Genomic DNA, 57,671 nt, shown 5'->3' on the forward strand with positions numbered 1-57,671 from the left:
CTTATGCTGGTAGATACATTCTGCTTTGAGGGTTTTGAAGAAGCTCTCCGCAACTGCATTGTCCCAGCAATTCCCTTTTCTGCTCATACTCCTTGTAATCAATGGGTTTTTCTCTAATAGGTTCCTGAATTCATGACAAGCGTACTGGATGCCCTGGTCGGAATGAAATATCAAATCCTGAGTTATCGGTCTATTTTTCTTTGCCATATTGAAGGCAGGAATTACCGTGTCGATAGCTTTCATTGTTGCGCTCAGAGCCCAGCCAATTACCTTTCTATCACCCAGATCTATTACAGTTGTCAGATACAGCCAGCCCTGTTTTGTTTTTATATAGGTGATATCTGATACCCATGTAGCCCCTAAGGTGCCGGGCTTGAATTCACGATCCAATTTATTCTCGGGTACAGCAAATTTATGGTTAGAATCTGTTGTTACCCTGAACTTCTTCTTGACTACACTTCTTAAACCGGCCTGTCTCATCATTCGGGCGACTCTGGGTCTGGATACTTTAATACCTTTTTTGTTTAACACACGGGTAATGCGGGGACTTCCATACAGCCTTTTACTGTCTGTAAAAGCCTCCTGTATCTGCTGTTCGATTATCTGGCTCTCTTTCAATCTCTTTGATGGAGTACTTCGTAGCCAGCCATAATAACCCGCTCTGCTTACTTTAAACACAAAACACATTTTCCCGATAGGAAATATCCTGCTGTTATTCTTTATGAACCTGAATATTTGCCATCGCTCCTGGAGAAAATGCTGACAGCCTTTTTTAAGATGTCGCGCTCCATCTGCGTTTCTCGCAGCTCTTTCTTCAACTCAGCCAGCTCTTGTTCTGCTGATGTCAATGAAACCTTCCCGTTACCCGGAAAGCTATTGTTTAGTTTGCCTGCATATTCCCTTCTCCAACGGTACAACAACGAGGGTGGAATGTCCAGCTCCTTAGCTAATCCAGACAAGTCTTTTCTGGTATTACTGAGTTCAACGCTCATCAGCTTGAACTCCTTGGGGTACGTTTTTCTTTCTCTGGACATATTTGTAAGTTATTAAAATTCTCTTAACTTACTGTCTGCTCAAATGTAGCAACTCCACTTTCAAAAACGTGAGTAAATGCAGCAGCCACCAAAATGGTTGTTAAAACAAACGATGCAAGTAGTTCCATCTTTCCCATCTTACGATTTACATTCTCGTTGCGCTGACTGACCATACTATAAAGAATAGCTGATAGTAATACAAATGAAGTCAACCCGACCCATCCTGTTTCGATTATGAATTGAAAATAATCGTTAAACGCGAACTGGGTGTTGTCCGCGACTAAAAGATCCTTAATCGAATAAGGGTGATTTTTAAAATAATCAATCTGATAATCTTTATAGACAACTTTGAAGTTACCAAGTCCGATTCCTTTATTTAAATGGTTTTCGAAAATATTCCACCCGATCTTATAAATCAAGATGCGTCCCATCGAAGAATCTTGTTTAAAACATACTGACAAAAAGATCGCTAGAGAAAGGATAAACATAGCCGATCTCATTATGGAAATTTTTCTTCTGGTTGTTCGTTGATATATAAACAATAATCCGATGGTAGACCCCAATATCAAAGCTCTGCTCTTTGCTATCACTTCGATGATAATTATTAGCGCACAAATTACGATAATATCGATGCCATTGGTCTGATTCTTCATCGCTGGTATTTTAGACAGTAAAATATCACAATATCTATGCTCATTATACACCAACTATAATGTACAGGAAAGAATTTAGTTTCTAAATAAAGCGTATTGATTATAAGAAAGGCGGTAATGATGTTCACATCATTACCGCCTCAGACTCTACTGTTTGTGGATATTCATCGCTAACCTACACCCCCAAATCCGCCATGATGGCATCAACTTTCGTGTCCAGTTCTTTGCTCGCTGCGTCATAAGCAGCCTTATCAGCCAGCTTGGTTTTTACACTGCAGTAGAACTTGATCTTCGGTTCAGTACCTGATGGTCTTGCTGAAATAATACTGCCATCTTCAGTAAAGAACTGCAGAACATCTGATTCCGGAAGCTCAATAGCTGATTTCACGCCGCTGTCGATGTCAGTCGATACGCGCAACTCATAATCTTTCAGCGTTGTCACCTTTGATCCGCCTAGTGTAGCAGGAGGATTGTTCCGGAAACGTTCCATCATAGCCTTGATCTCCTCGGCACCTGACTTACCTTTCTTCGTAACTGATACCAGTTTCTCTTTGTACAGACCATATTGCAGGTACATGTTCAATAAGGTATCATACAGGCTGCTTCCCTGATCTTTATAGTAAGCCGTCATTTCCGCGATAAAGGCTGCCGAAACAACCGCATCCTTGTCACGAACCAGGTCACCGATCAGATAGCCGTAGCTTTCCTCTCCACCACCAATGAATACCTTTTCATCTTTGAAACGGGTCATCAGCTCACCGATGTATTTAAATCCGGTCAGTGTGTTGTAGCACTCCACGTTCTTCGCCTTAGCGATCTCGTCGATCAGGTAAGATGTCACGATCGTTTTAACGATGTATTCCTTACCGGTGAAAAGACCTTTTTGCTCCCAGGCAGTAAGCAGGTAGTTGATCAGCAAGCTGCCGGTCTGGTTGCCGTTCAGCAGGATAAACTCGCCTTCATTGTTCTTCACGGCAATCCCGATACGGTCAGCATCCGGGTCCGTTGCCATGATCAGGTCTGCATCCACTTCCACACCTTTTTCAAGGGCAAGCGTCAGCGCTTCCTTTTCTTCCGGGTTAGGGTACACTACTGTAGGGAAGTTACCGTCCGGCTTAATTTGTTTCTCTACCAGGTTCACATTGGTAAAGCCAAATTTCTCAAGTGCCTGAGGTACCAGTGTAATTCCGGTTCCGTGGATAGGAGAGAAGACAATCTTGAGGTCCTTCTGACGGGCAATCGCCTCAGGGGAAACACTCAGCTTCGCGATCTTCTCCAGGTAAAGCTGGTCGATCTCTTCAGCGATCATCTCGATGTTTTCTTCTACACGCTCAAATTTTACCTCGTTAATGCTTTGAATAGCGAAAACTTCTTCGAGAACCTTTGCATCTTCCGGAGCAACAAACTGTCCGCCGTCTGCGCCATAAGCCTTGTATCCGTTATATTCTTTCGGGTTGTGAGAAGCTGTAACCATCACACCGCTTTTGCATCCCAGTTCGCGTATCGCGAAGGATAGCTCTGGAGTTGGACGCAGTTCTTTAAAGAAATAGACATAAATGCCATTGGCTGAAAACACTTCCGCTGTTACGCGTGCAAAGTAATCTGAGTTATTACGGCTGTCGTGTGCAATGGCTACCTTGATCTTTTCCGAAGGATATGTCTTCTTTAGGTAATTGGCCAGACCTTGCGTAGCCTTTCCAATGGTGTATTTGTTAATGCGGTTGGAGCCAGGGCCCATTGTCCCGCGGAGTCCACCGGTACCAAACTGCAGATCTTTATAAAAAGAGTCGGTCAGCTCAGTGAACGCTTTTTCGTCTAGTAGTTGTTGAATCTGTTGGCGGGTGTCAGCATCATAGCTTCCCTCAAGCCATTCATTAATTTTTTTTAGAACAGAAGGCTCTAATTCCTGCATAGTTAAAGATTTAAGTATTTTTCGTTTGCGACGTACTTTTTTTACAAGTATAACAACACAATGTAAATTTAACGCACTTGTTTTACAAAGAAAAAAAAGTTCAGTCAGAAACCGCAATAGTGGGTAGCGAATCGGGAAATTTAGCTGAAGCTGAACTTCAGCGTAGATAGATTGTCTAGCGAAGTGCGGATATCTTTCATGTGGCGGTCCAGCATACAACTGAGCTGTTTGTTCTCTGCTGTATGAGAGATGGTAGACTCATATTTTCGCAGTGTCACGTGCCCTTTTTGCATTCCCCAACGGAGCAGAGCCTGGGTATCGTGTTTATTGATCGTCTGCCGGAAAGCCTCCCAGGCCGCAGGATCGGGGCAATTGGCGAAATTGAACTCGCTTAGCTTGCAGTTGGCGCGAAGCAGGAAGGAACGAATGCCTACGATATGCTCGCCCCGCATCCATAAGTATTTTGCAAACGCTGATTTCAACGCAGGTACCCTGATCAGGTCAATCGCCTGATCGTAAAATCCAGTTTCATTTAAGCTATGGATTAAAAGGGGTCTTAAGTTGATGATCAGGTTGTCCTCCATATTCGGCAAATTAAGGTTTATCGGTTATCATAATTAACGACGCTGATAGGAAATTAGTTTATCGTCGCACGTAATTTTTATCTTACCCTCCTCTGTATACCGTTCGGCAGGCCGGATCTACCATCCAGGAGATCGGATCTTTATCTTAAATAATCCGCTAACTGCCTGAAATCCCGGATCTTTTCTGTCGTACCCGCATCATCAACCCGGTTCAGCTTATCATACAGCAGAACAGGAGTTCCCAGCACAATACCGGCCTCGATCTCCGAATCGGGATCATCGCCGATCACCAGTACTTCTTCCAGCTCATACTCATACCTTTTGATGATGCCGATAAACACATCTTTCTTGCTCAGCTTTGACGTAGCCGGATCCACAATATGAATCTCTTTAAAGTCGTCATCAAGATTCATCCCCTGTACTTTACTTTGCTGGAGCTTCATGAAGCCCGTGGTGACCAGGAATTTATCAATCGGAAGTTTCTTCAGCTCCGCATAGTCTTCAAAGGGTTCTATCTTCCCCTCAACCGTCAGGTCCTGCAGCAATTCGGTCGACTGTCTGATCAAGTCTTCGCTAAACTGATAATCCTCTGCAACGAGCTGAAAGGGCTTTCGCATGATATCTGCCTTAATCTGGTTCATGTCTCCGGAGAATTCCCCTGTTTTCTCAATGAGCTCGAAAAGGGGCTTAAATAGTTCGTCGCCAATAGATTGTACGGAATACAGGGTGTTGTCAAGGTCGAGGATCAGTGCTTTTTTTGTCATAATTTTTAATTTAGCGGTTCGCGGCCGGCCATTCATGATAATAGAACTACCTTTATCATGCAACAAAGATGCCGGCTGAATGTGTGTCCGGGATCTATGAAGACCCCAACAGCAGGCCCAATAATAATCTCAACAATATGAAAATAGCCATTATAGGAGCAACAGGTTTCGTCGGATCAGCTTTATTAAGCGAAGCATCGGCTCGCGGACACGAGATCGTAGCCATTGCGCGAAATACGGAGAAAATTCATCAATGGGGACAGGTTAGTGCCCGCCAGGTAGATGTGTTCGATGCCGAGGAGCTGGCCGCGGCAGTAGCAGGTTGCGATGTGGTGATCAGTGCCTTTAATGGGGGCTGGACCAATCCAGACCTGTATAACGTTTACCTTAATGGCGCGCAGTCGATCCAGAAGGGCGTGAAGGCAGCAGGAGTGAAGCGATTCATTGTGATCGGTGGTGCCGGTAGTCTCGAAGTCGCTCCCGGTGTTCAACTGGTTGATACTCCTGAGTTCCCCGCAGAGATCAAGGCAGGTGCGACAGCAGCACGGGATTATCTGAATATCCTTAAGGAAGAGCAGGAGCTCGACTGGAGCTTTGTCAGTCCCGCTATCGAAATGCATCCTGGCACCTCTGGCGTCCGCAAGAATCAGTATCGCGTAGGCAAAGACTCACCCGTAGTAGATGAGAATGGCCGCAGCGTACTATCTGTCGAAGATCTGGCTGTTGCCGTGATCAATGAAGCAGAAGAACCACAACATAGCCGCCAGCGCTTTACAGTAGCTTACTAAACGCTACTGCTTTAATGATGAACGGAGAGCAGCTATTTGTACTTGTTTTTCTGAGCACGGGTATGTTCCTGAGCGTTTACAGGAACAAGCTCACGGTAGAAGCTTCGCTGACGGGAGGCCTGACCGGATACTTAATTTTTACGGGAACAGGATATGCAGGACTCATCATGATGACTGCATTTTTTGTTTTCGGTGTTCTGGCAACGGGATGGAAGCAGCGCAGTAAAATAGAAGCAGGCTTGTCTGAATCCAATAAAGGTCGGAGACGTGCCTCGCAGGTTCTCGCCAATTCCGGAGTACCCGCGGCCTCTGCCTTACTGGCCCTGGTGATGCCCGACATGCAGCCCATCTGCCTGCTAATGGTCGCCGCCGCTTTCGCCTCCGCCACTTCAGATACCCTGTCTTCGGAGCTGGGCAATGTCTATGGAAGACGCTTCTATCATATCATCACATTTCAAAAAGATCGGAAAGGGGAGAATGGAGTCATCAGCATCGAAGGCTCTCTGGCGGGACTCGTAGGGGCGGCACTCATTGCACTGATCTACTCTACCTTCGCAGGATGGGGTTCCTGGTCATGGATCGTATTATTTGCCGGATTCGCAGGAAACCTCTTCGATTCAGTATTGGGTGCCGTCTTCGAACGGAAAAGCCTGATCGGCAACGACGCTGTAAATTTCCTTAGTACCTTGTTCGCCGCACTGACCGCGGCGCTTATTACGTTGTTTTAACTGCTATCTTATCGTTTTCACCGGAAGCTGTCTTATCGCTTTGACCGGAAAATAGCGGGCAAAAAAAAGCCCCTGCTATAATGAGTATAGCAAGGGCACCTAAACCTTATCACTTACTTTAACGGCGAAAACACATAAAGGTTTCAAGAAAGTAAAAATATTTTAATTTTTTTTTTCAGCCTCTATTTGTTGCCTTTTTTATCATAAAAAGGAGCTGTTGCTGCCAGGATAAGAAAGATAACGATAAAGGCGTATATAGTTAAGTTTTCATGTCCTCTGTTAGAACCTGCTGTATTGCTTAGATCACTGTCCACTACATTGACTGCCAGTGAACTATATGCTGAAGAGGCGATTAACAAGAACGTGTAAAGTACTTTTTTTAGTAGAGATTTCATGAGTTTGCTTTGTTTGAATGCCCAAATGTATTAAATATCCTTTTCAGACGGTATTTATTTTTATTATAATGCTGTTGATTACCAGCTAACAATACAGGAAGCCAATTGTTGTCAATTCAGAACAAGATTCAAAGATGAAGATACTCGTAACAGGAGCAAATGGTTATATCGGTACGCGGCTGCTGCCTGTCCTCCTCGAAGACGGACATGATGTGGTCTGCATGGTCCGCGATAAGCGGCGTTTTATCAAAAAAATCGAGTATCCTGAAAAGATCACGATCATCGAGGCCGATCTGGTGTCGGGGAAAGGTCTTGACCAGATCCCTGCGGATATCGGGGCCGCTTATTACCTGGTCCATTCCATGAGCTCTCCGAAGGGCGACTTCTCCGATACGGAAAAAACCACCGCACAGAACTTTGTAGATGCCCTTACCAAAAGCAGTTCCTGCAGACAGATCATCTATCTGACCGGAATTGCAAATGACAGCAAGCTGTCGAAGCATCTTTCATCGCGACTGGCCGTGGAGGACGTTCTGAAGCAGAGCGGCATTCCCTGCACCATCCTCCGGGCTGCGATTATTATCGGCTCAGGAAGTGCCTCCTTTGAAATTATCCGCGACCTGGTCGAGAAACTGCCCGTCATGGTTGCGCCGAGATGGGTGAGGACCCGCTGCCAGCCTATTGGTATCCGGGATGTGCTGCGCTATCTGAAGGGCGTGCTGGCGCAGGAAGGTGCCTATGACCAGACCTTCGATATTGGCGGTCCCGATATTCTCACTTATCAGGAGATGTTGCTTGGCTACGCGGAGTCCCGCCATCTGAAACGTTACATCATCAATGTACCGCTGCTTACGCCGAAACTCTCGTCCTACTGGTTGAACTTCGTCACTTCCGTACCTTTTTCCCTGGCCAGCTCGCTGGTAGAAAGCATGAAGAATGAAGTGATCTGCCGAAATGACGATATAAAAAAGGTGGTTCCGGGCGACTGTTTCAGCTATCGCGAATCTCTGAACATGGCTTTCGAGAAGATCGAACAGCACTCCATCGTCAGCAGCTGGAAGGATGCGCTTAACAGAGGGTACCTCCAGACTGACTTTATGGACCAGATCAAAGTGCCTCAAAACGGTACAGTAAGTTCGCAGGTGAAGATATCTTTCGATAGAAATGCAGATGATGTGCTGGAAAATATCTGGGGAATCGGTGGCAACCGTGGCTGGTATTATCTGAACTTCCTTTGGAGGCTGAGAGGTTTCGCTGACAAGGTAGTGGGCGGTGTGGGGATGAGGAGGGGCAGGCGCAACCAGAATTCCCTGATTGCAGGTGATGCGCTCGACTTCTGGCGGGTGCTGCTGGCGGACCGGGAAAAAAAGCGGCTGCTGCTTTATGCTGAGATGAAGCTGCCCGGTGAGGCCTGGCTGGAGTTCTGCATTGATGACTCTGACAAGTCGGGCAAGACCCTGATCCAGACGGCCACGTTTCGTCCCCGGGGTGTATGGGGCAGACTATACTGGTATGCCATGTGGCCCTTCCATCTCTTTATATTCAAGGGAATGGCCACACAGCTTACACAATATGGAGTCCAACGCCAGCTTCCGGCTCACGGCGTTTAAGATTTTTTGAGCGGTTCCTGTTGTTTTGCAGGTTCAGTACCTACTTCCACAAGTTCTTCCTCATGCTCCTCGGCAGCTGTCGATGTCGCGTAGTTCAGTTTTCTGAATCGCCAGATGGCGAATGCCGGTTCCTGGTATTTGTTGATGAGCCTGAAAAATTTGGGTAGGTTGTAGATCTCTTCCAGAAGGACTCCTGTGACAATACCGTTATTGTCGAGGATCTCCCGAATGGTATATTCCTTATCTTTAGTGACCCAAATTTCGAAATCGCGACTGATCTCTTCCTTTTTGTCGGCGTCGATCAGCGCATTAATGCAAATTACTTTATCCCCTGGTTTCATGTAGCCCTTTTTGAAAAACTATACAAACTTAGTCAAAAATGGTTTGGAATGCGACCCTGCGACCCTGCTGTTACACTTAACATATAACAATGGTTTGTCAGCGCTTCTATACTACCACTGAACACAAAGAGTGTTGCTTCTGTTATAAGTTCGAATGTGAGAGTTCAGAAAGCAGACAAATGCTAAAGCGGAGATCACCACCCGTGCAACAAAGAAGGCCAGGGAAAGAAGCTCAGAAATGGTATCGTGGTAACCCAGGAGATCAGAAAAAAGCTATTATTCAAAAAGTTCGAAGGTATCACAGGATTATGAGTGAGAGGAAATTTAAAGTAAGTTTGTAGTCCATGAAGGTTCTGCCCACCTTACTTAAACCTTTTCTCAGGCTCTTTCCGTTCAGGAGTGTATACCATTGTTCATTCCACACGGAGCTTAAAGTGCTGAGTAGCTTAGTGATCGTCCATCTGGTGACGATTGTGGCAGATCTTCCGGTGCCTGTTGCGCTGTTATACGGTCCGGTATTGTACCGTATGTACCGCAGTGTAACGGAAGACAAGCGTCTTGAGGCGCGTGATTATCATTTACACCAGCTTCCTTTTTATGTGCTGCTGGCCCTCGGGCAGGTTGACCAGGAGCTTTATCATGTGTTTTACTTACCGGCAATGCCAGTTAGCCTTCTGGCTTACACGGCGGGTATCCTGCGGGTGAGAAGGCGGGTGTTACTGCAGGTTTATACCGATGAAGTGCATCTAATACAGCTTCTGGTGCTGATCTCTCTGGCCGTTTCTGTTCCCCTGCTGATGTTTGCGAGCAGGCTGTATATGAAGCTGGACTGGGGCTTCAGCGTACAGCAACTTAGTGTGTATATTTTGATCCTGAGTGTCCTGATCATGGGCGGATTCCTGGCTGTCAAACGCCGGCAGGCTAAGGAGCAGAAGTCAGAATCAGAGGACATAGATTCCGGCGCGGAAAGCGCTGAAGAGAATAGTTTGAAGTTGACAGCGATGCTCAGGCAGCGAAAATTATATCTGGATCCGATGATCTCCCTGGAAAAGTTCGCGGTAGAAGCCGGCGTTTCCAGGCACAAGTGCAGCAAACAGCTTCAGATGGAAAGCGGCAAGAGCTTTTATCAGCTCATAGCCGAATACAGAATTGATCACGCCAGGAACTTGCTGAAACAGGATGTACATAACGAACTAACGATTGAAGGTATAGCCGAAGCCTGCGGTTTCAACTCAAAAGCATCTTTTAACCGGTATTTCAAGGACATGTGCGGATGTACGCCATCAGAATACCGCAGGCAGTTTAGCAAGGTATTGGATGTTTAGCTATAAAGGATGATGGAAAGTGTGCTACCTTATATAATCAGATGGTGTCTGTTGGCGAACGTGGTCGCGGGGCTTATCGTAATCTATATCGCTTCAAGAGTACGAAATAGCATCTTGCACGAAAAGTTTCTCACGGGAGGTGTAGGCCTGATCGTTATACACTGCCTGCATGCACTGCTTGTTGCAGCATTCTTTTATGACAGGCCGTACCTGGACTGGGGGGCACCCTATGGTTTGGGATACGGGCCACTTCTGTATTTCGCCCTTCGTAGCTCGCTCGCTGATCACCGGTTGGTTGCAAGGGATTATATCCTTCACGCCGCGCCTTTCATTATCTATTATATTCTTTATATCGTCTGGCTGTGCTTTCCTTCATCTGGAGATTTGATGTATCTCATCATCAGGAATAGCCTTTTCAAAGCCATCATTCTCTCTTTCTTCTGTTATGGGCTCTACGCCTTCTATCTGTACAGAAGCGGATCGCTGAAGCTGAAGCACTCCCTGAATCTGCTCACGTCGGCGGGGCTCGTGCTTCTCATCGTGGGATTTCTAATGATCTCAGTCGACTCTTCCTCTCCAAGGAGTCATGCTTCATTCTATATTCCCCGTTTAATGATGTATGGGATGATGACAATAGTGGTCTTCGTGGTCCTCGATCACAAAGTCCGTTTGCTCAGCCATCCTGAAGCAGATCCGTACCAACAGGAACAGGTTGCTGCCCTGGAGACCCGCTCTTATGCAAAGTCGGGAGTGCCCGCGCAGACCCTGGCACTTTATGAAGAACGAGTGATGCAGGCTGTCGAAGGAGAACGTCTCTTTCTGGACCCGGCGCTCAATCTGGAAAGACTTTCCGAAGTGACGAAAATTTCCAGACATCACCTTTCGCAGATCTTCAGTTTAAACATGGGCAAGAGCTTTACAGACTATATCAATCAACTTCGCATCGAACATGCATGCAAGGAGCTGAGACTGCGAAACGACGTGTCTATTGAGCAGCTTGGATATGAGTGCGGCTTTAATTCAAAAGTGTCTTTTTACCGGAATTTTAAATTGTATACCGGTTCGACGCCCTCGCAGTATCTCGCTGATGTGAATGCGTCTGAGAGCTAAAAACTGCGTTTTGGACCTCTAGACGGCATTTTCATATTATTGGGAAGTACATCATTCTCATAAAATGGTACTTTTTTGTGCAATGGGAAACGTTCCTTTGCACAAAAAAAATCTTAAACGAAGTACTCTATTTTTATGGAAAAACATCATGGACAGATCATAGAACGGATAGTAAGACGAACCAATATGTCATTAAGTGAACTATCAAAACATATGGGCGTGAACAGGAGATCTGTATATAACTGGTTCAATCTTCCAAAGATCAAGCCTGAAATCCTGCACCGTTTAGGACACGTCATCGAACATGACTTCTCACAGGAATTTCCAGAGTGCTTTTGCAGTGACGACTTCAAAAAAGGTTCCGGGCGGGTAGCCCCATCCAGTGATGGAGATGTTTCGGTACACCTGTCAGACGAAGAATTCTGGAAAGATAAGTACATCCGTTTGTTAGAAAAGGTCAACGAGTCTATGGTCGCCCAAAGTAGTGTGAACGCCTGAGGGGATCACGCTGTTTCGCCCGTGCTCCTCTGAAGGAAAGGCCACCTGTCTTTTTTGAATTCGAATAATTCCGACAAATTTCCTGGCAGAACATGTTGTTTTTATCACGAAGTTTGTAGTACATGAGGGTTCTGCACACAGCCGACTGGCATCTTGGTAAAAAATTAGAGCAATGCGAAAGGACAGAAGAACATCAGTTTTTTCTGGACTGGCTCATTGATGAGTTAACCAATAACTGCATTGATGTATTGATCATTGCAGGTGATATCTTTGATACAGGTAATCCATCTAATATCGCTCTTGAACAATACTATAAGTTTCTTTGGAGGTTGAAGGGGACCTGTTGCCGGGAGGTGATCATCATCGGGGGGAACCATGATTCGATCAGTACGTTAAACGCCCCCAGGGAGCTGCTGAAGTACTTCAACATCCATGTCGTTGGCGGAGTTCCTGAAGACATCCACCAGCAGATCATTCCGGTGCAGAACGCGAATTCAGAAGTAGGGCTGGTGGTATGTGCTATTCCTTTTTTGCGGGACCGGGATGTCCGTCTTTCAGTAGCCGGAGAAACCGCGCAGGAACGGGAGTCAAGAATTAAGGAGGGTATTTGTGCCCATTACAATAAGTTTAAACCGGCGATTGCATCATTCAAGGAGCAGGGTATCCCGGTTATCGCAACGGGACACCTCTTCGCTGCGGGCTCCAGTACTTCTGATAGTGAGAAGGAGATCCATGTAGGGAACCTGGGGCAAATCTGCGGAGATCAGTTTCCCGAAGAATTTAACTATGTAGCACTGGGGCATATTCATCGCCCGCAGATCGTTAATAAAATGAGTCATGTACGTTATTCCGGCTCACCTATTCCTTTAAGTTTTTCAGAGACCGATGATGATAAGCAGGTGCTGATCCTGGACTTTGCGGATGGCGTGCTGAAAGAGGTCACAGAGCTGAAAGTGCCTTGTTGCCGCAAGCTGATCCGGGTGAAGGGTACGCTCGACGAGATCCGGATGAAGCTGTCCGTCATGGAAGATAAGGGCATGAGGATGCCGGCCTGGGTAGAGCTTCAGATCGAAACCGACCGGTTCATTCACGATCTGGACGAGCAGCTCGAAAAGTTGAAAGAAGGTAAGCCTTTTATTGAGCGCTTTTTCCCGCGACAGACGCGGGTCAGGAAGAGCGTGAGCCTGGACGAGCAGAACGTATTGGAGGCTGCACTTCATGAACTGGAGCCCCGCTCGGTATTCGAGAAGCGGTGTGAGTCGGAATTTCCCGGGGAAGATCATGCCGATCTGCTGCAGATGTTTGATGAAGTTCTGGAGAAAATGGCTCAGAGGGAAAACCAACCATGAAGATATTAAGCGTACGTTTTTTGAATCTGAATTCGCTGAAAGGAGAACATCAGATTCGTTTTGATCAGAGTCCTTTTACTGAGAGCGGTTTATTTGCCATTACAGGGCCTACAGGAGCCGGTAAGACCACCATCCTGGATGCTATTACCATCGCGTTGTATGGACGTGTCCACCGGCATGACCGGGATGTTTCCGAGAGCATGACGCGGCATACATCCGAATCATTCTCGGAGGTAGAATTTGAGATCCAGGGAAAGTCATACCGGGCGAAGTGGTCACAGCGTCGTGCACATGGAAAGGTCGACGGCGCTTTGCAAACGCAGAAGATGGAACTGGTAGATCTGGAAAACTCGGCGATCATCGTCAATCATCCGCTAACAGAAGTGCAGCAGGCCATCGTATCCACATGCGGTTTGGACTACAGTCAGTTCCTGAGGTCGGTGATGTTGTCGCAGGGCGACTTCACGCAGTTCCTGAAATCCAAAGAAAACGAACGGTCCGAGTTGCTGGAAAAGATTACGGATACGGCAGTGTACTCAGAGATCTCGAGGTATGTGCACGAGCGTACCCGTCAGGAAAAAGACAAGCTGGAGCGTTTGAACGATCAATTGAATAATGTGGATATCCTTTCTGATGAGGAGGTGTCGCAGTTCAATATCCGCTTGCAGGATCTGAGTGTTGCAGAAAAGGGGTTGCGGGATCATGTTAGAGATATCCAGGACAAGATCAGCTGGTTATCGAATATAGATAAACTACAAGTTGAACATGCTAGTTTGCAGCAGCAGCTTGCTCAGCAGCAGGAACGACTGCTTCGTCACGAAGAAGAATTCAGGAAGCTAGCCAGGCATAACCAGGCCATGACCTACGGTGCAGAGCTCCAGGAGATCCGGAATTACGAGCGGCGGGTGGAAGAGCTGGCGCAGCATATCGAGGACCAGGAAGAGAAACTGCCGGCCCTACAGGAGAGGAGTCGGCTGGCCGGGGAAGCTTTCGAGCGAGGCAAAAAGCTGCTGGTGCAGAAGGATCAGGACTTGCAGGAGAAAGAGCCGCTGTTTGAAAAAGTAATTGAGAAGGACCTGCAGCTGGAAGGTTTCCGCAAGGAGGAGGAAAGGGCGCGGAGCTGGGTGCAAAGCGCATTGAAAGACCTCGACCAGCACATTGCTGAGCGGGATCGTCTGGCTCAGGAACTCGACTTGCGGGGAAATGAGATAGCAGGTTTGAACCAGGTGCTCGCAGGACAGCCGAAAGAGAGCGAGCTGGGGGCGGCGATCCTCAGGATGGAGCAGTATCAGCGAGATATGGATCGCGTGCAAGCTTCGGTGCGGGAGAAGAAAGCGGAGCAAGCAACGGTTCTTGCTCATCAAGGGGAACTGGAGAAGGCCCTGCTTGTGATTGAGGAAGAGTTGAGGCGGGCGACAGGCGGCTTATCCGGACAGGAGGCAGCACTTGCAGCCCTTCGTGGAAGACTGGAGCACGAGTTCCAGGGAAAGACGCTCGAATCGCTCGAAGAAGCAGTATCGAAGCTTCCGGCATTAGTTGGTATTTGCCAGGAGCAGCTGCGCCTGGCAAACGATTCTGCCCAGGGCCGGGATCTGCTGAATAAACTGAACGGAGAGCTGATCCTTAGTCGCGATGCTATCCGGGACGGGGAAGCGAAGCTGGTGCGTCAAACAGAGGAGAAAAACAAGGCTGAGAAGATCCTGGAAGATTACAGAAGACTGGTTGATATCCAGATCAGAATACAGAAATACGACGCAGACCGGGGGCAACTTCAGGAAGATCAGGAATGTCCCCTTTGCGGTTCGAAAGAGCACCCTTATGTAGAAAAACACTATCACTCCGAACTGTCGGCTGCTGAAGCGAAGCGGAACGCACATGAAGCGGTTCTGCAGCAGCTTTCGAAAGACGTACAGCAAGCGGCGGTTGAACTGGGGACGTGGAAGGAGAAGCAGGCCGGTCAACTGAGACAGATCGCTGAGCTAAAAGAGCGCCTTTCCACGATGGAGGCAGACTTCGGCAGGAACAATGAACAGCTGCCCGCTGCTCTTCTGATGGAAAAGCCCGCGGTTATTGAAGCCATTATCAAAAAGAAACAAGGCGAGCTTTCGGCCCTCCAGACACAGGTGCAGGCCCTGCGCATCTTGCAGAAGGACATCAGCGCCATGGAGCTGAGCCTGAACCAGCTGAAGAGTGCGGTAGAGCAGTCGGGAATCAAGAAAGACGCATTACTTACACAAAAGGTGGCAGCTGCGGAAAGCCTGGAGAAAATACAAGAGGCGCTTCGTAAGCAGGCGACCGAGGCAGAAGGCTTGCAGGCGGAGGCACGGGGCGTTTTGGAGGCCCTCCATATCCTGGAGCCCCTGGAAAATATCTCTGCAGGCCTGCAAGCGAGGTTGCAGTTATGCAGACAGTCGAACGAGAAGTTACAGGCCGCTATCCAGCGTCAGCAGCAGCTGCAAGCAGAAACGCAAAGCCTGGAGAGGGGAATTACCGAAAAGCAGTCCGTTTTGCTGCAACGCGAGAAGGAACTGAAGCAGGCGGAGCTGCGTTTGCAGGAAGGAAGCAACGAGCGTAGAGAGCTCTTCGGGGAGAAAGACCCAGTTTGGGAGCGTGAACAGCTTCGCACCGCGTTGAAGCAGCTCCGGGAGCGCCAGGAGGGGCAACAGGAATTGCGGACGCAGTTGTTGAACGAACTATCCGCACTGGAAGCTTCCCTGAAAAAGGACCGGCAGGAGATGGAAAAGCAGAGGGGAGAGCTGGGCCGCTTGTCGGCGTTGCTGCTGGCAAAACTGCAGGGTCAGGGTATTGCCGGCATCGCGGAACTACGCTCATACCTCCTTGATGCGGATGTGGCCGAGCGGCTTTCAACATTGGAGGCGGAGATCAATATGGCTATAGCCAATTCTACGCTGCTGCTGACGAATCTGCACCGGGATCTGTTAGCCGAACGCTCCCGTGCGCTTACGGAACTGGCAGCAGAAGAGCTTCAGGGACAATTAAAAAGGGCCGACGATTCAGTTACGGATCTTAACCAGCAGATTGGTGGCATACGGATGCGGCTCCAGTCTGATTTCGATACAAAAGTGCGCTTCAGGGAGATAGCCGCACAAAAGTCACTTCAGCAGAGCGAGCTAATGAGATGGCAGAAGATTTCGGCCCTTATCGGCTCGGAGAACGGCAAGAAGTTCAGCAACTTCGCTCAGGGACTTACGCTGGCAAGACTGACCGAGCTGGCGAACCTGCACCTGCGGAAGCTCACGGACCGGTACCGCATACTGAAGAGTCCGTCGAAAGACCTGGAGATCCAGATCATCGATGCTTACCAGGCCGATGTGGTCAGGCCGATGACGACGCTGTCGGGCGGAGAGAGCTTCCTGGTAAGTCTGGCTTTAGCGTTGGGCTTGTCAGATCTGGCCAGCCGGAAGACGCAGATCAATTCCTTGTTCATTGATGAGGGTTTCGGAACGCTGGATGCAGATACGCTGGATGTAGCTATTTCGGCCCTGGAGAACCTCCAGGCGAATGGGAAGACCATCGGGATTATTTCGCATGTGGAGGCGCTAAAGGAGCGGATAGGCACACAGATCCAGGTGAGCAAGCAGCCGGGAGGGGTGAGTAAGATCAGGGTGATGAGTTATGGGGAGGTAGTAGGGTAGGGTAGGGAAATGTTCTAAACGGTTACGGACGTACTTTCATCAATACATCACTTCAATTTTAGAAGTAATCTTATCTACAATAGCACCTGTGTGAGCATTGATCAACAGTTTGGTTAAATTTCTGGTGCCTTCTCCTGGTTCTAGTTGTTCAAATACCCATACAATGCAATCTGATTTTCTGTAATAGCATGAATTTACCTTCGTATACTTATCATAAAAGTTATTTGCTGTTGCAATTTTCTTTGCTTCATCCATCGTCATTATTTTAGCTTTGCTAGCATTGTGCTTTATATCCGGTAGCTCAACTATCCCCAATAAGGTACCTTTTTGATTAAGATTCAGGACGAAACTATAGGGGCTGGAACGTTTTAGGCTGTCCCACACCATAAAGCATAAAGAGTAGATTGGAGGAACTGATTTCCAGGATCTGGCACTTGGATTAACAGCATATAGCCTTTCGATATCAATTACTTGTCCCCCATTAAGTACTAGTTTTTTATAGAAATCGTCTCCCACTCGTGCTGATAAGTATGTTTTGACTTTAAGTTGGATAGAAAGGGGTAATTCGTTTATCGAATATGGCTCTTTAGGTTGGTAGCCAAAATACATTCTTGTGCCGCAAGCATACGGCATTGAATAATCCACCGGTGTAAGTTTAACAACAGGTTGGGAATTTTTTATTCCAGTGATATCAAACATACCGGCTTGCACGGAATTTTCCCATCGGTTGACAATTTCTACTTGATAGGTAGCCGTGGAATCATAGTTATTAGTCGAGAAGGTAACGATACCGAGAGAATCTGAACGGACAAAATTTACCCATTGATCTTTATTTTTTAATATAGTTACCCACTTTTTAGCCAACGGTTTACCAGTTTCGGTACTGATTAAAGAGAACTTAAATGTCCGTTGCGCTATAGCTGCGAACGGCAAGATAAAGAAGATGGAAAAAATGAAGGTCTTCATATTAGATTGCTTAATGCCAAGTTTAAGCAATAATTGCATCTTTACTAATTTTTCTAAGCGAGTAATCGTTAGGGTAAATACGTGTTCGTCATTCCTCAATAGACCTGGTGTAAGTAGAATTTAGAGAACCCCTTAGTCAGCATCTCAAACTTCACCGTTTATGGTAAAGTAAGTTACACGTTGGATTGGATATGGCACTTACAACATTTGGATGACACAGTGCTGGTTTCACATCCACTACGCTAGCGTTTAGTTTCATTACATTTTTGCTGAGTATATCCATCGGAAAAGAATATGACCCAGCTTTTGACGGTGTAGTCTATTTTAATCAGCTGCAAGATCTTCCAGAGCAGGCGCTTGGTACACGCCATATCGAGCCGGATTACTTCCCGGATAAGTCCGACCGTGGCAGCAGAAAGTGGGACTTCATACTGCCTGTTGTCTCAAGGTACAGGTGCTTATGGAGAGGGTATCCATGCTCATACAGAGGGCCCAACTTTGAGAAAAACGCGCTCTATTTGGGAAGATTCGGTTTTAAATTGCTAGAAAATCGACACGTGCCATTGTCTGCGCTATCTTGTTCCCAACAAAAAACATAGCAATGGCAAAAGTAGACAACAAGGGCATGGTGCATGGCACTGCCGGTTCTGTAGTATATCGCAGATACCGCAATATGAACATTATTCAGGGAAAGCCCCGCAAGTTTAAGCAGACTACGGAAAGCATTCGTGCCGCCACGGAGTTCGGCCTTTCCAGTACAACCGCTGCGGTTATCCGTCAAGCCTTCCAGTCAGCGTATGTCCACCGCGATGGCCAGGCAGCGAGTAGAAGCACACAACTGGTGTACCGGGGCATCCGGGGGAGCTTGAGTGGCAGTGCAGGCAGGAGGGACCTTCATGATGCCGACCTGAGTAGTATCGTCGGAATGGAATTCAATATCAACAGCCCATTGAAGGAGGTGCTGCAGTTCAATCATCAGGTAGAGCGTGATGAACAAGGGAAGATCCGTGTGTTTATGGGAGCGTTTGACTCGAAGACGGACATCCGGGTACCCCCGGGCATCAGAAAATCAGCTAGCAAGTACCGGATCCGTTTTAGCTTGATCGGCTTTAATTTTCGTCAGGAGTACTACGAATTCCTGGAAGTAAGAGACCTGGAAGTGCAAAAATACGCGCAAGTGGAAGCGCAGGAGATCCGGTTTGAGGCTCAACCTGAAGCCGATCAGCTCCTGTTGCTCAGTGTCTCACTCCTGGCTTACAGCGAAACACGGATGGAACAAGGCTACCTGCTGCTGAACAGCAAGAACTTTAGCCCCTGTGCGCTGATCGCGGCCTATGCGGCAGAGAAGCCTGGAGAGTACCCCGAAGGGCCGGTGAATATGGAACTCAGCGGGGCGCAGCTGCAACGAGGGGCCTCTTTTTATACGATGTGCTATGAGGGTAATCAGATGTTGCGTAATCTGGAACGGAGGATAGGGGTAGAATCAACGGTGAAGAAGAAGGAACCGGATCCTGTTGAAGACTCGGGGGATTTAAAGTGTGGACAGCGGGTGTCGTTCAGGAAAGGAGGGTAAACAACAGCGAACTGGATAGTACTTTTACTATTATGTACTCGTTGTCAACCTTCACGCGTGTTCTTTGATCCATTACTCTGTCTTTTGGACAAGTAAGTTCATTGGACTTAAGGTATCAAGATGCGTTTCGTCGGTCCGGCTCCGCATGTTTTAACTTTAATTTGGATATAAACGAGTAATTCGTTGATTGAATATGATTCTTCAGGTTGGCAGCCAAATACATTCTTGTGCCACAAGCATACGGCATGAATAAGCTATCGATGTAAGTTTGATATCAGGTCCAGAACTTCTTATTACAGTGACATCAACATACCGGATTGCATTGGATTTTCCCAAGGGCTGACAATTTTCTACTTGATAGGTAGTCGTGGAATCGTAGTTTTAGTCGAGAAGGCAACCAATCAAGAGAATCTGAATGGGCAAAATATGCCATTGATCTTTATTTTAATATAGTTGCCTGGTGCTAAAATAAATAGGTGTAAACAGCTGAACAAGATATCTCGCGGGGGTAAACTTAAATCTGTCCCTGAAAATGCCTTGATGTTAAATAAGGTTAATGTTTTTGTTCTCAATCACCGAATAATAATATTTGGCCGTCAACTCGGCTAGTTATGCGTCAATTCATTCTATCATTCCTAAGAACCATAAGATTATCCATTCTCTTTATTTCTTTGCTGTACATATTTGGCAAAGGTGCCCATGCACAATCGACAATATTAAAGGGTGTAACCACTGATGGCCGAACGGGTTTGCCGGTGCCCTATGTCTCCATAGGAATTAAAAACAAGCCTATAGGCACAGTTTCTGATTCTACAGGTCAATATTCGCTTTGCTATCTCAGCACTGATATTGCTGAAACGGATACCATTTTCTTTTCAGCTGTTGGTTACAGAAGCGTGAAGATAGACTGGAAAACTTTCTTAAAAACTAATAAGTCGATTACGTTATATGAATCACCACAAATCCTCAACATGGTGGACATTAAAGTGAAACCTGGTCATATAAAAAATTATGGCCGTTCAAATGCGAGTATCGTATTCTTCCCGGGCATGTATAAAAATGTACCAAGACATAGCGATGAAAAGGGGCGCGAGCAGGCTACGATCCTGAAAATAGATCAAGATGTATTTTTAAGAAAGTTAAAATTTAAGATAAACCGAAGGACCTTCAGGAAGATCAAATTTAGAATGAACATCTATAGTGTTAAAGAGGGGCAGCCGGATCAATCTATACTCCACAAAGATGTTGTATTTGATGTAGCTGGTACCACGGAGACAGGCATGCCACAAGTTGAAAGTATAGACTTACGCCCCTACCAAATACATATAAAAGGCCGAAAAGAGATAGCGGTTTCTCTGGCCATTTTAGACTTGGAAGCTTTGGCAGGTGATAGTACGCGATCGGCGTTTTTTATACCGTCTTTTCCAGGACCATTACGATCAAGTCTGTACAGGCTTAAAGGGGAAGCACAGTGGCAAAAGGTTTCCGGTTCTTATTTGCTGTTGGAGCTCGAGGCAACATCGACAAGGGGAGATAAGGAGAGTTTAACGGATATTCTTTCGGATAGTAAGGACGAGATCATTCAGGATAACCCCGCATTATCAGGGCTGTTATACGGGAATAATCGTGGCGGACGTATTAAGGTCGACGAGGGAGAGATCTATTATGAAACGTATGGTCAGGGTAGTCCCTTGTTCTTGTTACACGGGAATAATGAGACTATCAATTCGTTCAGAGAGCAAATTGAACCGCTTTCGCGGCATTTTAAAGTAATTGCGTTGGACACCAGAGGCCAGGGCAATAGCCCCAACAATAAGTTGTCACCGTATACCTACGAGCAGTTCGCCAGCGATCTTTCCATGGTAATGGATGCATTATCTATAAAAAAAGCGAGCTTGCTAGGCTGGAGTGACGGGGGGAATACCGCATTAGTTTTTGCGTCAGCGCATCCAGAAAAGGTAGAGAAAATAGTAGTTATGGGCTCAAATCTGTTTCCGGGAGCAGAAGCTATTGAGGAAGACGTCATCAACATATTTGAAGCTCGCAGAGATAGCTTATCGAAACGTGCTGATCCATTTTCTCAAAATCAAATGCGACTGGCTGATCTGGTATTGAAAGAGCCACATCTAAACGAGCATGACTTACAGCATATATCTGCCCCTGTACTAATAGTAGCAGGCGAATTTGACGTTGTTAAAAGACAGCATACATTGTTAATCCAATCACTTATCAAGGATTCCCGCCTTGAAATCATACCTGGTAGCGACCATTACGCTCCATTAAAGAATCCGGAAGCTTTTAACAGGATCATACTGGAATTTCTGGCGCCGGGAAAAAGCGAAGATGGTTGAAGACCAATATCAAAGTGACACAACTTCGATATTGAACTCCGGCAGCATGGAGTTAATTCACTAATCTAATGAGTATTAAATACTGAGGCTTTGTCTCTCAAAACGAGCGTTTAAGGCAATTGCCAGTCATGATCTTTGAAAGGAGATATAAAGCATCTTTATAACCTCTCGAAAATGGTTGCAATGTCTGTAAGGAATTTTGTTAAGTTAAGCAGGCCTAAAGAGCGATGTATGTTTATCTCAGAAAACGACCCTTTTTTGATAATACAATATGCAAACTTCAGAAGTAATATCTCTTTGCAATATCATTGCATACCACATGCCCTTACTTTTGTTTACTGTTAAAGAGCATAATTTGTGAGCATTAAATTTTATATTTGCAACCGAGTGAGGATACTTAGCTACATATTAAGTTTTATGGTACTGGTTTTATGCTTGATGCCATGTACGGATTTGGACCTTTCTTCTGATGAAGATAAGATTGAAATTAGTAGTACTGATAATACAGCAAAGCACACATTAGATATTTGTTCTCCTTTTTGCCAGTGCTCTTGCTGTACAAGCCCTACACTCACACTATTTAATACCTTTACAATTAAGGCACCTCAAGGTCCAGACCGCTTGTACGGAAAGCATCTTCCCGGAAAAGTAATAGAAAGTATGTTTGCCGTATGGCAACCTCCCCGTTTGAGCTAAACTTCTGCTCTGAATTGCTTAGGCCATTCTCTTGATGATCTCTTTTTGAGATACTTTCTTATTTACTAATCATAACTATTCATGTTAGATAAAATTATTCTTTATTCCATCCGGAATAAGGTAGTGATTGCTGTGGGTATACTGCTGTTGATAATTTGGGGCGTTTATTCAGCTCTAAAGCTACCTATTGATGCTGTTCCGGATATTACAAATAACCAGGTGCAGGTAATTACCCAGGCACCCAATCTTGGGGCTCAAGAAGTTGAGCAGTTTATCACAAATCCTGTTGAGCTTGCTTTGAGCAACATTGCCAATGTTGTCGAGCAGCGCTCCATTTCTCGTTCAGGTATTTCTGTTATCACTGTGGTATTTACAGACGATACTGATATTTATTGGGCAAGGCAACAAGTTTCCGAACGACTAAAGGAAGCTGAATCACAAATTCCTAATGGAATGGGAGAACCCTCAATGGGGCCGATAAGTACTGGCCTTGGAGAAATTTACCATTATGTTGTTCATACCAAGCCTGGTTATGAAACCAAATATTCGCCAACTGACTTAAGAACCATCCAGGACTGGATCATCCGCCGACAGCTAACAAGCACCAAGGGCCTGGCTGAAGTTAGCGCCTGGGGTGGGTATGTTAAACAGTACGAGGTGGCTGTTAATAATGACCAGTTAAATGCCTTTGGGCTTACCGTTACAGACATCTACAATGCTTTAGAGAAAAATAACGCAAATACCGGAGGCTCTTATATTGAGCAGCAAAATAGTGCCTATTTCATCAGAGGGCTTGGCCAGGTTAAAACCCTTACCGATATAGAAAAAATAGTGATATCCAATACCAATGGTGCTCCGGTGCTCATTCGTGATGTAGCGAAGGTACAGTTTGGAAGCGCTACTAGATATGGGGCCGTCACTCGAAACGGAGAGGGCGAAGTTGTAGCTGGTATTACTCTAATGCTTAAAGGGGAAAACTTCAACGAAGTAATAAAAAATGTTAAAGATCGAATGGCCCAGATTCAAAAGTCTTTGCCTGAAGGCGTTGTTGTTGAACCCTTTATTGATCGAACTGAACTGGTTGGCCGGGCTATTGGAACGGTTGAGAAAAACTTAATAGAAGGTGGCCTGATAGTAGTTTTTGTACTTGTGCTGCTCCTTGGAAACTTTCGAGCCGGTCTGGTGGTTGCCTCAGTTATTCCCCTGGCACTGCTGTTTGCCCTTGCCATGATGCGATTATTTGGGGTATCGGGAAATCTAATGAGTCTTGGTGCTATTGATTTTGGATTAATTGTGGATGGAGCTGTAATCATTGTGGAAAGCATCGTTCACCGGATATCTACAGGGAATTTTCACCTGAATGGTGTTTCAAAGCTTAATCAAAAGCAGATGGACGAGGAGGTCTATACGGCATCCTCTAAAATTAGAAATAGTGCAGCCTTTGGCGAAATTATCATCCTGATTGTTTATCTCCCCTTATTTTCCCTGGTTGGTATTGAAGGGAAAATGTTTAAGCCTATGGCGCAAACAGTGGCCTTTGCTATTCTAGGTGCATTTATCCTTTCGCTCACTTATGTGCCAATGGCGAGTGCTTTATTCCTAAGTAAAAAGACTGTACATAAGCGCAATTTATCCGACCGGATTATGGATTTTCTTCATCGGATCTACAGACCAGTGCTAGATCTAACGCTAAGGATGAAGCGTATTGTGGTGTTGATTTCGGTTGTAATTCTTGCTATAAGCATCTGGGTATTCAGTCGTATGGGCGGAGAATTCATTCCAACACTTGAAGAAGGGGATTTGACGGTGGAAATTAGCATGATGCAGGGTACTTCATTAACCCGTACAATTGAAACCTTTAGCAAAGCAGAAAAAATATTGATAGCAAAGTTTCCGGAAATAAGGCAAGCTGTAACCCGTATTGGGAGCGCAGAGATTCCAACAGATCCTATGCCTATTGAACGGGGAGACATGATGCTTTCTATGAAACCAAAAGAGGAATGGACAAGTGCTGAAGATAGGGCTGAGATATCTGAAAAAATTGAAGAAGCACTATCGGCAATACCAGGTATTAATGTGGAGGTTACACAACCAATGCAAATGCGCTTTAATGAGCTAATGACTGGAATTCGGCAGGACGTAGCAATAAAGATTTTCGGGGAAAACATTGAAGTGCTATCGGAAAACGCGAATAAAATTGCATCCCTTATTAAAGATGTTGACGGCGTAAGTGAGCCGATCGTAGAAAAGGTAAGTGGTCTTCCCCAGATTTTGGTCACTTATAACAGAGACATGATAGCCCAGTATGGACTATCGATTGAAGCGGTCAATGCTGTTTTACAAACAGCTTTTGCAGGAAATGTAGCAGGAGTGGTTTTTGAAGGTGATCAGCGCTTTGACTTAGTGGTGAGACTGCAACGCAATCTTCGAGAAGATATCAGCAACATTGAAAATCTTTACATTTCGCTACCCTCCGGCAATCAGGTTCCATTGAATCAGGTTGCAAAAATAGAACTTAAGGATGCACCCGCTCAAATCTCCCATGAAGATGGCCGCAGAAGAATTTATGTCGGATTCAATGTGCGAGGAAGAGATGTCGAAAGCGTTGTAACTGAGATTGAGCAAAAGCTATCAAGAGAGCTGAAGTTACCTTCGGGATATTATACCACCTATGGTGGTCAATTCGAGAATCTAAATAAGGCAAAAGAAAGACTCACAATTGCTGTACCTGCTGCGTTACTTTTAATTATCGCGCTGCTCTATTTTACTTTCCGGTCAGTAAAAGAGACCTTGCTTATTTTTACTGCCGTGCCATTATCAGCTATTGGTGGTATTTTTGCATTAACCTTAAGAGGTATGCCCTTTAGTATTTCCGCAGGTGTTGGCTTCATTGCCCTGTTTGGTGTTGCTGTTTTAAATGGAATTGTACTGATTGGATATTTTAATCAGTTAAAATCAGAAGGTATTACTGACATCTATGAAAGGGTACGAAAAGGAACTTTTGTGCGCCTGCGACCAGTCATATTGACTGCGTCAGTTGCATCCCTTGGATTCTTACCAATGGCCCTTTCCAATACAGCGGGAGCCGAAGTTCAAAAGCCACTTGCAACTGTTGTCATTGGTGGGCTGATCACTGCAACCCTTCTGACTTTAGTTATTCTTCCAGCCCTGTATGTGCTGATTTTTGAAAAACAGGAGCGTAATCTTAAGACGGGCATTAAAGGTGGCTTATTACCATTATTTTTGCTGTTGGCTTTCAGTATGGTGACAGAAAACGCATCTGCGCAAACCCCGAAGTCCTTACAGCAGGTCATTGACATAGGATTAGCAAATAACCCAGGTTTAAAGGCAGGAAACCTGGCTGTAAATCAAGCGCGGGTTCTTCAGGGTACTGCTTTCGATCCGGACAAAACCCAGCTGAGCATATCACAAGACCCAACAGCCGGGGGAGGAAATGACAACAGCTTAAACATAAGCCAAACCATAGAATTTCCTTCAGTTTACTCAGCCCAGAAAAGGGTACTGAATGGAGAACGCAAGGTTGCAGAAACGAACTTTGATTTAGCAAAACTAGTCCTGATTCGTGATATTAGTTTAGCCTACCAGCAGCTTGCTTTTATTCAACAAAAAGGATCACTACTTAAGTCACTAGATAGTATCTACAGCAACTTCGATCAAAGGGCAGGTATAAGGTATAAAGCAGGAGAAACTTCTTATTTGGAAAAATTGGCTGCTCAAAGCAGACAGAAAGAAATTCGAATGCTGCAAAAGCAGGCTGCAAGCGACTTACAAATTGCTCAGGCAGAATTGCACAAGCTAACTGGCAGCGTAGAATTGATTATAGCTGAAGCACTAAGGCCATTGAAGCCAAGTGTACTAATGCTGGATTCTTTAAAGTCAAATTTATCGCTGTTAAAACAACAGCAACAAATCGGGCTAAGTAATGATCGCATTCGCCTGGAGAAAAGAAAGTTGCTGCCTGACCTTGTGGCTGGCTACTCTCACCAATTTTTAGTAAGTGGCTTTAACCCCGCTAATATAAACCGGGAATATTTTCCTGGGACACGTATCGCTGGATTTCAGCTAGGTGTTGGTATTCCGTTAATTTCAGGCGCACAGCGTGCCAGAGTCAAGGTTGCTGCTATTCAAAAAGAGATTGCAGAAGCTGATCTTGCTAATCTTCAAAACACGCTAGAATCAGATTATAGAAAACAGGGTAATGAAGTATCTAAACAGCTTGCCGCATTGGAATATTATCAGTCTTCAGCGCTTGATGAAGCTGCTGAAATATTAAGAATATCTCAGTTTGCTTTCGAAAAAGGTGAGATTGGGTATGTCGAACATCTTCAAAATTTGTCCCATGTTATCAATATTCGAATGGGATATCTGGAAGCGATTCATCTTCTTAATCAAGCAACACTTCAACTCAACTATCTAAAAGGAAAATTATAATGAAAGCCGTAACTATAAAACTATATAAATACCTGATCAGTTCGCTATTGATGCTAGCTGTGCTATTAATAATCTCATGTAAAGGTAGTAATCCAACAACTGAGGTTGAATCTGAAGAGGAGGAACATACAGACGCTTTATCTTTAACTGAAAAACAGATGCAAGCTGTAGGAATAACCCTTGGAAAGATTGAATTAAAAAATCTGAAAAGTGTGGTCAAGGCTAACGGGCACCTGGAAGTTCCTCCACAAAACAATGCGGAAGTTCACCCATTAATAGGTGGGCTGATACAAAAGATCCACGTGCTTGAAGGTAATTACGTTAAAAAGGGTCAAACATTAGTGACGCTGGAGAATCCTGAGTTTGCCCAGGTGCAGCAGGACTATCTCGCTTCGAAAAGTGCACTTTCCTTTGCTGAGAAAGAATATGAACGGCAAAAGGAACTGATGGATGCAAAAGCCGGTAGTGGCAAAGTCTTTCAACAAGCTGAGGCTACCTATTTTGCAGAACAGTCCCGCTTTAGGACACTGAAGCGTCAACTTGGACAAATGGGAATAAGCTTTAAAGCCTTGGATAAGGGTGCTGTCATCACCCAGATTGCAGTTCCAGCTCCAATAAGCGGTGTAGTTGGTCATATCATGGCAACTACTGGAAGCTTCGCCGATATAAATAAACCTTTATTGAACATCACTGATAACAGCCGAATACATTGTGACCTTCTGGTATATGAAAAGGACCTATTTAAGGTTAAGTCCGGACAGCAGGTTGATTTTGTTTTAACAAATCAAAATAACCAGCAAATCACAGGAAAGATCTATGGCATTAATAAAACCTTTGAAAATGATAGCAAAGCGGTGATTGCCCATGCACGTATTGATAACCGGTCAAATAGGAACCTGATACCGGGCATGTATGTTTCCGCATTAATTGATGTCGGAAATCAAACTACCCAAGCTGTCCCGCTTGACGCAGTAGTAAGTGCTCAGGGCAAAAGCTATATTTTCATAGTAGATAGTTCAATGATCAAAAATGAAGAGCATGCTGAAGGCGAAAAAAACGATTCAGAAAAGGAAGAAGTGCGGGACAAAGAGTTTCATTTTAAGATTATTGAAGTAGCCACAGGCGTTTCCGATTTAGGCTATATAGAGATCATCCCATTGACAACTATTCCATCAAATGCATTAATTGTAACTAAAGGTGCTTTTTATATTCAGTCCAAAGCTTCAGGAGGTGGCGAGGAGCACCACTAATGTATTTGGCCTGCTGAAAACCAGTCTCAATCTGTATTGCAAATAAAATAATAAATATGAGTCCCAATATTGAAACAATGCTGATCGAAAAGGGAATCCAACCCACTGCTATGCGCATGCTGGTATTGGATTCTTTGCTTAAACAATCATCGGCCACTCCTTTGACTGAATTGGAAAGTGAACTCCACCCCGCTGATCGAATCACCATATACAGAACACTCAAAACCTTTGAAGAGAAGGGAATGGTTCATGCAATTGATGATGGAAGTGGCGCAACTAAGTATGCGATTTGCGTAGAGGATTGCAGTACGACAGGTCATCATGACCTCCATGTACATTTTAACTGTAACATTTGCAAACAGACCACTTGTCTGCCTAATACAAGTGTGCCGGAATTAAAGCTTCCTGAAGGTTTTGTCCCTGCAGAGTTAAGTCTTATTGTTAAGGGTGTGTGTCCTGGCTGTTCAAATAAATAATGCAATCCTATTGCATGCAATGCTTAGGTACCTTTGTGAACTAGAATACTTCATAACTACCCCTATTGACTTAGATCATGGAGGAGTTTTTAAAACAACAATAATGGAAGAAATTAAAAATAAGCAGCTTAATGATTTGGCAACTATGCCAAATTCAATTAACCAAGAAAGTGCACATTCTCAGAATGACGGGCATGATCACGGGCAACAAGAAACCGAAACAAACGGAGTGCTTGCACATTGGGATTTAATCCTTGCCCTGTTAATGTTGGCCACCGAATTGATTTTGGAATTTGGTTTTAATTATAAGCTAAGCAACCCCATTGGCTTCACAGTTAATTCCGTTGCTTATCTGCTGGCTGGCAGAAGCGTACTTAACCTTGCATTTCGCAAAGCACGGAGGGGAGATATTTTTAATGAATTTGTCTTAATGAGTGTAGCTACCTTGGGAGCATTTTATATCGGTGAATATTCAGAGGGCGTAGCAGTAATGGTTTTTTACCAAATAGGCGAGTGGTTCCAGGATTCGGCTGTTAGTAGGGCAAAACGTAATATCAAAGCGCTACTGGATATCAGACCAGATGAAGTTACCGTACTTAGAAATGGAGTTGACCAGATAGTAACGCCCTCACAAGTGTCACTTGGAGAAACAATACAGGTCAAACCCGGAGAACGGGTGGCTTTAGATGGTATTTTAGTTTCCCAGAATGCATCTTTTAATACAGCAGCTTTAACCGGCGAGAGTAAACCAGACACCAAATACAAAGACGAACCAATCTTAGCGGGTATGATCAACTTAAATACTGTAGCGCAGATTAAAGTTAGTTCTCTGTTCAAGGACAGTAAGCTTAGCAAGATCCTTGAAATGGTACAGGATGCTACTGCTCGCAAGTCTCAGACACAGCTTTTTATTTCACGCTTTGCCAAGGTGTATACTCCCATTGTATTTTTTCTTGCTTTAGCGTTGGTTGCACTTCCCTATTTTTTTGTAGAAGGTTACGTTTTTAGAGACTGGTTGTATCGGGGACTTGTATTTCTAGTAATAAGCTGCCCTTGTGCATTAGTGGTGTCAATTCCCCTGGGATACTTTGGTGGTGTTGGCTTAGCCTCCCGAAACGGAATTCTTTTTAAAGGGGGAAACTTTCTTGATGTTATGACCAAAGTAAATGCTGTTGTGATGGATAAAACCGGAACACTCACCAAAGGGGTATTTAAGGTTCAGCAAGTAGTTGTCCAAGGTATTAGCGAACAGGAATTGGTAAGAATAACAGCGACTTTAGAAAAAAATTCTACCCATCCGGTTGGAAAAGCAGTGGTAGAGTATGCAGGGGAGGACTTAGGCACTTTAACCGCTACTGAGGTCGAAGAGATAGCTGGTCATGGTTTAAAAGGAAAAGTTGATGGCAAACAAGTGCTTGCAGGGAACTTGAAACTCCTTAAGAAATTTGACATTTCCTATCCACCAGAAATTGAGCAAATCGTGTACACCATTGTTGTGATATCGATTGATAATAGGTATGCCGGTTACATCACTATTGCTGACGAAATTAAAGAAGATGCAGCTGCCACTATCAAGGCAATGCACGACTTGAATATAAAAACAATAATGTTATCTGGCGACAAACAATCGGTAGTGGATGCGGTGGCAAAACAAATTGGAATCGATGCAGCATATGGGGATCTTCTTCCTGAAGGAAAAGTTGAGAAAGTACAATCCTTGAAAGATCAGGGTTTACAAATTGCGTTTGCCGGAGACGGTGTGAATGATGCTCCAGTAGTTGCTCTAGCTGATGTTGGCATAGCCATGGGTGGGCTAGGAAGCGATGCAACGATCGAGACTGCAGATGTTGTTATTCAAAATGATCAGCCCTCTAAAATAGTTTCGGCTATTAAAGTAGGTAAGATTACAAGGAACATCGTTTGGCAAAACATCATTTTAGCAATGGCAGTAAAAATTATTGTTTTAGCCCTTGGGGCTGGAGGGGTTGCAAATCTGTGGGAAGCCGTAATTGCTGATGTTGGTGTTGCGTTGCTTGCTATTTTAAACGCGGTAAGGATTCAAAAGATTAGCCTGTAGCAATCTGATCTGGATACCGTTTAAAGGTGTTTACTCATTCTAAATTCAATGACGGCTTCATGATAATGCTTTAAGACACATTCCATGCAATGGTTGCATTAATAAATAAGTCTCGAGAGAGTTGAATACAATTTGAGATTAATTTCGCGGAGCGTAGATTATAATACAGGCGCCGATCAAAGCAATTGAAGCGCCTACTATATCGAGACTGTAAAATCAACTGTGTCAGATAAGAATTAAAGAATGATTTTTATTTTCGACACAACACATGAGTAACAAAGAGTTTGATTTCGAAAGCTTCAAAGCTGAAGCGATTAAAGGAATGTATGCGGGAAAGCCGCTCAATGGAGAAAAAGGCATTTTCGCCCCGCTATTAAAGCACTTTTTAGAATCCGCACTGGAAGGTGAGCTGGAAGCTCATCTGCAGGAAGAGAAAGCCAGTGGGCTGTCCAACCGACGTAATGGTAAGACATCCAAACGTGTAAAAAGCCTGGGTGGGGAGTTTGAACTGGAAAGCAGCCGGGACCGCTCAGGGAGCTTCGAACCGCTTGTTGTTCCTAAGCGGCAGGTGATCATTACCGAAGAACTCGAAGAAAAAGTAATAGGTCTTTACGGTCTGGGCATGAGTACCCGCGATATTACCAGTCACATAAAGGAGATGTACCAGATGGACATCTCAGCAAGCACCTTGTCCGCTATAACAGATAAAGTGATCCCGGCCATGAACGAATGGCGCCATCGTCCTTTGGACTCGGTTTATGCTTTTGTTTACCTGGACTGTATGCACTATAAGGTGAGGGATGGCAATAGTGTAGTGACCCGTGCTGTCTATAATATTCTTGGGGTATCCCTGGATGGTAAGAAGGACTTGCTGGGTATGTATCTGTCTGAAAGTGAAGGAGCGAAGTTCTGGTTGTCGGTGTTAACCGATCTAAAGAACCGGGGAATGCAGGACATACTGATTGCCTGCATAGACGGCTTGAAAGGCTTTCCGGAGGCTATTGCTGCTGTCTTTCCTAAAACAGAGATCCAGACCTGCGTGGTCCATCAGGTTCGCAACAGTTTGCGCTACATTGCTGAGAAGGACAAAAAGCCCTTTATGGTTGACTTAAAAATGGTATACCAGGCGCTAAGTAAAGAAGAAGGATATGAGAACCTGATCTTACTGGATGAAAAGTGGGGCAAGAAGTATCCTGTTCCTATTCAGTCGTGGTATGCTAACTGGGAGAACCTATCGACCTTTTTCCGCTTTGATGCCCATATTCGCAAGGTGATTTACACGACCAATACGGTGGAAGGCTTTCACCGGCAAGTACGAAAAGTTACCAAGACCAAAGGCGCCTTTACTTCAGACAATGCTTTGCTGAAGCTGGTCTATCTGGTAGTACAGCGAGTATCTGAAAAATGGACCATGCCGCTAAGAAACTGGAGCTTGACCTTATCTCAACTTTATATTATGTTTGAGGACAGACTTAAAATAAGCCTGCATGGTTAGCAGATTGATTGTGGAAAACTCTATGTGGGGAGTTTTCCACAATCAATCTGCCCTGGCGCCAATGACACACACTCCCACTATATCATATTTATCAGGTTTAAATCCGTCTACTTTCTACGCCCATATTAAGGAATTACGGCAAAAGGAAAAATTTAGGCTTGTGCGCCGAGACTGGCTTGCGACTAAATTGTATTCTCCATTATTCCACCGTTTTTTGATCGTTTCAAAAAGTAAAGGGAAATGATGTCTACCTTTTGATAAAACGAAAAGTATGTTTAATATAATAATGCCAATTTGCCTTACTTTTCCAATTCTTTTAATTTAGCTTTCATCTGAGCAATTTCCTCCACCTGTGATTTAATAATCTGTTCTGACAGTTTCTTTACTTCGGGATCTTTGATGTTTGCATTTTTGCTGGTCATAATAGCGGAAGAATGGTGGGGTATCATTCCTTTCATATATTGGATGTCCCCTACAAATGTCTGCTGCCGTAAAAAAGTCAAAACAGCAATAAATACAATAACAGCTGATGCTAAAATTATTTTGTTCAATCTTTTATTCGGATACATTTTACCCATCATCGGCAACATAACTACTGCCATTGCAGACACCATGAGAATTGACATGTAAGTCCTTGTAATACTCAAATAAATATGGTTTGCCTCATCGACATTTAAGAACATAATTCCATACATCAGGATGAAGGATATGGCCAGCATCAAAAGGAATTTTTTATATGGACTGCCACCGTGGTCCATTGTTCCATGTTGATTGTTTTGATTTTCGTTTTTCATGTTTAAAGTTTTAAATTGATTTGTTTGTTACTTATGGTAAGATAATATTTTACCAGCCCTGTCCTTTGTAAAATTGTTCAATTGCATCTCCAATTAAATTGACAGTTAACTGGTCGAGGTCACCGGCGACTGAGCTCCATGAATTATCGCCGTTGTTTAATATGGCTACTATTTTCCCATTCAATTCTACCTCAAAGGTTTCATCTTTATGATGCACCTTTAATTGTGTCGTCTGATCGATACCATTTAATGGCACCGAAATTTTAAAATTTCTATCGTCTTTCATTTTATATTGATTAAGCTTTTTATTTAATCCAGTTTCGCACTTCTTAACCTTAATGAGTTCAGGATAACGGATACCGAGCTAAAACTCATGGCCAGAGCCGCAATCATTGGCGAAAGCAGGACGCCAAAAAACGGGTATAAAATGCCCGCTGCAATAGGGATTCCCAAAACATTATAGCCCAAGGCAAAAAATAGATTCCCTTTAATGTTTCCCATTACTTTGTGACTCAAAAGTCTTGCTTTAGCAATCCCGTTTAAATCACCTTTCACCAAGGTAATCGCAGCACTTTCAATGGCCACATCGGTTCCGGTTCCCATTGCAATGCCAATATCTGCCTGCGATAATGCCGGGGCATCATTAATACCATCGCCAGCCATTGCTACTTTTTTCCCTTCAGTCTGTAAATATTTTATCTCTTGCAGCTTATCTTCCGGCAGCATCTGGGCTTTATATCCGTCGAGGTTCAGCGTTTCACTTACCGCTTTTGCCGTATCATCGTTATCACCGGTAAACATGATTACCTGTAAACCTTCTTTCTGCAATTTTTGAATGGCTTCCCTGCTCGATTTCTTAATTTTATCAGAGATTACTACAAAACCGGCAGCTGCATTTCCAATAGCTAAATAGGAAACTGTTTTTCCTTGCTTTTGTGCGGCCTTGACCTGCTTTTCCAAGTCTGGGCTAATTTTTGCCTTAACGTGTTTCATGAGCTTTTCATTTCCCAGGGCAAGGCTTTCTTTTCCAAGCACGCCAATAACCCCTTTTCCGGTAATTGCTTCAAACTTTAAAATGGGCTGAGCTTTTACTTTATTTTCCTCACCATAACGCAATGTCGCCTTGGCTAGTGGATGTTCACTGCTGCTGTTCAGTGATATGATCCTTTGAAGGATATCACTTTCGGAAAGGTCGGGGTTTGTACTAATGACTTTTTCAACAGAAGGTTTCCCTTCAGTCACCGTTCCTGTTTTATCAATAACAACAATATCAATGGCGTTCATTTTCTCCAGCGATTCTGCGTTTTTAATGAGTATACCGGATTTTGCGCCCTTCCCAACACCAACCATGACCGACATCGGTGTGGCAAGGCCGAGCGCACAGGGGCAGGCAATAATCAGTACAGCAATTGCATTTACAAAACCATAGACGTAAGAAGGTTCGGGGCCATAGACCGCCCAGATAATGAAAGTTATGATGGAGATTGATACCACGACGGGCACAAAATAGCCGGAGATTTTATCAGCCATTTTTTGAATGGGCGCTTTCGACCGGCTGGCCGAATTGACCATTTCAATAATCTGCGACAGCAAAGTTTCTGAACCAACTTTTTCAGCAAGCAAGGTGAAAGTTTTATTTCCGTTTATAGTGCCGGAACTTACCTTGTCGCCCGGTTTCTTGTCAACCGGAATAGGTTCACCAGAGATCATGGATTCATCAATTGTCACTTCTCCGACTTTGATACTTCCATCGACAGGTACTTTTTCACCGGGCTTCACACGTAGCAAATCTCCTTTTTGGATGTCATCGATGGAAACGGACATTTCCCTTTCCCCCACAATTTTTGTGGCGGTATTGGGTGCCAGTTTCAGCAGTTCCTTAATGGCAGTATTGGTCTTTCCATGTGCGCGGGCTTCTAAAAGCTGTCCCAGTAAGACCAGGGTCAAAATCACGGTGGCCGCTTCAAAGTATATGTAGACCGTTCCGTGATGTGTCTTAAACTGGTCTGGGAAGATGCCTGGAAACAATAGCGCAAGTATGCTGAACAGCCAGGCTACGCCTGAACCAATACCAATAAGGGTAAACATATTCAGGTTCCAGGTGACGGCCGAGCGCCATGCACGCTCAAAAAACATCCAGGTTGCATAAAACACTACCGGAATTGAAAATGCAAACTGAACCCAGTTCCAGTATTTCAGATCCATTAGTTGGAAAAGGGGATTACCAGGGATCATCTCGGACATAGAGATAATGAAAATGGGAACGGTAAACAGTGCAGCTATTTTAAATTTGCGCAATAACTTATCATACGTTTGATCCTCTTCTTCAGAAACTGCGCCCATCGATACCAGATCCATTCCGCATATCGGGCAGGCACCCGGCTGGTCACGGACGATTTCCGGATGCATGGGACAAGTGTATTTGGCGGATTTTGTTAAAGACACCTCCTTGATAAGATCCATTCCGCAGACCGGACAATTACCAGGTTTATCATAGGTTTTGTTGCCCTCGCAATGCATAGGACAATAATATTTCCCCTCGCCATCTATCTGCAATGGTTTTGCCATCATTAGGTGATGATGGGCATCATGAGACTTTTTACCGTTATGGCTATGCACATCTGCATGGTGATGGGCCGACATCTCAATGGTGTAATTTCCGGCAGCGGATAGTGCTTCCTGCAACGTGTCTGTTGACACATGCTTTTCCATTGTAATGGTTGCCTCCGGTGGTTCAGTTGTAACCACTGCCGAAACCCCTTTAACTCCATTCAGAGCCTGTTCAACTTTACTGCGACAGCCTTCGCAGGTCATTCCGGTTATTTTATAGGTATGTTTCATGATGCTATTGGTTTAATAGGTTATTGTAATTCCTCCCCCATATCCCATATCGCTATCATAGTGAGTGGATAAGGAGAAATATTTAGTAACAATATATCTGAACCCTCCCATGAATTCCTTATCGGTATTCGCCATAAAGTTCATCCTTAGCCTGCTGCTTACCGGAATATCCTCCCGCATGAGCTGAAAGCGCAGTTTGCCCTTACTGTCCAACCTTGCTTCAGCAGTGACCAGCATTGGCAGGATATATTGAACCCCTATTACAGCAGCCTTTCGGTTCTTCTGGTTACTCAATTGACCGAAGAGATTGTTTTCTCTCTCATTTTCCATACTGTTGTAGTGGTAATCAAAACCAATAAAGGGAAACAGCCATTGCATCTTCCCAATGTACCTCCCAAAATAGGTTTCGCTTTCATTTCCATGGTGCGATTTTAGGCCAAGCCTCCACTCGGTTGAGAAACGGTAGCGGGTATTGGCCAGCATAAATTCGCCATCGCTTCCGTTGCTTTCAAGCCCAATTGTAGCCATCGGATGAAATGCTCTGTCATCGGAATTCAGTCCGCGCTTAGCTACCCTGGTGTCGGTAATATCCGGATTGGCAGGGGAATTTTCGTAGCTGAATACCCTGCCCATACCGCTCATCATGTGGTAGAGGATATGACAGTGGAAAAACCAATCGCCACCTGGTTCTGTGGCAGCAAATTCAATGGTATCCCTTTCCATCGGCATAATATCGAGCACATTTTTCATCGGTGCATTTTCGCCTTGCTCATTGAGCACCCTGAAATCATGTCCGTGTAGGTGCATAGGGTGGCGCATCATGCTGTTGTTGAACATGATGATTCGTACATTTTCTCCTTTTTTGATCAGGATCTTATCGCTTTCTGAAACGGTCTTATTGTCCAGCGTCCATACATAGCGGTTCATGTTCCCGGTCAGATCGAACTTTAGTTCCTTCCAAGGTCCTTTGGGCAGCGTTGTTTTTTTGGGATCACGGAGCATATTGTAATTGAGGGTAATAATATCCGGGTTATTATCCGCCATATTCATTCCCGCCATGCTTTTATCATTCGGCATTTGCATGCCAGCCATATCGGCTTTTTTGTTTTCGGTTTTTGGATTTTCCACGCCGGTTATCTCAGGGTACATGACCGTATTCATATCCATGATCTGATTCTGCATTTTCATGCCTTCCATTTCGATCATGTTGCCCTGTATGTCCATCATCTCGTTCATCATTTTCATTCCGGCAAAGTATTTCAGTCTGGGCATTATCCCCGCTTGTACTTTTTCTCCCTTGCCCAGCCACAACGAAGCCGATTTGGTACGGTCTTCTGGCGTCACCAAAAACTCGTAGCTCTTGTTTTCGGGAATGGTCACCACTACATCGTAAGTTTCAGATACCGCAATGATCAGCCTGTCCACTTCTACCGGTTCCACATCGTTTCCGTCTGTGGCCACTACGGTAATCTTGCCGCCTGCGTATTTCAGCCAGAAATAATCCGATGCGCCGCCATTGGCTATGCGCAATCTCACCTTGTCGCCCGCTTTAAATTGTGGCTGCTCGTTCTGGTTCTTACCGTTGATCAGAAATGCATCATAAAACACATCGCTAACATCCATCGCATTCATTCGCTTCCACTCATTGTTCACTTTGGTTTTAAAGTGGCCTGTTTTAATGGCCTCAGCATAGCTTTGGGTAGCGCCCTTTTGGATAGCAAACCAATCGGTGGCGTTCTTCAGGCTTCGATGAACTTCTTCCGGGTTCATGTCCGTCCATTCGCTTAGCACTACCGGGATGGTTGGGATATCCCATTCTTTCCGTTTGTTCATAATAAATGCACCGTACATACCGATCTGTTCCTGCAATTTGCTATGGCTATGATACCAGTGTGTACCATGTTGAACGATAGGGAACTTATAGACATAAGTGCTATGTGGCTTAATCGGCATCTGCGTAAGAAAGGGTACCCCGTCCATCCTGTTTGGTAAAAACAGGCCATGCCAGTGCAACGATGTTTCTTCATCCAGGTTGTTGTGAACGTAGATCAATGCGGTATCACCTTCAGTAAAGGTCAATGTGGGCATGGGAATTTGGCCATTTACTGCAATTGCCCGTTTTGATTTTTTTCCATAGGTTACCGTGGTATCGGCTATGTACAGATCGTAGCGGACGGTGCGTGGAGGTGTGTTGCTCGATATGGTTTTTATCGGGCCTAATTGCGATTTTGCCTTTTTGATATTCTCCATTGTGGCATTGTCACTTCCCATCTGCATTCCCTTCATATTGTCCATTTTTTTAGCATCTTCTTTCATCGGCATATCCATGCCCTCATGCTTAATGGGAACCATCTTTGGGGTTTCCTTTACCAGTTTCATTCCGCATTTAGGGCAATTGCCGGGTTTGGATTCATGAATTTCGGGATGCATGGGACAAGTATAGGTTTCACCTAAAGAAGGTGTTTCAGTACCCGCCTTCTGCGGCGACATTTTCATATCACCCATGTGACCCTTCTTTGCAGAGAGGCTTTTCTTGACTGGAGCAGCCTTTTTTGGCTGAACGCTTTTTTTCTTTTGCATGACCAGTTTCATGCCGCATTTGGGGCAGTTCCTCAGCCTCGTGCTCTGAATTTCAGGATGCATAGGGCAGGTATAAATTACCGGCTGTTGTTTTTGCTGTGATGATATTGTGTGCCCCGCGTGCGCAGATGCGAACCCATACAAACCCATCAGTAAAATATAGAATATTAATTTTTTCATCATTTATTTAATTTGTGAAAGACTGTCTTTCGTTTTTTCTACCCAGTCCAAAATCAGTTCCTGTTCAGTTCGGGAAAGTTTTGCATTCCTGTGGATCAGTGTATATGAGCTTATAGGCATTGTTACATCTTTTATACTGCTCGCAATTGCTTTTAGCTTGCTTTGCTTTTTGCGTGATGAGTAATTTCCGAACTCATTAAAATTGAGTTCATCTTTGCCTTTGCTGATATGTGATGCCAGCCACCAAGCACCGGGCTGAATATTTGCATACCAGGGATAATTGGTATTATTACTGTGGCAGTCATAACAGGAGGTTTTTAAGATCCCCTGAACATTTTCTGGCATAGGATAAATGCGGCTAATATCGGCAGGGTATGCCTGCCCGCCCTGATTGCGGACAGGCTGGATGAACTGGATGAGTACCAACGCGCCCAATAAAAGCAAAAGCCCCTTTTGTACCCTGCCCATAATTAATTCAGTTCTTCCTTAACACTTCCACAGGTTGGCATTCCCTTGCCCAGATATGGATTTTGTATTTCTTTGGTTTCACTGAGCCAGTTGCCGCCCTTTCCATCATTATACATAGGGCAATTATCATAATACAGTTTCTGTCCGGCGCTGCCACCTGCCTTTACCAAGTCGTATATTTCCTGGCTTAATGTTTCAAAGTGCTCCCGTTGATGCTTGATGTTTCCGGCATTGGAACCGATATGCTCGGCGTGTTCTTTTGCATCATCGGCGACATCTGCAAATACTTTGGATTGTTCGGTAGTCAGGGAAGCGTTGTCTACTGCGGCAATTGCTTCCACCAGATTATTACCTGCCGTCGCAGCAGATTTATCATCGTCCTTAGTAAGGGCGTTTTTCAGTTCCAGGTAGGCTGTAACAACTTTTTTGGTGGAAGTTCCGGTAGTTTTCGCTTTTTCGGATGCTCCGGTTTTGGTCGTGTCAGTTGCTGTGCTGGCATTATCTGTTTTAGTACCGCTGTTACAAGCGGCGAATAAGAGAATGGCCATAGCAATGCTTAATATTGGTAGTTTCATGTTGTTTCTTTAGTTTTTACGAATTGTTTACCTGCAGCACTTCTTGACAAAGAAAAATTTGAAAATCATTGTCAGAATACTTCTTATTTTAATCATAGCTAAAAAGCGGAAACAGGTAATACCCTAAGCGAAAAGCTTAGGGCGTTTAAAATGACAAGAATTACTTTATAGTTTCTACTACCTTTCCGCAGGTTAGCATAGCGCTGCCGTAATACGGGTTCTTTACTGTTTTTTCACTGCTTAGCCAATTGCTCTTTTTCATCGGGCAATACATTTGATAAACAGGTTCAGCAGACAGTTTTGAAGCTTTAGCTAAAGCGATCATATCGGTCGAAAGACCAGCAAAATGCTCCCGCTGACTTTTGATATCTTTACTCGCAGCTATTTTGCCTGCATGTTCCAACAGTTCGTCACGATTAGTTATGGTTTTGGAATCGGCACCATTTAGGACTTTAACTAATTCCCCCGCTTTAGAGGCTGCAATAGCTGCGTTCCCGCCCACCAGGGCATCCTTAACGCTATAATATAAAGGAAGCAACGTAGGTGTTTGTGCTGTGGTAGTAGCGGCATGATCGTGTTGTGCAAATCCGGTTTGCACGAAGACAGTCGCCAAAAGGGCAACCATTAAAAATATTTTTTTCATTTTTTTTGATTTTAATTGAATAATTATTTAGCCGGAATAGATAATATTACTATCCGGAAAAAGACTAAACCTTAAATCAAATCTGAAAACTTTGTATGGCTATACGTACGTCAGGAATGGGCGGATGGTAATGCCAGACAAAACGTGCTTTAGGAACATTGACCGGAAAAGTGCCCAGATTACCTGTACGATAAACCGTAGGAGCCAAAATGAAAAAAGACAGTGATAGCAGGCTGTAGTCAAACCCTGGCTGAATTAATTTATCAGCTTTGGTTAATTTTGCTACTTCTTCCTTACAGCAGTTGTCTTTGGAGCTTTTGGATGCATGGTGATTGATGGCACTCTTATCATGTTCATGTTTAGCATGGTCATGGGGCTGATTGTTTTTATGAGTGTGCCCGCCGGAAGGAACTGTCTTCTGCTCCTTGTATTGCTCCCTGTTAAAGTCCATATCAGTTCCCACGGCACAAGCAAAACCTACTATCGTATTCAAAAGGAATACAAAAGTTAAAAAGGCCGCCTTAAACCGTATGGATGAACAGGTTTTCATTTATATAAAAGTAGAATATTGTCTTCTAATTACGTATTATCTCCAAAGATAGGCCGAACTTCTCATTTCGAACATACAAAATTTTGTAAAAAACATACATAATTCTTACCTGCCAATGGTAAGCAGGTAAGAATTATCAGACTGATCTAAGCGGCAGTTGCCATCTGCTCACAAGCTTGGGCGCATTTTCGGCAAGCCTCTGCACAAACTCTGCAATGATCCATGCCCATTTCGGCATGTTTTTCACATTCCTGGGCGCAGGCGTTACAAATATCAGCGCAAATACGGCATAACGCTTCACTGTACTCACTTCCTAAGCTCATAACTTCCGCTGCAGAACGACAGATTGCCGCACACTCGATATCTAACTGAATACAACGGGAAAACATTTTTACATCCTCTTCTTTTAAACATTCAGTAGCGCAATGGCTACAAGCTACTGCACAGGCTACACAAGCCTGGATACAGTCCTGAAATTTTTGATGTGACATAATTTACTATTTTAAAAGGTGAAACGTTTATTTATTATTGTTGGCCAACAACCACTCCTGTAACTCTTTGATCTCTTTTTCCTGATCTTCGATAATTTTAGAAGCCATTGTTTTCATCTCTGCATGGGTTCCATAATCCAGTTCCATTTTAGACATTTCAATGGCACTTTGATGGTGTCCGGTCATTAGGATCGCAAAGTCATGGTCTATTCTTCCGTTTATAATTTGCAAGTCTGCGTTACGTCCCATTTTTTCCATGCCCATCATCATCTTGGTATCGAATTCAGGCACATTCAAATGTGCTGCATGACCCTGTACAAATGTGTTTAGTTGGGCAATCTCCTGGGTTTGGGCGGTGATCATCTTTTGTGCAATTGCTTTCATCGTAGCATCTGTGCCACTTTTTAGTTCCGCATTAGCCATGTCAATTGCACCTTGATGATGCATTTTCATCATCATTGCAAAATCGTTATCAGGGTCTTTGGTCATCTGCATGGCGTTCATTTTGTCCATCATCTGATGCATGATGATCATCATTTGATTTTTGTCATGTTCCTGGATAGTGATCTGGTTGTCATCATCTTTACTGCATGCCTGTGCAAAAAATAATAGCGAAGCAAGGGATAATACTTTTAGTGTGTTTTTCATAATTGTAGGTATTAAATGAATAATTAGTTGTTGTTATTTAAGATTATACTTTGTCCAGTGGTTTCCTGCTATTTGATTTCATAGTTTTAAACTCCCTTGGAGACAAACCGGTAATTGATTTAAACTGGTTAGAAAGGTGCGCACTGCTACTGTAACCCATTTTCCAGGCAATTTCATTCAGGTTCAGTTCACCATATTGAAGCAGTTCTTTTACTTTTTCAACTTTCTGCTGAATGATAAACTTTTCGATGGTGATATCCTCGCTATCAGAAAACGACCTGCTCAAATAGCTATAGTCCTTATGCATACGGTCAGTAAGCACTTGGCTAAAATTGATGTGCAGTTCGGGCAGATCCGAATGGTGTATAAGTTCTATAATGATGTTGCGGATACGTTCAGTCAGCTTATCCTTGTCTTTATGGATCAGTTCAAAGCCAAGAACTTTAAGAGTCGCTGCAATTTCACCTAACTTATTACCGGAAGGGTCGGGATAGACAAGAGCTGTCCCAAGAGAAATTTCCGGGACCTGCAAGTCCAGGTGTTCGAGTTGCTGGCGTACCACCGTTATGCAACGGTCGCAAACCATATTTTTTATATGTAATAACATTTTTAAGATCAAGCTAAATGAAAAAACAGGACACACAGCATTCCTGGACTATAAAATAGTCTGAGCTTGATCAAATCAGAAGGGTACGGTTGGAAATGTAAAGTGGTATTTTTAGGAGACCGGGCGGTGCATTGCCCTTTGGCCAGTCCATCGGTTTTACCTCTTTGTGGGAAATAGAAAGTTCATTAAAATTGGTTGGGAAACTTAAAACAGCAAGGGCAGAGAAAAACGGGCTGCCCGCAGTCTGAATATTTTCGCTGACGGCATACTGGCTATGCTGGTCACAGCATTTACAGTCCTTGTCCTTAGAACATGGTTCCTCTTCATGGGAATGTGCCTTGCCCTGATCATGAGATTTGCTTTTCTCGCCATGATGATCATTGCTTACCTGGGGCTGAAGTACATACTCGCCTGTACAATGAAGCATACATACAAACATCCCTGTTGTCAATAACAGGTAGAATGCTGCAAAACCTATGGCACAGATTTTTTTCATTATTCAGGTAAGTACGTTAAGTACAATTCATTTACGTGTTTTGTTCAGAATATTTAATTGTTAGATGCAATTAAACAACATCTACCTTTCCTAACAAATGAGTGACTGTTTGTGAATATCATCAAAAAGCTACTGTTCAATACTTTTGCTATGAATTTTAACGCCTCCCGTGCCTTAAGTACTTATAAAGCGTCATTTTGGAAATCAGCAGTTCTTTTGCAATCTCATTTACCCCCTGGAATTTTGAGATTAGGGGGCATCATCATTATTTCACCCGTTTTTTGATAGAGCTTACTTATTATCTAGCTTCTATTAATACTTGCGCAAGTTCATCTGGTAAAGGACTTTCCAGTATTCCCTTTGTAGCCTTGTCAACATCATAAGCGACTCTTCTAAATTCTACTTTAATATTTTCTGGATCTAAAACAGAACTGCTTCTATCTATGGTCAATATGACGTAACACGCTCGTGGATCCCCGTCTTTTGGTTTTCCAACCGAGCCTAGATTGATTACATGTTTAAAAACATTGGCACTGCTTTCCAGTTTCCGATGATAGGGTTTATGGGAATGACCAACAAATAAAAGATCAGCATTTGCTTCTTCCATCATTTGCAATACCTGTTTTTCTTCGGTGTCAAACAACGTATATTCGTCTACGCTCCGGGTACTGCCATGAGCCATTACGATGTTTAATTTTTCACTGCCTTGCTTAAATGCCAGTTTGATGTGTGCCGGGAGCGTCAACAAATAATCCCGATGATGTTGTTCAATTAAGTGGTAAGCATATTTTTTGCCAGGCTCAATTAAGCTCTCTGGCGTAGTGATCAGGTTTTCTACCTTTAAGTCATGGTTTCCGGCAATGGTAGCGATACCTCGCCTTCGAATTTCAGCAATCACTTCATTTGGCCACACGTTGTAACCCACCAAGTCGCCAAGGCAGTATACAGCATCAGGTGCCTGCCCGTCTAGATCTTCGAGCATGGCCTTAAAAGCCGGAAGATTAGCATGTACATCTGAAAAAAGTGCAATCTTCATTATTGAATTGTTTCTAAGGTCTTAGAGGGATAGTATTTTTTTCTGAAGTAAAAAGCAAGGTTCACCAAGGCGATCAGTGCAGGAACTTCAACCAAAGGTCCGATAACTCCGGCAAATGCCTGACCTGAATTGATTCCAAAAACGCCAATGGCTACTGCAATGGCAAGTTCAAAATTGTTTCCGGTTGCAGTAAAAGCAATAGAAGCGCTTTTTGAATAATCTGCACCGAAATAACGTCCTGCAAAAAAGCTCATGACAAACATGATGGAGAAATAAATGACCAGTGGAATGGCAATTCTGACTACATCCATCGGGATGTGTACGATAAATTCTCCTTTTAAACTGAACATGATCACAATGGTAAAAAGCAAGGCAATAAGGGTAATTGGCGAAATCATAGGTACAAAGACATTATTGAACCATTCTTTTCCCTTAAGACTGATCAGCGCATATCTTGAAATAATTCCAAGGGCAAAAGGCAGCCCTAAATAAATCGCCACGCTTTTAGCAATTTCGCCAATGGTAATATTAACTTCCAGGCCTTTCAATCCAAAATAAGGCGGCAATACCGTAATAAAGATATAGGCAAATACACTGTATAACAAGACCTGAAAAATGCTATTTAAGGCAATCAGCCCAGCTGCATATTCCCGGTTTCCTTCGGCAAGTTCATTCCAGACCACCACCATGGCAATACACCTGGCAAGGCCAATCAGAATCAAACCCACCATATATTCCGGATAGTCTTTTAAAAAAATGATAGCTAAAAAAAACATCAGTAATGGCCCAATTACCCAATTTAGGATAAGCGAAACGCTCAATACTTTTGAGTCTTTAAATACTTCACCCATTTTTTCATAACTCACCTTTGCAAGCGGAGGGTACATCATCATGATTAATCCAATGGCTAAAGGAATGTTCGTGGTGCCGCTGGAAAAGGAATTGATGAAACCAGAGGATGAAGGCACGAAATAACCTATGCTTACCCCAAGAGCCATTGCAATAAATATCCATAAGGTCAAATACCGGTCAAGGAAACCAAGTTTTTTTCTTTCGGCCACTGGGGCGCAATTATTTGCACTCATTGTAATTACTCTGTTATATTTTTGGTAATAAAATCAGCAGAATAAACTTTAATCAAGTCTCTAACTCTTCTGAATTCGTTCATGATTTCTTCGTCTGTTCCTGTTGCTTTTGCAGGATCCGGAAAGTTCTGATGAAAGCGCTCTACCTTGCCTGGGAAATAGGGGCAGGCCTCGTTTGCATTATCACATACGGTGATCACTGCATCAAAAGGAATAGACAGGTATTCATCCACGTGGTTGGAGGTATGTGATGAAATATCAATGTGGTCTTCTGCCATGACCTGCACCGCTTTTGGATTTACACCATGGGTTTCGATCCCGGCGCTATAAATGTTGGATTTTCCTTCTGCATAATGGCGCAGGTAACCTTCAGCAAGCTGGCTTCTGCAGCTATTTCCTGTACACAGGACTAATATATTTTTCAATTTTCTTTAAATTATGGTTTGACTTCTTCTTTCTAATAGGACGGTATCCCGCCAGGTGCCATGTTGTTTTCCAATCTTTTCCCTAATACCAAGGATCCTGAAACCAGTTTTCTCATGAATTTTTAAGCTTGATGCATTTTCCGGAAAAATTCCAGCCTGCAAGGTCCAAATACCTTCCTGTTCACTTGCCTTGACCAATTCATTAAGCAGACCAGATCCAATACCTTTTCCACTAAATGCCGGATCAACATACACGCTCACTTCTGCAACCCCGGCATAAACGCATCTGGAAGAAACAGGGGTTAAAGCTGCCCATCCACGAACAGTACCATCCTGTTCGTCTACGAACCGACAGGTTTTTAAATGTGAATTGTCCCATTCCTCAAAGGTTGGAGCAGTAGTTTGAAAAGTGGCATTACCAGTCGCAATTCCTTTTTCATAAATTGATTTAACTTGTTCCCAATCTGAAGGAACTAAAATTCTAATCCCCATGCTGTTTTATTTAACAGCAGCCACCACCAGGAGTACACGCATTTGCATCACCTACCAGGTTTACCATTTCAATTTTTTCTTTTTTTGCTGGTATGCCGCATTTGTCCATGGCAAGGCAGGCAGTCGTTTTAGAGGTTAAAACAAAGTTATCCCCATCGAAGGCCAGGTCATATTTGCCAATGGTTTCAGATTGGTATTCTACTTCTATATCAAGATCTTCCATACCGATAATCTGCTCAGACAAGGAAATGATATTTAATAATTTTCCTGCTTTCAAACGGTGCTCAAAATCATTGGCATCCCAAAGCTGGAAATTAGCAACCTTTTCATGGCGTACAGTACCGCCACAGTCAATAAAGTCTTTAGTGATTACGCCAACTTCGGTAACATGGAAGTGTTCAGGCACAACCTGCCCGTTCTCTAGTTTAAAATTAACACTTTCTCTTTTAGTCAGGATTTCTTTAATTTCTGATAGTTTCATAACAGTATATTTAATATTGCAATTTAACGATTGATTTAATCTTTAAAAAAACTAACAACAGTCAGCTTCTTGTTTGTAAGCACCTAAAAAAGCGCCCATTTGGGTCTCTATTAATTTCCAGGTTATCGGATTGATACAATAACAAACGCTCACCCCTTCAATGGTACCTTGAATAATTCCAGCAGTCTTTAATTCCTTTAAATGTTGAGATATCGTAGCCTGGGCAAGACCCAGTTCTTCTACCAGGTCGCCACAGATGCAGGTATTTGAAGCAAGGATCCTCTGCAAAATTGCGATACGGGCTGGGTGGGCTAATGCTTTTAATAACGTTGCCAATTGGTTCTGTTCAGTGCTGAATATTTCTGTTCTTGTAAGTCCCATAACTATGTATTGCAATATTACGATATATAATTTAAAGCTGCAAGTTATTTCTAATTATGCCATAGGAACCATTCTCATTATATCCTCGTTATTTGATCGGCCAACGATATTGGTTTAAAGTGGGCGGGCTCTTCATCCGAAATGACGGGGAGCCTTCCTCAATTATCAGGAACTCATTCCATTAATCAAAAGCAGTTTTCTAGTTTTTGATAATGAGTAAATGATAGACGTTAATTGTATAGGAGCTTCAAAAAACGCTTTTCAACTATTCTCCGAAGCGTCAATGCCGATCAATTTCAGGCTTACAATAGTCTCGTAAAATGATACCGGCATTTGTCTCAATTTACTCACCTAGTCATGAGTTTTTGAGACTATTCGAGTCCATAGTGACTGTTTCATAGTGGGACAGAAGCCACGTGGAGGTGAAATATATCCGAAGGTGTCTAACATTATCATTATAAAAGGTGAAGTTTAGGCCGGAATGCCTAATTTGGGACCGACCATTTATTTCGGACCTGAAGTCTGATCACAGTAGATATGAATTATTTGAAAGTTTTAGCCGTTTGCGCAGGTGTTTTGATGTTTGTTGGATGCGCCTCGCAAAAGAATGTTCAGCGACGAGACGTAGAGCAGATTGATTACGCACGGGAATTAAGCAATACCATTTTATATAGATGGCCTGATTCTTTGACTCGCCTGGACGGCAAATCAGCTGGCTGGTCTTACGACATTGGCTTGTATCTGGACGCTATTTCAAACGTTTATGAGAGAACCGGCGATCAGAGGTTCTTCGATTATATTCAGAAACAGATGGATCGGTTTCTTTTGCCAGATGGGAAGATCAAATACTACGGGCAGGAATTGTATAACATCGACTATGTCAGGAATGGTGAGATTATGCTGTATCTATATGAAAAGACCGGACAGCGGAAATATGCTGACGCGGCTAAGTATATCAGACAGCAGTTGTACAAGCATCCGAGAACGAGCGAGGGCGGTTTCTGGCATAAGAAAGTATATCCTTATCAGATGTGGTTAGACGGCTTGTATATGGGGCAGCCTTTTTATGCTCATTATTCGAGTCAATTTAACGAGCAGGAGAACTTTGATGATGTTGCCAAACAGTTTATCCTCATGGAAAAGAATGCCAGGGATAGTAAGACGGGTTTACTTCATCATGCCTGGGATGAGAAGAGAGAACAGAAGTGGGCAGATCAGGTTACCGGCAAGTCGCCGAACTTCTGGGGACGGGCGATGGGTTGGTATGGCGTAGCATTGGTGGATGTGCTGGATTATTTTCCGAAGGATCATCCGAAGAGAGGTGATTTGATTGCTATTTTAAACAGATATGTGGAAGCTGTCGCCAAGGTGCAGCACGCGAAGAATAATGTGTGGTATCAGGTTCTGGATCAGGCACGCAGAGAAGGGAACTATCCTGAGGCATCCGCTTCTTCGATGTTTGTTTATACGATGTTGAAAGGTTCAAGATTGGGTTATATTCCTCAGACGTTCAAAACGGCTGGCTTGAAAGGCTATGATGGGCTGATCAGGGAGTTCATTGTGAAAGGGGAGGATGGTCATTACCATCTAAACGGAACGGTTATGGTGTCGGGTCTAGGCGGAACGCCTTACCGCGACGGTACTTACAACTATTATATCAGCGAACCGGTTATTCAGGATGATCCGAAAGGGATGGGGGCATTTATCCTGGCGGCTAATGAGAGGCAGCTGGCCGGGAAATAGGGATATGCCAGAGGTGCTCGGTTATTTGTAAGTGGCTTACTATCTGAAAGCTATATTTGAACATTCGTCCTATAGAATTAATGAAAATGAGCCATCGTTGTGTCGACGGGTAAGTATCTTTATCAGATAAACCTAATTGCCTGAACCAATGAAAACCTGTATCCTCTTTCTTCTTCTTCTTTTCGGAGCGTGTTTATGCACGTCAGCTAAAGATCGTGTGATCACCAATCCTGCTTTCGAGTTGAGTGCAACCGGCATTACACATATTGCGAAAATTGAACTGAACGATCGTGAGACCCGCGTGCATGTTCGTTCGACGTTCATTCCGAAGTGGTGGGTGAAATTTAGTAAACAGACGTTTATTAAGGACAGCAGATCCGGTGAGAAGCTGTTTGTCAAGGGGATCATTGGTGGCGAGCTGGACAAAGAAATGTATATGGGAGCCTCTGGTGATTCGAGCTTCGTACTTGTTTTTCCATCGCTTCAAAAGGGTATTAAGAAAATTGACTTAGGTGACGATGCTGAGACCTTGATCTTCGGTATTTCCCTGGATAAAAAAAAGAAAAGGACAAAGGGGGCGAAGCAGGTTCCTGTAAAAATACAGGAATGGATTGATGCAGAACTGGCTAGGTCTAAGGTGAAAACGCTCGTCGACTATCAATCTCCACAATTCTTTTCACACGACACAGCCCGATTAGTCGGTTATATAAAAGGCTATGATCCCCGGCTAAATTTTTATACGGGTATTATTTATGCTAGCAATAAAATCACCTGGGAAGATACGCCTGTGATTGTGCGTATCCACGATGACGGACGATTTGAAGCGGATATACCCACGGTGAATCCAGAGTACACGTACGTGCGGTTTAAAAACAACAGAGTACGCTTCTATATTGAGCCGGGACAGACACTTTCCATGGTACTCAATTGGGACGAGTTTTTAGTGGCCGACCGGCTTGGCAATAGACCTTACGATTTCAAAGATGTGCAATTTGCAGGACCGGCGGGACAGGTCAATCAGGAGCTCAATAATGCCGTTCTTAAGCCTATGGACCCTACCGTGTTTCAAAATTGGGTCAGGACATTGACTCCGGAGCAATTTAAAGCCCAGCAGATGAGCTCATGGCGGATAAGCAAGGACGAGGTAGAGGAACAAATTAAAACGCATCATTTTAGTCCGCACACCCAGCGAATTCTACGCAATGAGGTGGCCATGGAAAACGCTTCTGCTATGTTTGATTTCGTTATGAACAGGGAGTCGGAGGCAAGAAGGGAACGCGCCAATTCAGTTCTGAAGATGGAGCCGGATTCGTCTTATTATGACTTCCTTCAGGATCTGGATCTAAATGACCCAAGTTTGATCTTGAGCTCCCGTTTCTCGACGTTTATCAATCGGTTCGAATTCAGTACGCCGATCAGTGGTATCAAATTCCAAACGGAAGAACCATCTCGTAAATTTTTGCATGAATATTTATTTGGCGACCTGGGATTAAAACCTACTAAGGAAGATCTAGCTTATATAAAATTCAGGAAGGACCTTACACGCGCGCTGGATTCGGGTATAGCGGTGCCCCAACGGGATCAAATGATCAAGGAGTTTAATGGGGTTGCAGAGGCCTTTTCTAACCGATACAAAGCGTACATGCCTGCTTATGAACGTGCACATCCTGCGCCCAGGAAGATCCCGTTAGCAGAGAGGGAACTTCGGAATTGGCAGAGGATTGACTCGGCGGTCTCCAGCTACTACGGACTTAAACCTAACCTTATTTATGAAGTAGCCAAGGTTCGTGCATTGAAATTTTTGTTTGAGAAGGTGATGAAGAAGGAGGACGCATCAGTATTCCTGACATCATATGAGAAGGGTTTATCCAGCCCCTTTCTTGCCAGTGAAGCCCGCAGGATGTTTAACAAAGCATATCCGCTTACCCCGGTGGCCGCTTACGACCTTCCTCCGGGAAAGGCCACTGATGTATTCCGGAAGATCATCGAGCCGCATAAGGGCAAAATGCTCTTTGTAGATTTTTGGGGGATCTATTGCGGTCCCTGTATTGCTGCTATAGAGAGGAACAAACCTTTGCGCCAAAAGTACAAGGGCGGGGAGGAGCTTGAATTTCTGTTTATAACATCTGAGGAAGATTCACCGCAGGCCAGATATGATGAGTTTATAAAAAAGCACGAACTTGAAAATACGTATAGACTGTCAACTGATGAGTACCGTTATCTTCGTCAGCTTTTTAAATTCAATGGGATACCGCGGTATATTGTGGTGAATAAGGATGGTCAGATCGTGAACGATAACTTTGAGATGCACAATTTCGAATTTGAGCTGCAAAAGTTACTGGCAACGAAGTAGGGATCGATCGGGGTTAAGCAGTAGATTTTAGATCATCGGCGAGGGACGCCGTCTTTTCTTAAAAGATCGAGAGAGTCACGAAAGCTTAACTGATGACTCTCTTATCATCAACGTGGGTTCCAGGACCGTGATGGAGCCGGCTTCTATTGCGGCCTTGTTTAGAAGATGATCGATCATTTTCTGTGCTGCCAATTCTCCCATTTCAATGCCGGGATAATGCATCGTGCTTAGTGAGGGGGTGACGTTACGGGAGATGATGTCGTTGTTGAAACCTGCAACGAGAATATCTTCCGGTATCTTCAGGTTGAGCTTTTTCAGCGCATTCATACAGCTGACGGCGGCAATGTCGTTGGCTGCGAATATAGCATCTGCCTTCCATTCCAGAATCTTACGGACTTCGCGGTCTCCGGTGTTTTCGTCCAGATTGCTGACGATCAGTTGCTTCTCATCGACCTGCAGTCCGTTTTCCTTATGGGCCCTCAGGAAGCCTTTGAACCGGTCGGCATAAACGTTGATGTCGTGCGTGCCACCAATGTGGACAATGCGCTTTGCGCGGTGTGCGATCAGATGCTGGGTGATTTGATAGCCGGCTTTTTCGTTATCGATACAAACGCAGGCGGTGGAGCTGGTGGGTACACGGTCAAAGAACAATACCGGGATATGTTTCTTGAAGAAGGGTTCGATATGGTCTATACTCTTGGTGTCACCCGACAAAGACATCAGCAGACCGTCTACACGATTAGCAAACATGGTTTCGACGTTCCTTATTTCTTTCTCCCTGCTTTCTAATGACTGTGTGATGATGAGGTTAAAGCCGTGATGGTTGGTGACTTTCTCGATTCCGGCGAGTACATTGGAGACGAAGTTACTGTTGAGACGGGGGATGATCACACCGATGGTATTGGTCCGTCTGGTTCGAAGTCCCGCAGCAAATGCATTCAGTTGATATCCCATCTCGCGAGCTGTTTCTGCAATTTTCTTCTGCGTCTTCAGACTAACGGTGTGGTGACCTTTTAAACCGCGACTTACCGTGGAAGGCGCAATATTAAGGCGCTTTGCAATGTCGTAAATAGTCGTTTCCCTGGAATCCATCTTGTTGCGAAGTTAGCTCAAATTATTCTTAGAAAAGGCAATAACAATCGATTGTTATTTCAGATTATTGTCTACTTTTACATTTATAAACAAGGAACCTAAACGATCAGGAGCCATAAAAAGCCCCGGATCGAGTAATCAATTTGACCCATTATGGCATTAGAAAAAACGTGGAGATGGTTTGGAGCAAACGACACCATCACACTCTCGGAATTGCGGCAGTTCGGTGTTGAAGGCATCGTTACGGCCTTGCATCATATTAAAGGTGGCGCAGTTTGGCCCGTGGAGGAAATTATGGCCGTGAAAACCGAGATTGAGCGTCATGGCATGCGCTGGAGCGTGGTGGAAAGTCTGCCTGTCTCAGAAGAGATTAAGATCTGCAGCGACAAGCGTGAAGAACTTATCGAAAATTATAAGATTTCTTTGCGTAACCTGGCGGAATGCGGTATTGATACGGTATGTTACAATTTTATGCCGGTGCTGGATTGGGCGAGGACAGACCTGCATTATGTGAATGAAAATGGTGCAGAGTCTATGTTCTACGATCATGATACGTTTGCGGCCTTTGATATTTTTATTTTGCAGCGTCCGGGCGCCGAAAAGGACTATCCGGACCATGTAGTAGACCAGGCCCGAGAGATCTACGGCAAGATGAGTGAGGAAGAGCAGAATACACTTGCTTATAATATCATCGTGGTCACTCAAGGCTTTATCAATGGAACGGTAGGTAATGTGAGTAACTACAAGCAGATCTTCCTGGATTATCTGAGTCGCTACGACGAAATAGACCGCGATCAGTTAAGAAAACACCTGTCCCGCTTCCTGGAGGATATCCTTCCCGTTGCGGAGGAGTGTGGCATTAATATGTGCATTCATCCGGATGACCCTCCATTTCCCTTGCTGGGATTACCTCGCATTGCGAGCACGGCAGAGGATTTCGAATGGATATTTAACGAGCATACTTCACTGAATAACGGACTGACGTATTGCAGCGGATCTTTGTCAGTAAGGCCGGACAATGATCTGGTCGGGATTGCGGAGGCTTTTGCGGAAAGGATCCATTTTGTGCATTTGCGGAATGTCAAGCGGATCGGTGAGCGGAGCTTCTACGAGTCGGCGCATCTGGATGGGGTGGCGAATATGTACGGTATTATGAAGGCTCTCCTGGAAGAGCAACATAAGCGCATGGCTGCAGGCAGGAAGGATTGCCGCATGCCGTTCAGGCCAGATCATGGTTTGAAGATCCTGGACGACTTTAACAGGAAGAGCAATCCGGGATATCCGCTGGTTGGCCGCCTGAAAGGCTTCTGCGAGATCTCTGGTCTGGAAATGGGTATTGAGAGTGCTTTAAACAATTAAGATATGACAGATAAAGGAAATTCATTATTTGACCTTAGCGGACGGGTTGCCGTGGTTACCGGTGCCGGTGGTGTTCTGGGAGGTAGTATTGCCACCAGCCTGATGAAAGCTGGTGTTAAAGTGGTAGCAACGGATATCAGACAGGAAAATCTGGATGTTCGTGTTGCGGAACTGAAAAACATACATGAGGACGTGATCGGCGTTGCAGGGAATGTACTGGATCTTGAGAACTTAAGGGAACTTGCCCAAACCGTTAAAAAGCAGTGGGGAAGGATCGATATCCTGGTGAACTGTGCCGGTGGTAATGTTCCGGGAGCTACGCTTCGGGAGGATCAAACTGTTTTTGATATGAAGATTGAAGACTGGGAGAAGGTTACCAATCTGAACACCAACGGAACAGTTTATCCTTGCCTGGCGTTTGGGGAAGTGATGGCAGAGCAGGGTAGCGGCAGTATTATCAATATCTCTTCGATGGCGACGTATTCTGCGATTACGCGTGTTCCCGGCTACTCGGTTTCGAAGTCAGGGATCAATATTTTCACCCAATGGCTGGCAACGGAAATGGCATTGAAGTTTGGCGAGAAGGTTCGTGTTAATGCGCTCGCGCCGGGCTTCTTCATCGGTGATCAGAACCGTGCAGTGTTGATCAATCCGGATGGTAGCTATACGGACAGAAGTGTTAAAGTTCTTGCGCGGACTCCAATGAAGAGGTTCGGTGATATTTCTGAGCTGAATGGAGCTGTTCAGTTCTTATGTTCTGACGCAGCAAGCTTCATCACCGGCGTGATTTTACCGGTAGATGGCGGCTTTACGGCATTCAGTGGCGTGTAACATGTTGTCATGATTTTTTTGAGGGACTAAATGTGCAGAAAGACCGGATCGAACGTTCCGGTCTTTCTGCGAATTTTAATTGTTGTTAGGCATGCGCGACAACGAAGGCCTTCAGTTCTGCCATCTTACCGTCTTCAAACCGCCAGACGTCGCAATAAGAGTACTGGATGATCTTCCCCTCTGGGTTCTTCAAGCTGATCCGTCCTATTGCAGTGAGGTAATCCCCTTCAGCAATCATATGTTCTACATCGAATTGCGGCGGTTCGGAATATGCGGATTTCATATACTTTCTCACCGCATCCTTTCCTTTTAATATTTGATCTCCTACAAAATTCCATTCCGTGTCTTCTGTGCAGAAAGATAGAAATTTCTCATTGTCACCTGAAGAGACTGCGGCATTTGCCTGTTCCAGTATAGCTTTTTTATCTCTTTCCATAAGCCGATCCGTCGTTATTGAGATTGATAGATTCTCATTTACTATTGCTAGCAACGCTCATGTTGCTTGTGTTGTTTTAGACGAATCATCAGGATTGTGACGTTTTTAGCCGGGCTTAGATTACTGGGTTTCGCCGGCAGTTCCTGTTCCGACATCGCCGTTGCGTCTGTAGTTGACCATTATGACGCCACTTGCTGTAATAAAGGTTTCGACGACTTCATAGGCTGCGGGTACTGAGTCATTGCTAAATAGCTTTTTCCCCTTCCCCAGAATGACGGGATGGATCATGAGCCAGAATTCATCCACCAGATCGTGTTGAAGAAGTGATTGAACAAGTTTGCTGCTCCCCCAGATCTTGATGTCAGCACCCTGGGTATTCTTCAGCTTTTCAATTTCGCTCAGCTCCTTAAGAAATACGGTGTTCTCCCATTCAGAGGTGTCGAGAGTAGTGGATAGCACATATTTGGTGACCTCGTTAATGCCCGGCCAGTGCTCAGCATGCTGCGGCCAGTAGGATGCAAATATCTCATAGGTGTGTCTGCCGAGCAGGAGATCTGCTGGTTTCATGAGCTTTTCCATGATTTCGCCGGAGGTGCCATCATCGAACGGTGCAGTCCATCCGCCATAGGCGAAACCGCCTGATGGATCTTCTTCGGGACCACCGGGTGCCTGCATGACGCCGTCGATGGTTAAAAATGCGAGTGCAATGATTTTTCTCATGTTTGTTTTTTTAAGCTTGCTTTGAGGCGGCCAGCCTCTATGGTGGTTCGATTGCTAGGTACTCAATACCCATGTGACATCAAACCCATCGGTTACTTCAATCAGCTTCTGTTCCTGGTAAGCCCGGTTAAGTATCCCTCTGGAGGCGTTTAGCTTGCTTGCAAGAATCCGCCGGTCATCTTCATCGTTGCAGGGAATGAATATTGAAAGGTGATTGCCTATGCGCCGGCCGCAGTCATGGACGAGGTCGGAGCCGTGGATCGTAATCCTTTCCGAATACAGGGAGCCGATAAGGACCGGTCGTTTCTTGGGACGATACAGCGCTTCATCAAAAGTGTCAAAGTGGAGTATGCCACCAAAACAGGTTTGATAGAACGTAAGGGCCTCTTTGCAGTTACCGGAAAACGTGATGAAGATGCCGCTTGCTGGTTGTTCCTGATTTTGGGTCGGCATAGCTTTGGGTGTTAGTCGGGGATTTCCGGTTCAACAAGTCTTTTCAATTTATCCAGCGTATCCTGCCAGCCCAGATAACACATCTCGATCGGAATGACATCAGGAATATTCTCCTGAAGAACACGAAGTTCTGTGCCGCAGGATACCTCAGTCAGCCACATCGCCGTGTTTATTCCACCGGGCAGGTTCGGGTCGTCGAACTCATCCTCGTAGCGGATATATTCATTTGGCTTTATCTCCAGGTATTCTCCTCTGAATGACTGCTTGCTGCCGGAAGTGAAATTGATAAAAGACATCCTGAATTTACCACCTACTCTGACATCCATTTCGTCGACCTGACACAAAAAGCCATAGGGCGGGAGCCAGGCTGCTGTGGCTATCGGGTCTGTAAGGGCGCGGAATACTTTCCCGGGCTTAGCTGTAAATACCCGGTGTAGCGAGACTTGGTTTTTTCCCATTTTTACGAGTTTGATAGTTTAGTAAGTTCTGCTGTAATTGCTTCTTTCGATTTTTGCATTGTACATGTATGAGACAGCGAGAATAGCGAGGAAGAAGAGCGGCATCAGCATAAAGCCGATGTTTTTATCTACACAGGCGTGACTGATAAAGGCGAAGATGAGGTTGAATGCCAGACCGGCATAAGCCCATTCTTTTAATCGTCCGGGAGTGCCCGGATAGGCGATTGCTATCACGCCGAGTACTTTGCAAATGATGAGTGCGTAGGCAAAGTAGTCCGGATACCCTAAAGGCTTAGTACCTGCAGTTACGTATTCGGGTGTGAAGAGAACAGTGCTGAGGGGCATCACGCCCTCCCAAAGCACGATGATGGTAGTTGCTATCCAAAAGATGATCTTGTTCTTTTTTGCTGGAGTGCCGGCTAGCGGTCTGACGGGGATTTTTGTTGTTTCTGCCATGGTTAACATCTTTTCTGTGAATGATTTACATAGCAAATATGCGACAGGAATCACTGTTTCTGTATGTCGTGAAAACGACAACTTTAGGGGTGGATTCCGACAAAACTATTTGTAACTTGCTATAAGTAAAATCTATGCGCGTCTCCGTTTTCGTTCCCAGGCATGGTGTAATAGAAGCTATCACACCTCCATTCAGAACCTTCAATACAGCCAATGAATTTCTGGCTGTATCAGGCAAAAAGCCCATTTTCAATGTGGAATATGTTGGCCTGACAGAGTATGTCCCCGCTAGCGGTGGCGAATACATGATCAAGACGGACCGCTTACTTCATGAGGTGCCGGAAACGGATCTGCTGGTGATACCTCCCACATTCGGAAGGATGGAGCAAGGGATACAGGCAAATGCGGAAGCTATTCCATACTTCAGGGAGTTGCACCGAAAGGGCAGTAGTCTGGCAAGCCTGTGCGCCGGTGCCTTCCTACTAGCCGAAACGGGACTGATGAGTGGAAGAAAGTGTTCTACACACTGGGCGCATATCAAGGAGTTCAGAGAAAGATACCCGGATGTTGAGCTGGAGGATGGTGCTGTAATTACTGAGCACGGCAATATCTACAGCAGCGGTGGTGCAAATAGTCTGTGGAACCTTCTGCTGTACCTGGTAGAGAAGTTTTCTGACCGGGAGACAGCAATTATGATCTCAAAATATTTCGCCATTGATATGAGCCGTGACAGTCAGTCTCAATTTGCCATCTTCAGGGGACAGCGGAATCATCGTGATGCGGACATACAAAAAGCTCAGGACTATATCGAAAAGAAGTACGAGGAGCGGATCACGGTTGAGGATTTGGCGGAGCTGTTGCATGTTGGTCGGAGGACCTTTGAGCGGCGATTCAAAGATGCTACAAACAACACT

The 57,671-nt window shown here is 44.5% G+C and carries 55 protein-coding genes (1 of these 55 running past the window's edge); 21 read left to right on the plus strand and 34 right to left on the minus strand.

Features of this window, described 5'->3' with window-relative positions; all coding sequences use genetic code 11:
* From ACO1NU_RS13835 to ACO1NU_RS13860, 6 genes are all read right to left on the minus strand, one after another.
* On the minus strand, nucleotides 1-735 hold a 735-nt coding region (locus tag ACO1NU_RS13835; protein WP_448819369.1), incomplete at its 3' end, for an IS3 family transposase.
* Nucleotides 720-1,034, minus strand: coding sequence for a transposase (locus tag ACO1NU_RS13840; RefSeq protein ID WP_448819084.1), 315 nt, complete (start codon nucleotides 1,032-1,034; stop codon nucleotides 720-722). The genes ACO1NU_RS13835 and ACO1NU_RS13840, both read right to left, overlap by 16 nt.
* A gap of 23 nt (nucleotides 1,035-1,057) precedes the next feature.
* On the minus strand, nucleotides 1,058-1,687 hold the full coding sequence (locus ACO1NU_RS13845; RefSeq protein ID WP_448819085.1) for an O-antigen ligase family protein: 630 nt from the start codon (nucleotides 1,685-1,687) through the stop codon (nucleotides 1,058-1,060).
* A 175-nt stretch (nucleotides 1,688-1,862) separates the two neighbouring features.
* The gene (locus tag ACO1NU_RS13850; RefSeq protein ID WP_448819086.1) at nucleotides 1,863-3,599 is read right to left on the minus strand and encodes a phospho-sugar mutase; all 1,737 of its coding nucleotides are present in this window, start codon (nucleotides 3,597-3,599) and stop codon (nucleotides 1,863-1,865) included.
* A gap of 140 nt (nucleotides 3,600-3,739) precedes the next feature.
* Nucleotides 3,740-4,183: a hypothetical protein gene (locus ACO1NU_RS13855; RefSeq protein WP_448819087.1), complete on the minus strand. Its 444-nt coding sequence runs from the start codon at nucleotides 4,181-4,183 to the stop codon at nucleotides 3,740-3,742.
* Between the two features lie 140 nt (nucleotides 4,184-4,323).
* Nucleotides 4,324-4,947, minus strand: coding sequence for an HAD family hydrolase (locus ACO1NU_RS13860; RefSeq protein WP_448819088.1), 624 nt, complete (start codon nucleotides 4,945-4,947; stop codon nucleotides 4,324-4,326).
* A gap of 137 nt (nucleotides 4,948-5,084) precedes the next feature.
* Between ACO1NU_RS13860 and ACO1NU_RS13865 the strand changes: the two genes are divergently transcribed.
* Both ACO1NU_RS13865 and ACO1NU_RS13870 read left to right on the plus strand, forming a co-directional pair.
* Nucleotides 5,085-5,735 carry an NAD(P)-dependent oxidoreductase gene (locus ACO1NU_RS13865; protein ID WP_448819089.1) on the plus strand — a complete coding sequence of 217 codons (651 nt, stop codon included), beginning with the start codon at nucleotides 5,085-5,087 and terminating at the stop codon, nucleotides 5,733-5,735.
* 14 nt (nucleotides 5,736-5,749) lie between these two features.
* Nucleotides 5,750-6,463 carry a DUF92 domain-containing protein gene (locus tag ACO1NU_RS13870; RefSeq protein WP_448819090.1) on the plus strand — a complete coding sequence of 238 codons (714 nt, stop codon included), beginning with the start codon at nucleotides 5,750-5,752 and terminating at the stop codon, nucleotides 6,461-6,463.
* Nucleotides 6,464-6,645: 182 nt separating this feature from the next.
* On the opposite strand, the gene ACO1NU_RS13875 is transcribed toward ACO1NU_RS13870, so the two are convergent.
* Nucleotides 6,646-6,858 (minus strand): hypothetical protein, encoded by a 213-nt coding sequence (locus ACO1NU_RS13875; RefSeq protein WP_448819091.1) that lies wholly within the window; start codon nucleotides 6,856-6,858, stop codon nucleotides 6,646-6,648.
* Nucleotides 6,859-6,992: 134 nt separating this feature from the next.
* Between ACO1NU_RS13875 and ACO1NU_RS13880 the strand changes: the two genes are divergently transcribed.
* Complete coding sequence (locus ACO1NU_RS13880) at nucleotides 6,993-8,468, plus strand: SDR family oxidoreductase (RefSeq protein WP_448819092.1); 1,476 nt, start codon at nucleotides 6,993-6,995, stop codon at nucleotides 8,466-8,468.
* On the opposite strand, the gene ACO1NU_RS13885 is transcribed toward ACO1NU_RS13880, so the two are convergent.
* On the minus strand, nucleotides 8,465-8,809 hold the full coding sequence (locus tag ACO1NU_RS13885) for a hypothetical protein (RefSeq protein WP_448819093.1): 345 nt from the start codon (nucleotides 8,807-8,809) through the stop codon (nucleotides 8,465-8,467). The two genes, ACO1NU_RS13880 and ACO1NU_RS13885, sit on opposite strands and share 4 nt — an antisense overlap.
* Nucleotides 8,810-9,153: 344 nt before the next feature.
* Between ACO1NU_RS13885 and ACO1NU_RS13890 the strand changes: the two genes are divergently transcribed.
* The 5 genes from ACO1NU_RS13890 (at nucleotide 9,154) to ACO1NU_RS13910 (ending at nucleotide 16,747) form a co-directional block, all read left to right on the plus strand.
* Nucleotides 9,154-10,134 carry a helix-turn-helix domain-containing protein gene (locus tag ACO1NU_RS13890; protein WP_448819094.1) on the plus strand — a complete coding sequence of 327 codons (981 nt, stop codon included), beginning with the start codon at nucleotides 9,154-9,156 and terminating at the stop codon, nucleotides 10,132-10,134.
* Nucleotides 10,135-10,143: 9 nt separating this feature from the next.
* The gene (locus ACO1NU_RS13895; protein WP_448819095.1) at nucleotides 10,144-11,244 is read left to right on the plus strand and encodes a helix-turn-helix domain-containing protein; all 1,101 of its coding nucleotides are present in this window, start codon (nucleotides 10,144-10,146) and stop codon (nucleotides 11,242-11,244) included.
* 135 nt (nucleotides 11,245-11,379) lie between these two features.
* Nucleotides 11,380-11,742, plus strand: coding sequence for a hypothetical protein (locus ACO1NU_RS13900; RefSeq protein ID WP_448819096.1), 363 nt, complete (start codon nucleotides 11,380-11,382; stop codon nucleotides 11,740-11,742).
* 122 nt (nucleotides 11,743-11,864) lie between these two features.
* Complete coding sequence (locus ACO1NU_RS13905) at nucleotides 11,865-13,091, plus strand: exonuclease SbcCD subunit D C-terminal domain-containing protein (protein ID WP_448819097.1); 1,227 nt, start codon at nucleotides 11,865-11,867, stop codon at nucleotides 13,089-13,091.
* Nucleotides 13,088-16,747, plus strand: coding sequence for an AAA family ATPase (locus tag ACO1NU_RS13910; RefSeq protein ID WP_448819098.1), 3,660 nt, complete (start codon nucleotides 13,088-13,090; stop codon nucleotides 16,745-16,747). The genes ACO1NU_RS13905 and ACO1NU_RS13910 overlap by 4 nt, the downstream gene beginning before the upstream one ends.
* A 39-nt stretch (nucleotides 16,748-16,786) precedes the next feature.
* Here ACO1NU_RS13910 and ACO1NU_RS13915 read toward each other — a convergent pair whose 3' ends face one another.
* Nucleotides 16,787-17,713: a hypothetical protein gene (locus ACO1NU_RS13915; protein WP_448819099.1), complete on the minus strand. Its 927-nt coding sequence runs from the start codon at nucleotides 17,711-17,713 to the stop codon at nucleotides 16,787-16,789.
* Between the two features lie 601 nt (nucleotides 17,714-18,314).
* Between ACO1NU_RS13915 and ACO1NU_RS13920 the strand changes: the two genes are divergently transcribed.
* From ACO1NU_RS13920 to ACO1NU_RS13955, 8 genes are all read left to right on the plus strand, one after another.
* Entirely contained in the window at nucleotides 18,315-19,286 is a 972-nt protein-coding gene (locus ACO1NU_RS13920) for a hypothetical protein (RefSeq protein ID WP_448819100.1), read from the plus strand.
* A gap of 611 nt (nucleotides 19,287-19,897) precedes the next feature.
* Nucleotides 19,898-21,637 carry an alpha/beta fold hydrolase gene (locus ACO1NU_RS13925; RefSeq protein WP_448819101.1) on the plus strand — a complete coding sequence of 580 codons (1,740 nt, stop codon included), beginning with the start codon at nucleotides 19,898-19,900 and terminating at the stop codon, nucleotides 21,635-21,637.
* Between the two features lie 387 nt (nucleotides 21,638-22,024).
* Nucleotides 22,025-22,333 carry a DUF6660 family protein gene (locus ACO1NU_RS13930; protein ID WP_448819370.1) on the plus strand — a complete coding sequence of 103 codons (309 nt, stop codon included), beginning with the start codon at nucleotides 22,025-22,027 and terminating at the stop codon, nucleotides 22,331-22,333.
* Nucleotides 22,334-22,414: 81 nt separating this feature from the next.
* The gene (locus ACO1NU_RS13935; RefSeq protein ID WP_448819102.1) at nucleotides 22,415-26,785 is read left to right on the plus strand and encodes a CusA/CzcA family heavy metal efflux RND transporter; all 4,371 of its coding nucleotides are present in this window, start codon (nucleotides 22,415-22,417) and stop codon (nucleotides 26,783-26,785) included.
* A complete protein-coding gene (locus ACO1NU_RS13940; protein WP_448819103.1) occupies nucleotides 26,785-28,035 on the plus strand; it encodes an efflux RND transporter periplasmic adaptor subunit in 1,251 nt (416 codons plus the stop codon). Before ACO1NU_RS13935 ends, ACO1NU_RS13940 begins: the two co-directional genes overlap by 1 nt.
* 56 nt (nucleotides 28,036-28,091) lie before the next feature.
* On the plus strand, nucleotides 28,092-28,511 hold the full coding sequence (locus ACO1NU_RS13945; protein ID WP_448819104.1) for a Fur family transcriptional regulator: 420 nt from the start codon (nucleotides 28,092-28,094) through the stop codon (nucleotides 28,509-28,511).
* 145 nt (nucleotides 28,512-28,656) lie between these two features.
* A complete protein-coding gene (locus ACO1NU_RS13950) occupies nucleotides 28,657-30,588 on the plus strand; it encodes a heavy metal translocating P-type ATPase (protein ID WP_448819371.1) in 1,932 nt (643 codons plus the stop codon).
* A gap of 268 nt (nucleotides 30,589-30,856) precedes the next feature.
* Nucleotides 30,857-32,083, plus strand: a complete 1,227-nt coding sequence (locus tag ACO1NU_RS13955; RefSeq protein ID WP_448819105.1) for an IS256 family transposase — start codon at nucleotides 30,857-30,859, stop codon at nucleotides 32,081-32,083.
* A 299-nt stretch (nucleotides 32,084-32,382) separates the two neighbouring features.
* Here the strand turns inward: ACO1NU_RS13955 and ACO1NU_RS13960 are convergent, their stop codons facing one another.
* The 19 genes from ACO1NU_RS13960 to ACO1NU_RS14050 all read right to left on the minus strand — a co-directional run bounded on the left by ACO1NU_RS13960 (nucleotide 32,383) and on the right by ACO1NU_RS14050 (nucleotide 46,856).
* Nucleotides 32,383-32,877, minus strand: coding sequence for a DUF305 domain-containing protein (locus tag ACO1NU_RS13960; protein WP_448819106.1), 495 nt, complete (start codon nucleotides 32,875-32,877; stop codon nucleotides 32,383-32,385).
* Between the two features lie 49 nt (nucleotides 32,878-32,926).
* A complete protein-coding gene (locus ACO1NU_RS13965) occupies nucleotides 32,927-33,163 on the minus strand; it encodes a hypothetical protein (protein WP_448819107.1) in 237 nt (78 codons plus the stop codon).
* Nucleotides 33,164-33,186: 23 nt separating this feature from the next.
* Nucleotides 33,187-35,718, minus strand: coding sequence for a heavy metal translocating P-type ATPase (locus ACO1NU_RS13970; protein WP_448819108.1), 2,532 nt, complete (start codon nucleotides 35,716-35,718; stop codon nucleotides 33,187-33,189).
* A gap of 12 nt (nucleotides 35,719-35,730) precedes the next feature.
* Nucleotides 35,731-38,481: a multicopper oxidase domain-containing protein gene (locus ACO1NU_RS13975; RefSeq protein ID WP_448819109.1), complete on the minus strand. Its 2,751-nt coding sequence runs from the start codon at nucleotides 38,479-38,481 to the stop codon at nucleotides 35,731-35,733.
* Nucleotides 38,482-38,946: a heme-binding domain-containing protein gene (locus ACO1NU_RS13980; protein WP_448819110.1), complete on the minus strand. Its 465-nt coding sequence runs from the start codon at nucleotides 38,944-38,946 to the stop codon at nucleotides 38,482-38,484.
* 2 nt (nucleotides 38,947-38,948) lie between these two features.
* Nucleotides 38,949-39,521, minus strand: a complete 573-nt coding sequence (locus ACO1NU_RS13985) for a DUF3347 domain-containing protein (protein ID WP_448819111.1) — start codon at nucleotides 39,519-39,521, stop codon at nucleotides 38,949-38,951.
* Between the two features lie 160 nt (nucleotides 39,522-39,681).
* On the minus strand, nucleotides 39,682-40,164 hold the full coding sequence (locus ACO1NU_RS13990) for a DUF3347 domain-containing protein (protein WP_448819112.1): 483 nt from the start codon (nucleotides 40,162-40,164) through the stop codon (nucleotides 39,682-39,684).
* 76 nt (nucleotides 40,165-40,240) lie between these two features.
* Nucleotides 40,241-40,657, minus strand: coding sequence for a hypothetical protein (locus ACO1NU_RS13995; protein ID WP_448819113.1), 417 nt, complete (start codon nucleotides 40,655-40,657; stop codon nucleotides 40,241-40,243).
* Nucleotides 40,658-40,860: 203 nt separating this feature from the next.
* Entirely contained in the window at nucleotides 40,861-41,205 is a 345-nt protein-coding gene (locus tag ACO1NU_RS14000) for a four-helix bundle copper-binding protein (protein WP_448819114.1), read from the minus strand.
* A gap of 27 nt (nucleotides 41,206-41,232) precedes the next feature.
* A complete protein-coding gene (locus tag ACO1NU_RS14005) occupies nucleotides 41,233-41,853 on the minus strand; it encodes a DUF305 domain-containing protein (protein ID WP_448819115.1) in 621 nt (206 codons plus the stop codon).
* A 43-nt stretch (nucleotides 41,854-41,896) separates the two neighbouring features.
* Entirely contained in the window at nucleotides 41,897-42,460 is a 564-nt protein-coding gene (locus tag ACO1NU_RS14010) for a helix-turn-helix domain-containing protein (RefSeq protein WP_448819116.1), read from the minus strand.
* A gap of 70 nt (nucleotides 42,461-42,530) precedes the next feature.
* Nucleotides 42,531-42,956: a hypothetical protein gene (locus tag ACO1NU_RS14015; protein WP_448819117.1), complete on the minus strand. Its 426-nt coding sequence runs from the start codon at nucleotides 42,954-42,956 to the stop codon at nucleotides 42,531-42,533.
* Nucleotides 42,957-43,113: 157 nt separating this feature from the next.
* A complete protein-coding gene (locus tag ACO1NU_RS14020; protein WP_448819372.1) occupies nucleotides 43,114-43,206 on the minus strand; it encodes a helix-turn-helix domain-containing protein in 93 nt (30 codons plus the stop codon).
* 48 nt (nucleotides 43,207-43,254) lie between these two features.
* Nucleotides 43,255-43,992, minus strand: a complete 738-nt coding sequence (locus tag ACO1NU_RS14025; protein ID WP_448819118.1) for a metallophosphoesterase family protein — start codon at nucleotides 43,990-43,992, stop codon at nucleotides 43,255-43,257.
* Nucleotides 43,992-45,077 carry an ACR3 family arsenite efflux transporter gene (arsB, locus tag ACO1NU_RS14030; RefSeq protein WP_448819119.1) on the minus strand — a complete coding sequence of 362 codons (1,086 nt, stop codon included), beginning with the start codon at nucleotides 45,075-45,077 and terminating at the stop codon, nucleotides 43,992-43,994. Before arsB ends, ACO1NU_RS14025 begins: the two co-directional genes overlap by 1 nt.
* A 5-nt stretch (nucleotides 45,078-45,082) precedes the next feature.
* Complete coding sequence (locus ACO1NU_RS14035; protein WP_448819120.1) at nucleotides 45,083-45,502, minus strand: arsenate reductase ArsC; 420 nt, start codon at nucleotides 45,500-45,502, stop codon at nucleotides 45,083-45,085.
* 6 nt (nucleotides 45,503-45,508) lie between these two features.
* Nucleotides 45,509-45,994 carry an N-acetyltransferase family protein gene (locus tag ACO1NU_RS14040; protein ID WP_448819121.1) on the minus strand — a complete coding sequence of 162 codons (486 nt, stop codon included), beginning with the start codon at nucleotides 45,992-45,994 and terminating at the stop codon, nucleotides 45,509-45,511.
* Between the two features lie 10 nt (nucleotides 45,995-46,004).
* Complete coding sequence (locus ACO1NU_RS14045; RefSeq protein ID WP_448819122.1) at nucleotides 46,005-46,475, minus strand: DUF6428 family protein; 471 nt, start codon at nucleotides 46,473-46,475, stop codon at nucleotides 46,005-46,007.
* Nucleotides 46,476-46,526: 51 nt separating this feature from the next.
* Nucleotides 46,527-46,856, minus strand: coding sequence for an ArsR/SmtB family transcription factor (locus ACO1NU_RS14050; RefSeq protein WP_448819123.1), 330 nt, complete (start codon nucleotides 46,854-46,856; stop codon nucleotides 46,527-46,529).
* Between the two features lie 537 nt (nucleotides 46,857-47,393).
* Between ACO1NU_RS14050 and ACO1NU_RS14055 the strand changes: the two genes are divergently transcribed.
* The gene (locus ACO1NU_RS14055) at nucleotides 47,394-48,599 is read left to right on the plus strand and encodes a glycoside hydrolase family 88/105 protein (protein WP_448819124.1); all 1,206 of its coding nucleotides are present in this window, start codon (nucleotides 47,394-47,396) and stop codon (nucleotides 48,597-48,599) included.
* 148 nt (nucleotides 48,600-48,747) lie between these two features.
* On the plus strand, nucleotides 48,748-50,952 hold the full coding sequence (locus ACO1NU_RS14060) for a TlpA family protein disulfide reductase (protein ID WP_448819125.1): 2,205 nt from the start codon (nucleotides 48,748-48,750) through the stop codon (nucleotides 50,950-50,952).
* Nucleotides 50,953-51,027: 75 nt separating this feature from the next.
* On the opposite strand, the gene ACO1NU_RS14065 is transcribed toward ACO1NU_RS14060, so the two are convergent.
* The gene (locus ACO1NU_RS14065) at nucleotides 51,028-52,044 is read right to left on the minus strand and encodes a LacI family DNA-binding transcriptional regulator (RefSeq protein WP_448819126.1); all 1,017 of its coding nucleotides are present in this window, start codon (nucleotides 52,042-52,044) and stop codon (nucleotides 51,028-51,030) included.
* Nucleotides 52,045-52,197: 153 nt separating this feature from the next.
* Here ACO1NU_RS14065 and uxuA point away from each other — a divergent pair, with 153 nt between their 5' ends.
* Nucleotides 52,198-53,403 (plus strand): mannonate dehydratase, encoded by a 1,206-nt coding sequence (gene uxuA, locus ACO1NU_RS14070; RefSeq protein ID WP_448819127.1) that lies wholly within the window; start codon nucleotides 52,198-52,200, stop codon nucleotides 53,401-53,403.
* A gap of 3 nt (nucleotides 53,404-53,406) precedes the next feature.
* Nucleotides 53,407-54,234, plus strand: a complete 828-nt coding sequence (locus ACO1NU_RS14075) for an SDR family oxidoreductase (protein WP_448819128.1) — start codon at nucleotides 53,407-53,409, stop codon at nucleotides 54,232-54,234.
* An 85-nt stretch (nucleotides 54,235-54,319) separates the two neighbouring features.
* On the opposite strand, the gene ACO1NU_RS14080 is transcribed toward ACO1NU_RS14075, so the two are convergent.
* From ACO1NU_RS14080 to ACO1NU_RS14100, 5 genes are all read right to left on the minus strand, one after another.
* A complete protein-coding gene (locus ACO1NU_RS14080; RefSeq protein WP_448819129.1) occupies nucleotides 54,320-54,670 on the minus strand; it encodes a nuclear transport factor 2 family protein in 351 nt (116 codons plus the stop codon).
* Nucleotides 54,671-54,790: 120 nt separating this feature from the next.
* Nucleotides 54,791-55,390: a dihydrofolate reductase family protein gene (locus ACO1NU_RS14085; RefSeq protein ID WP_448819130.1), complete on the minus strand. Its 600-nt coding sequence runs from the start codon at nucleotides 55,388-55,390 to the stop codon at nucleotides 54,791-54,793.
* 54 nt (nucleotides 55,391-55,444) lie between these two features.
* A complete protein-coding gene (locus tag ACO1NU_RS14090) occupies nucleotides 55,445-55,843 on the minus strand; it encodes a glyoxalase (RefSeq protein WP_448819131.1) in 399 nt (132 codons plus the stop codon).
* Nucleotides 55,844-55,854: 11 nt separating this feature from the next.
* Nucleotides 55,855-56,301 (minus strand): SRPBCC family protein, encoded by a 447-nt coding sequence (locus ACO1NU_RS14095; protein ID WP_448819132.1) that lies wholly within the window; start codon nucleotides 56,299-56,301, stop codon nucleotides 55,855-55,857.
* Between the two features lie 18 nt (nucleotides 56,302-56,319).
* The gene (locus tag ACO1NU_RS14100; protein ID WP_448819133.1) at nucleotides 56,320-56,757 is read right to left on the minus strand and encodes a DoxX family protein; all 438 of its coding nucleotides are present in this window, start codon (nucleotides 56,755-56,757) and stop codon (nucleotides 56,320-56,322) included.
* A 134-nt stretch (nucleotides 56,758-56,891) separates the two neighbouring features.
* On the opposite strand from ACO1NU_RS14100, the gene ACO1NU_RS14105 reads away from it, so the two are divergent.
* Nucleotides 56,892-57,671, plus strand: the 5' portion of a protein-coding gene (locus ACO1NU_RS14105; protein WP_448819134.1) for a GlxA family transcriptional regulator. Its footprint extends 207 nt past the window's final position; only the first 780 of its 987 coding nucleotides appear in the window; the start codon lies at nucleotides 56,892-56,894; its stop codon lies beyond the right edge, outside the window.

This window comes from Arcticibacter sp. (assembly GCF_053551015.1).

Bases quoted from the DNA above. Each gene is read 5' to 3' on its own strand.
- ACO1NU_RS13935 (WP_448819102.1), top strand. From the start codon at position 22,415: ATGTTAGATAAAATTATTCTTTATTCCATCCGGAATAAGGTAGTGATT.
- ACO1NU_RS13845 (WP_448819085.1), bottom strand. From the start codon at position 1,687: ATGAAGAATCAGACCAATGGCATCGATATTATCGTAATTTGTGCGCTA.
- ACO1NU_RS14095 (WP_448819132.1), bottom strand. From the start codon at position 56,301: ATGGGAAAAAACCAAGTCTCGCTACACCGGGTATTTACAGCTAAGCCC.
- ACO1NU_RS13900 (WP_448819096.1), top strand. From the start codon at position 11,380: ATGGAAAAACATCATGGACAGATCATAGAACGGATAGTAAGACGAACC.
- ACO1NU_RS14060 (WP_448819125.1), top strand. From the start codon at position 48,748: ATGAAAACCTGTATCCTCTTTCTTCTTCTTCTTTTCGGAGCGTGTTTA.
- ACO1NU_RS13955 (WP_448819105.1), top strand. From the start codon at position 30,857: ATGAGTAACAAAGAGTTTGATTTCGAAAGCTTCAAAGCTGAAGCGATT.
- ACO1NU_RS13965 (WP_448819107.1), bottom strand. From the start codon at position 33,163: ATGAAAGACGATAGAAATTTTAAAATTTCGGTGCCATTAAATGGTATC.
- ACO1NU_RS13940 (WP_448819103.1), top strand. From the start codon at position 26,785: ATGAAAGCCGTAACTATAAAACTATATAAATACCTGATCAGTTCGCTA.
- ACO1NU_RS14015 (WP_448819117.1), bottom strand. From the start codon at position 42,956: ATGAAAAAAATCTGTGCCATAGGTTTTGCAGCATTCTACCTGTTATTG.
- ACO1NU_RS13990 (WP_448819112.1), bottom strand. From the start codon at position 40,164: ATGAAAAAAATATTTTTAATGGTTGCCCTTTTGGCGACTGTCTTCGTG.
- ACO1NU_RS13895 (WP_448819095.1), top strand. From the start codon at position 10,144: ATGATGGAAAGTGTGCTACCTTATATAATCAGATGGTGTCTGTTGGCG.
- ACO1NU_RS14005 (WP_448819115.1), bottom strand. From the start codon at position 41,853: ATGAAAAACACACTAAAAGTATTATCCCTTGCTTCGCTATTATTTTTT.
- ACO1NU_RS13850 (WP_448819086.1), bottom strand. From the start codon at position 3,599: ATGCAGGAATTAGAGCCTTCTGTTCTAAAAAAAATTAATGAATGGCTT.
- ACO1NU_RS13945 (WP_448819104.1), top strand. From the start codon at position 28,092: ATGAGTCCCAATATTGAAACAATGCTGATCGAAAAGGGAATCCAACCC.
- ACO1NU_RS13840 (WP_448819084.1), bottom strand. From the start codon at position 1,034: ATGTCCAGAGAAAGAAAAACGTACCCCAAGGAGTTCAAGCTGATGAGC.
- ACO1NU_RS14045 (WP_448819122.1), bottom strand. From the start codon at position 46,475: ATGAAACTATCAGAAATTAAAGAAATCCTGACTAAAAGAGAAAGTGTT.
- ACO1NU_RS14000 (WP_448819114.1), bottom strand. From the start codon at position 41,205: ATGTCACATCAAAAATTTCAGGACTGTATCCAGGCTTGTGTAGCCTGT.
- ACO1NU_RS13975 (WP_448819109.1), bottom strand. From the start codon at position 38,481: ATGATGAAAAAATTAATATTCTATATTTTACTGATGGGTTTGTATGGG.
- ACO1NU_RS14010 (WP_448819116.1), bottom strand. From the start codon at position 42,460: ATGTTATTACATATAAAAAATATGGTTTGCGACCGTTGCATAACGGTG.
- ACO1NU_RS13960 (WP_448819106.1), bottom strand. From the start codon at position 32,877: ATGAAAAACGAAAATCAAAACAATCAACATGGAACAATGGACCACGGT.
- uxuA (WP_448819127.1), top strand. From the start codon at position 52,198: ATGGCATTAGAAAAAACGTGGAGATGGTTTGGAGCAAACGACACCATC.
- ACO1NU_RS13875 (WP_448819091.1), bottom strand. From the start codon at position 6,858: ATGAAATCTCTACTAAAAAAAGTACTTTACACGTTCTTGTTAATCGCC.
- ACO1NU_RS13925 (WP_448819101.1), top strand. From the start codon at position 19,898: ATGCGTCAATTCATTCTATCATTCCTAAGAACCATAAGATTATCCATT.
- ACO1NU_RS14050 (WP_448819123.1), bottom strand. From the start codon at position 46,856: ATGGGACTTACAAGAACAGAAATATTCAGCACTGAACAGAACCAATTG.
- ACO1NU_RS14040 (WP_448819121.1), bottom strand. From the start codon at position 45,994: ATGGGGATTAGAATTTTAGTTCCTTCAGATTGGGAACAAGTTAAATCA.
- ACO1NU_RS13910 (WP_448819098.1), top strand. From the start codon at position 13,088: ATGAAGATATTAAGCGTACGTTTTTTGAATCTGAATTCGCTGAAAGGA.
- ACO1NU_RS13905 (WP_448819097.1), top strand. From the start codon at position 11,865: ATGAGGGTTCTGCACACAGCCGACTGGCATCTTGGTAAAAAATTAGAG.
- ACO1NU_RS13985 (WP_448819111.1), bottom strand. From the start codon at position 39,521: ATGAAACTACCAATATTAAGCATTGCTATGGCCATTCTCTTATTCGCC.
- ACO1NU_RS13870 (WP_448819090.1), top strand. From the start codon at position 5,750: ATGATGAACGGAGAGCAGCTATTTGTACTTGTTTTTCTGAGCACGGGT.
- ACO1NU_RS13865 (WP_448819089.1), top strand. From the start codon at position 5,085: ATGAAAATAGCCATTATAGGAGCAACAGGTTTCGTCGGATCAGCTTTA.
- ACO1NU_RS14065 (WP_448819126.1), bottom strand. From the start codon at position 52,044: ATGGATTCCAGGGAAACGACTATTTACGACATTGCAAAGCGCCTTAAT.
- ACO1NU_RS14090 (WP_448819131.1), bottom strand. From the start codon at position 55,843: ATGCCGACCCAAAATCAGGAACAACCAGCAAGCGGCATCTTCATCACG.
- ACO1NU_RS14075 (WP_448819128.1), top strand. From the start codon at position 53,407: ATGACAGATAAAGGAAATTCATTATTTGACCTTAGCGGACGGGTTGCC.
- ACO1NU_RS13890 (WP_448819094.1), top strand. From the start codon at position 9,154: ATGAAGGTTCTGCCCACCTTACTTAAACCTTTTCTCAGGCTCTTTCCG.
- ACO1NU_RS14100 (WP_448819133.1), bottom strand. From the start codon at position 56,757: ATGGCAGAAACAACAAAAATCCCCGTCAGACCGCTAGCCGGCACTCCA.
- ACO1NU_RS13860 (WP_448819088.1), bottom strand. From the start codon at position 4,947: ATGACAAAAAAAGCACTGATCCTCGACCTTGACAACACCCTGTATTCC.
- arsB (WP_448819119.1), bottom strand. From the start codon at position 45,077: ATGAGTGCAAATAATTGCGCCCCAGTGGCCGAAAGAAAAAAACTTGGT.
- ACO1NU_RS13980 (WP_448819110.1), bottom strand. From the start codon at position 38,946: ATGGGCAGGGTACAAAAGGGGCTTTTGCTTTTATTGGGCGCGTTGGTA.
- ACO1NU_RS13885 (WP_448819093.1), bottom strand. From the start codon at position 8,809: ATGAAACCAGGGGATAAAGTAATTTGCATTAATGCGCTGATCGACGCC.
- ACO1NU_RS14025 (WP_448819118.1), bottom strand. From the start codon at position 43,992: ATGAAGATTGCACTTTTTTCAGATGTACATGCTAATCTTCCGGCTTTT.
- ACO1NU_RS13950 (WP_448819371.1), top strand. From the start codon at position 28,657: ATGCCAAATTCAATTAACCAAGAAAGTGCACATTCTCAGAATGACGGG.
- ACO1NU_RS13915 (WP_448819099.1), bottom strand. From the start codon at position 17,713: ATGAAGACCTTCATTTTTTCCATCTTCTTTATCTTGCCGTTCGCAGCT.
- ACO1NU_RS14055 (WP_448819124.1), top strand. From the start codon at position 47,394: ATGAATTATTTGAAAGTTTTAGCCGTTTGCGCAGGTGTTTTGATGTTT.
- ACO1NU_RS13880 (WP_448819092.1), top strand. From the start codon at position 6,993: ATGAAGATACTCGTAACAGGAGCAAATGGTTATATCGGTACGCGGCTG.
- ACO1NU_RS14085 (WP_448819130.1), bottom strand. From the start codon at position 55,390: ATGAGAAAAATCATTGCACTCGCATTTTTAACCATCGACGGCGTCATG.
- ACO1NU_RS13920 (WP_448819100.1), top strand. From the start codon at position 18,315: ATGGCAAAAGTAGACAACAAGGGCATGGTGCATGGCACTGCCGGTTCT.
- ACO1NU_RS14080 (WP_448819129.1), bottom strand. From the start codon at position 54,670: ATGGAAAGAGATAAAAAAGCTATACTGGAACAGGCAAATGCCGCAGTC.
- ACO1NU_RS13970 (WP_448819108.1), bottom strand. From the start codon at position 35,718: ATGAAACATACCTATAAAATAACCGGAATGACCTGCGAAGGCTGTCGC.
- ACO1NU_RS13855 (WP_448819087.1), bottom strand. From the start codon at position 4,183: ATGGAGGACAACCTGATCATCAACTTAAGACCCCTTTTAATCCATAGC.